Consider the following 57671-nt stretch of genomic DNA (forward strand, 5'->3'; position numbering starts at 1 on the left):
AGTGGGAAGTGGGGAGATTTTGTCAAATTTTGTGGGAAAACTTTGCAAAATTTGCCATTCCCTTAACAGGAATTCAACAGAATCCGCTGTTACCTTAAAAGAAGTTGCAATTTTGCGAATTAACCCACGGCACAAGCTAGGCTCAAAGATACAGCAGATTAGCCAGTAGTGCAGCGCGACTGCCTTCCATCCTGCCCCCACCCTCCATCCTACAAGGGGTAATCCTATGACTCAAAATCTCGATCCTGTCCGGAATGTTGCCCTTGTGGGCCCCTATTCTAGTGGGAAAACCACATTGCTTGAAAGTATGCTTGCCGTCACAGGGGCGATCGCCCGTAAAGGCAGCATCAAAGAGAAAAACACCGTGGCCGACCATTCCCCCGAAGCCCGCGATCGCGCCATGAGCGTTGAAGTTTCCGTCGCCACCACCACCCACGCCGATACGAAAATCACGTTCCTTGACTGTCCCGGCTCCATTGAATTCGCCCAGGAAACCTACAATGCCCTGGTGGGGGCAGGGACGGCGATCGTCGTCTGTGAGGCCGATGTGGCCAAAGTCCTCACCCTCGCCCCCCTGTTTAAATTCCTCGACGATTGGGAAATTCCCCACCTCGTCTTTATCAACAAGCTGGATCGCTGCCGCGATAGTTTCATGGACATCCTCCACGCCATCAAAACCGTCTCCAGCCGTCCCCTCGTTCCCCAACAATATCCCATCCGCCAAGACCAAAATTTAATCGGCTACATCGACCTGATCGACGAGCAAGCCTACCACTACCACACCGGCCAATCCGCCGATCCCGTCCCCCTCCCCCCCGAACTGCGCAGTGAGGAACAGGCCGCCCGGGATGAAATGCTGGAAACTCTCTCGGAATTTGACGATCACCTCCTTGAAGAACTCCTCGAAGAAATCAACCCCCCCAAGGAAGAAATCCTCAAAGACTTGAAGCAGGATCTCAGCGCTGATTTAGTTGTGCCGGTGTTCCTGGGCATTGCCGAGCAGGATTGTGGCGTGCGTCCCCTCCTAGATGCCCTGGTGCGGGAAGCCCCCGACCCCAGCGTCACCGCCGAACGCCGGGGCCTCACCCCCACGGAAGCCGGGGAACCCATTGCCCAAGTCCTGAAAACCTACCACTCCGCTGGCGGGAAACTCTCCCTTGTGCGGATTTGGCAAGGGACGATTACCGATGGCATGACCTTAAATAATGAGCGGGTGGGGGGTATTTATCGCCTCATGGGATCTCAACAACAGGGAACGAATGAGGCCGTTGTCGGGGAATTAGTGGCTTTGGGCCGGTTGGATCATGCCAAAACGGGTGACACCCTCAGCGTCAATACTGTTGAACCCTTACGGAAAGCAGACCGCCTTGAGCCAGTGTTTGCCCTGGCCATCAGCCCGGAGCGGCGCAAGGATGAGGTGAAACTCAGTGGTGTGTTGCATAAATTGGTGGAGGCGGATCCCGCCCTCCAATGGGAGCAGCACGAAGATACCCGCGAGGTGATCCTCTGGGGCCAGGGGGAAATTCATTTGCAAGTGTCCCTGGCGCGATTGGCGCGGCAGTTTAATCTGCCGATGACGACTCAACCGCCCCAAATTCCCTATAAAGAAACGATCCGCAAGTCCACGAATATCCACGGCCGCTATAAGCATCAAAGCGGTGGCCATGGGGCTTTTGGGGATGTGTTTTTGGATATTCAGCCCCAGCCCCGTGGGGAGGGATTCCGGTTTACGGATTCGATTGTGGGGGGGGTGATCCCGAAACAATATATTCCGGGGGTCGAAACCGGCGTGCGGGAATACCTGAATCAGGGGCCTTTGGGGTTCCCGGTGGTGGATGTGGCGGTGAATTTGAGTAATGGGTCTTACCATTCCGTTGATAGTTCGGAGCAGGCCTTTAAGCAGGCGGCGCGGATTGCGATGACGGAGGGAATGGCAAAATGTGAGCCGATTTTGCTTGAACCGATCCTCAATATTCAGATTGCAGCCCCCAATGAGTTCACCTCGAAGGTGTTGCAGTTGGTGAGCGGCCGCCGGGGGCAAATTTTGGGTTATGAACCCCTGGAGGGTTGGCAAAATTGGGACAATGTGACGGCTTATCTACCCCAGGCGGAGATGCAGGATTTTATTGTGGAGTTGCGATCGCTCACCCTCGGCGTGGGGTTCTTCCATTGGCAGTATGACCATCTCCAGGAAATGCCCGATAAGTTAATGGCCAATGTCTTGGCAAAGGCATCGGCTAGCTAAATTGCTGGCATGGGGGGAGATTTTACCGTAAAAATACGCAATTTCATTTGAAGCTCTTGTCAAGTTTCAAAAACTTTCGTTACATTAAGAGTGAAATTCCTTCCCACAGCGAATTTTATTTGTTGATTAAGATGGAATGGTAAAGAGACGTACTTCCCCACGTCTCTTTTTAATGGCCATTTTTGGTGATCTGGAATCTCGTTGATGGCGGGGTGTGGGGCGAAAAATTTTTCGCCCCTACGGGATGGGAAAAAATTTAAGGGGTGAGCATGATCTGGGCGATCGCCTCCTGCACTGCTTCAGCTAAAGGTAAAATATCCCCCTCCACATCCTCAAGGGTACTACTGGGATCAATGGGGAACCGCAACGAAACCGCCACCCAGGGGATCCGCTGCCGTCTCACCTGGGCCCACTGATCTCGCCAAAACCACCAACCGGCGCTAGGGTTGCCGCCGTTAGGCGTGGCGTACCATTGTAAGACGGCAACGGTTTGCCGATGGGGAACCACTTTCGTTGCAGCAGTGTCGCGGGCGAGGAAGTAGCGGGCTTGAACGGTGGTTGGGGGGTTGGTGGTGGTGAAGGAGAGTGATCGCTCCCCCTCTCGATTCCAACGAAAAAACCCATCAATATCTGACCATTCCACCCCCGGCATTTCCTTGGGGCCCCATTGGGGCAAAATCATCACGATGGCGGTGCGCTGGCCCCTTTGGGCCGCCGCCTGTACCGACCATTCCCGCCCCCCCACATTGAGTTGCGCCTGGCCCTCATTCTCCCAACCGGGGAGGGTCAAACCCGTATCCCGTAAATCCCGCAGGGCTGCCAAATTCTCCACAGGAAAGGGTTTGCGCCAACTGGTTTGGCCGCTGAAGTTGAAGACCATGCCCCCGATCAGCAGGAGGAACAACAGGAGGGCGATCGCCCCTTGGCGTAATCCTCCCTGTACTTGTGTTTTGTGGTTCATGGTTTCCCCCACCATCCCCCGTAGTTAATAATTCCCGTTGCTGTACCGAGGGTGAAATAGTTATCAATGCGTTCAATGCAGTCTAACCACACCACCACCGCCATTAACATCACCAAGGAAATTAAATCCCCCCCTGTGCCTTCATGGGCCCAATCGAAAAGGGCGATGTGATCCATGCCGTAGAGGTAGGTGAGCAGGGTATTGCGCAAAATATTGACAAGCACGCTAATCAGCACCGTGCCTGTGAAGAGCCAGAGTACTTTGGGGCGCGATCGCCAAATTCCCGTCCAATGCAATAATATCCCACCAATATAAAGGCTGGTAAACAACATTTTCAGCCCTGAACAATGGGGGGCCACTTCGACAAAGTTGCCCCGCACGGAAAGATGAATGCCGGATACGCTTAAATCCGGCACATTGAGCACATGGAGAATAAAACCCGCTGTTCCGGCGATAAAGCTTTGGAGGGGCAGGATGTAGGGGGAAATCAGATAGGGGATGGGGTTGGGGGTGGCAAACAGGGTGAATAGTAGCGGAAAAGCCTGTAGTTTTAGCCCCGGAACCCCCTTCAGGGTCAGACAAAGGCCCGTGAGGATCAGGGGCAAAGAGGCGTTCATCAATTCCCCCGTGCCAATCAGGTAGGCGATCGCCCCCAACCCCAACAGCACAAACCCGGCGGGATGGCTCTGGGCAGGGAGTTTTTGCCATTTTTTCCGCTGTTCCCACACCAAATAAGCGGCGTAGGGCAGCCCCAGGAGGCCATGGCTAAAATATTCATGCTCTAAGCTAATGCTTTTATTGAGCCAACCATCAGCCCAATGGATCAGGAGCGGGCCATAGAGGGCCGCCAGGAGAGCGAGGATCAGGCCATTGAGCCAATGGCGCTGAATCAAGGGAGGCAGGGAGAAGGAGGGTTGCATGGGTAGAGATTAATGAGAGGAGCCATGGGTGGCGATAGGTACGCTATCGCGGATCGCCTGGACAACGGCTTCCACTTGGGCCGCCGTCAAACCGGGATACATAGGCAGCGAGAGAATTTCCCCTGCCAACTGTTCGGTGTTGGGGAAATCCCCCAACTGATAGCCCAGAAAGCGATAGGCGGGCTGAAGGTGGCAGGGGATGGGGTAATGAATGCCGGTTTGAATCCCCGCCGCCATTAATGCCGCTTGGAGTTTTTCCCGTTGGTGGGGCGGCTGAACGCGGATCACATAGAGGTGATAGCTATGGCCCGGGCCGCTGTGGTTGACCAAAGGACAAATGCCAGGGAGGGGAGCGAGGGCGGCGTTGTATTGCTCCGCCCGTTGATTGCGGGCGGCATTCCAGGCCGGTAGCTGGGGCAGTTTGAGGCTGAGAACGGCAGCTTGGAGGTTATCCAGACGGCTATTGGTTCCCCATTCTTGATGAATATATTTTTCCCTTGCCCCATAGTTGCGATAGGCGCGAATTTTACGGGCAATCTCTGGGTCATCGGTGAGCACCATCCCCCCATCCCCCATCGCACCGAGGTTTTTACTGGGATAGAAGCTATAGGCCGCCACTGTGCCGATGGAACCGGCGGTGATGCCATCCCGGTGGGCGAGATGAGCCTGGGCTGCATCTTCAATAATCAGCAGATTATGGCTTTGGGCAAAATCCTTGAGGGCTTGGGGGGCCACCAGTTGGCCGTAAAGATGGACGGGGGCGATCGCCTTTGTCCGGGGGGTGATGTTTTGAACCGCCGCCTCCAGGTCAATCAAGGCAGTATCGGGGTCACAATCTACTAAAACGGGGGTGGCTCCGGTGCGCAAAATCCCGATCAGCGTGGCAATAAACGTATTAGCGGGAACCAGTACCTCATCCCCGGCTTGAATGCCAGCAGCCCGCATCCCCAAAGCGAGGGCATCGGTGCCGGAGGCCACCCCGATGCCATGGGCAACACCGCTGGCCGCCGCAAAAGCCTGTTCAAAAGCAGCAAGGTGGGGCCCAAGGATAAATTGCCCTTGGGCGATACAGTCGCGCCACAACTGTTCAATTTGGGCTTGGAGGGGTTCGTGCTGGAAGGAGAGATCGACAAAGGGGATGGTTTGGGCCATGGTGGGCGAATCGCCTCGACAGGCGGATCAAATTGAAAGAGCTATTTTTGTTGTAGCTTTATTCTCTGGCGATCGCCAAATCTAGGCGGCATTACAGCCTGTTCAGGAATAATCTGATCGGTTCCCAAAGTCCCTCTCCCAACTTGGGAGAGGGATTTAGGGTGAGGGCAATGTGTTCAGCGACTGGTGAACAAGCTGTACCTGTTCGATAATCAAAATAACGAAACTTGCCTAGGAGAAAGTTTGTGATCCACATTAGAACCGCCAGCCCCAAAGATCAGGAGCAAATTCGCGCCATTCACCGCGATGCCTTTGGTGAAGAAGGGATCACCGTCTCTGAGTTAGCTTTAGCCTTAATTGCCGATCCAACAGCCCAACCAATCCTCAGCCTCATTGCTGAGGTCAAGGAGCAGGCGGTGGGGCATATCCTGTTTACTGGTGTGAACATTGGCAATTCTGAACCCGTCGCCGCCTCCATCCTCGCCCCCCTAGGGGTAGTCACCCACTTTCAGCGTCAGGGCATCGGCCGCACCTTAGTGGAACAGGGGTTATCCACCCTCAGACAGCAGGGCTGTCAACTGGTCTTTGTACTCGGAAACCCTAATTACTATGGCCGTTACGAATTTAACGCTGATCATGGAGTGCTTCCCCCCTATCCCCTCCCCTATCCAGAAGCATGGATGGCGATCGCCCTCCAAGGCCCATCCCGCCAAACCTTCAGGGGTGAATTGGTCTGCGCCCAATCCCTCCGCGATCCCAAGCACTGGTAAAATTCACACCCTATTCAATCCTTGCAATTTTGGCAGATGATGTGATGGGCGATTGGATACCTCAAACAACGGGGGATGGATCGATCACCTTTTTTTCAGCGGAATTTGGTGAAACCTTTCACTCCCAACAGGGGGCGGCGGCGGAAGCAGAGGGGAAATTTATCGGCCCCTGTGGGCTACGCTCCACCACCCAAAACCGGATCCGCATTTTTGATCTTTGCTATGGCTTGGGCTATAACAGCGCGGCGGCCTTAGCAGCGATTTGGGCAGTAAATTCTGATTGTCACATTGAATTAACCGCCTTTGATCGCGATGACGGGCCAGCACAGGCGGCAACGGCCCACCTTGATCCCTGGCCTGCCCTCATCCATCCCCTCCTCAGCCGCCTCAGCCAAGATTATCAGGTGGAAACCCCCAAGTTTACCGCTCAATTCCATCTAGGGGATGCCCGCCAAACCCTACCGGCGGTGATCCGTCAGGGCCAACAAGCCGATGCCATTTTCCTCGATCCCTTTTCCCCCCCCAAATGCCCCCAACTCTGGACGGTGGAGTTCCTCCAGTTTGTGGCGCAAGGGTTAGCCCCCATGGGAACCCTCGCCACCTATTCCTGTGCGGCAGCGGTGCGCACAGCGTTAAAGTTGGCGGGGTTAGCGGTGGGGCCTTCGCCCAGTGTGGGCCGGAAAGCACCGGGGACGATCGCCCGCTGGCCCGGTCAGCCGCTCCCCCCCTTAAGTTTGCAAGCACAGGAACATCTAGCCACCCGCGCCGCTGTCCCCTACCGCGATCCGCAATTACAAGATCCCGCCCCGGTAATCCTCGCCCGCCGTCGGGAGGAACAAGCCATCAGCCCCCTAGAACCCAGCAGTCATTGGAAACGCCGCTGGCTGAATTCCGGAGCGGGTTAATTCCCCTAGGAATCCATGCTAAGGATCGCGATCAGCTTGTACTGTTAGTTATGATGTGACTGCAATTCCCCATCCCCACGCAACCTGTGATCGTATCTCCTCCCCATTCCAGCGGAACCTCCCCATTGCCCATTCCCCGTTCCCTGTTCCCTTTTTAAGAGATCAATGGCCCCATCCCTCCGAAATCAACGCGGTAGCTTATTGACCCATAGCGGCTCTGCAAAGTTGGCGGCAGCGATCCACAGCCACTATCAAGCTCAAAATTTACGGGTGACATCCCGGCAAATTGCCGAAACGGCCAATTTGCCCGTCGAAACGACGTTAAATATTCTCTACCGTCAGCAAAGTTGTGATCTCAACCAGATTAAAAGCTTATTTCGGGCCTTTGATCTCAAGCTTAAACGGGAAGACTTTGAAACCTTCCGTAGTGAAGATCTCCAAGCCACTCCTACACCGCCGGAACCCTTGCCAGTGGGGTTTGGTCGGGGGGATCTGTTGATGGAAATCAAGCGGGCCTTTCAGGGGGATGGGCGGCTGGTGGTGATTACGGGGATGGCGGGGATCGGCAAAAGTACGGTGGCTCAGGCGTTAATTGGCGATGTTGGCCTCCGCGAAGCCTATCCTTGGGTGTTAACGGTGGAGGTGCAAGGGGTGGGTTTGGCCCTGGGGGCGATCGCCCGTCAAGTTTTAGGGGAGGCAATTACCCAGGAAACCCAGCGGCAGGGGGGGGTGAAGGGGTTAATTGGGGCGATCGCCGCCAAATTAGAATCGAAGCCCTGTTTGCTTTGGATTGAGGGGTTAACCCTGCCCTTGAGTGATGCGGTGCAGCAATTATTGAACCATTTGGGGACATTGCCGGAGATGCGATCGCGCCTCCTGCTCACCCTCGAAACCTTACCCCCTACCCTTCCCGACCAAACCCAAATCATTCACCTCAAAGGGTTAGCCCTTCCCCCCACAATCACACTTTTTCAATATTGGGGCGTTCCCCTACCCACGGATGCGGATCACCACTGCTTAGAAACGATCCATCAAACCTATCAAGGCCATCCCTTGGCTTTAAAAATGATTGCGGGGGAAATCCGCAGCACCCCCTACAATGGCAATATCCAAGCCTACTGGCGGGATTATGGCTATGAGTATGATTTACCCATGGCGGAGGCGGATCGCCATGGGGCGGGGAATAGTGAGGCAATGGAGGACTTGGGGATGCATGACACTGTACCCATCGCGGCCCTGTTAGAAAGGGCCAGTCAACGGCTAGCTCAGGAAATGCCCCTAGCCTATGAACTGCTGACCATGGGGGCTACTCAACGGGGGCCGGCTCCGGTGGCGGGGTGGCAATTCCTGATTGCGGATTTAGACCCCCACCTTCAGGCCCAAGCCTTTGAAACCCTCAGCGATCGCTTCTGGTTAGAAACGGTCATGATCCACAATGCCCCCCACTATCGCATTCCGTCCTTCCTCCATACAATCATTCTCAACAGCACCGCCGGGAGGTAAAAGCCATGGCTGATAGAGCGAAGTTTAGCATTCTCCCTCACTCCTCACTCCTCACTCCTCACTCCTTCTGTTTGGCATGACTGAATCCAAACTCGATCACAACCTAAAACTCCGTGAGTTATCCGCCCGTGAGGCCCTGCGCACCCGCTACCGGGATGAACGGTTTTACCTGACGGGGGAGCCGGATGCCCCGGCTGATGCGGCTCCAACTTTGTCCCGGTTGGCGCGGTTTATGGCCTGTGTTCAATATTGGAGCGGCCTGCGGGATGAAACCAGCCCTATGCTGCCGCCGCCGAGTTTGCGGGACTTGTTTGGGGAAGATAGCCTCAGTGATATTGCCCATATTCGTTGGGCGTTTTTCTATTTGCAACTCTATCAGCCGCCGCCCAGTGATTCCCCTCTGGAGCGGGTGCGGGGCTATTTAGAATCCTTTGAGCATTTTCGGGCCTTGGCGGCTTGGGAAGAGGCCAGTGAGGTGCTGTTGTTGCCGGTGGAGCAGGGTAAGCCGCTGCATTGGCAATTGCAGGATTGGGGTTATTTTTCCGAGGCGATCGCCCTCTATGAAGCCATTGTTGATCATGCCCCTTCTACCATGGTTCCCCTCTGTCTCCATGGCTTAGGGGCGAGCTACTACGCCCTCCAAGACTATGATCAAACGGTGCATTACCTGGAGCGTTATCTTGCAGCTATGCCCATCCCAGGCGAGGCCCCCAGTTTGGGAACCACCTATCTGTATTTGGGCAATGCCTACTATGCCCGCGCCGACTATGCCAAAACCATCACCTATTTGGAGCAATGCCTCGACTTGGTGAAAGGGGAGGCCTTAACGGCAGGGGATGGGGCGACGTTGGCCCATCTAGGCTATGCCCATTATCATCTGGGCCATTATGACCGGGCCAGCGAATACCTCCACGCCTATTTACCCATCGCTCGCGAAGGGGCTGATCCTGAAATTGCGCTAACCACGCTCCTGCATTTGGGTCAGGCGCAAATCTATTTACAGCAATATCCCCAGGCGATCGCCTATTTTGAAGAATATCTCCAGCGGGGGGCCGCCATCCCTGATTTTGCCCCCCCGGCAACGGTGTATCGAGATCTAGGCGCAGCGTTCCATCACCAACAACAACCGGCCCAAGTCATTGAATATTTGCAAGCCTATTTTGCCCAAGGGGGAGAGGAGCCGGAGGCTTTGGTGCAATTGGGGTTAGCCCATTATGATCAACAGGATTATGGGGAGGCGATCGCCCGGCTCCAGCAAGCCCTCACCACCACTGAGGCTAAAGAGATCCCCTCAACGGTTTATTCTGCCTTAGGAACCGCCAGTTTTCACCAAAAAGACTATGCCGCCACCCTCACCTATTTGGAGCAGTACCTCAGCTTAATGCCCGGTCTTGAAGGTGTGGATCAGGCCCTTTGGCAGTTGGGAACGGCGGCCTACGAAGTGCAAGATTACCCCAAAACCCTTGAATATCTCCAAGCTTACTATGATCGCCAAGACTGGACGGGAGCAGTGGATGATCAATTGGCGTTGGTGGCCTTGCAGTTGGGAACGGCCTACTATGCCTGTGAACAGTTAAGAACTGCTCGCGACTATTTGGAAATTTATTTGCAGCGGGCCGATAGTCTTGATAATCCTCACCAAATTGGGTCAACGCTGTTTGTGTTGGGGAAAATTTGCTATTTAAGCCAGGAGGATGAGGCCACCATTGAATATCTGGAGCAATATTTAGCTTGGGTGGATTCGATGCAACACCCCCCCACCAAAACCCTAGAGGCGGCATTGTTCTACTTGGGCGATACCCACGCCCATCTCAACCATCCCCACCAAACCATTGATATTTTGCAAGAATATTTAACGTTGGTGGGGCAGGACGCGCCCCCCGATGCCCTGCGCCAAGCTCTGTTTAATGTAGGGATTGCCTATGGACAATTGGCGGATTATCACCATGCTTTAGATTATTTCCAACGGTTTTTACCCCTAGATCGGCAACAATCCCAACCGAACCCAGGGCAATTGGTGGAGGTGTTGTTAGGGATGGGCAATGCCTATCAAAGTTTGGGGGATTATGGCCAGGCGATCGCCACCTTTGAGGCGCTGATCAGCCTGACGAAAAAAATGCCCGATAGCCAACGCCAAGGGGAGGCGATCGCCAAACTCGGCACAATCCGCCTTGCTTTGGGGCAATACCCAGGGGCGATCGCTGCCTTTGAGCAATGTTTAGTAATTGCTGAAGAACGCCAAGATGTCGCCTTAAAGGGGCTAGCCATTGGGAATTTAGGGGCGGCCAACCTGGCTTTGGGTCAACACCCGAAGGCGATTTCCTTACTACAAAAAGCGTTGCGCCTGGCCCGGGCTGCCCAGAATCCCAGTGATGAAAGCCGCTGGTTGGGTCATTTGGGCAGTGTTTACAATGCCACGGGGGACTATGACCGCGCCATGTCCCTTTATCAACAGTCTTGGAATTTGGCCCGTGCTCATGGGGATCAGGCGGGGGTGGGCATCGCGCTGGCCAACTTAGGCATGACCTATTGCCGTTTAGGCAACTATACCCAAGCGGTGAAGCACCTACGCCAAAGCCTACCCATTGCCCAAGCCCTTGGGGATCAGTGGGAAACAGGCCGGACGCTGTGTAATTTGGCAGAAAGTCATTTGGCGTTGGAGGAATATTCAGAGACGCAGGCTTGTCTTGAGGAGGCCTTGCAGTTGGTGCAACAATTGAAGGCACAGCATTTGGAAGCCCAGGTACTTTATCATCAGGCCCGGTTTGATCAACAGGTGGGGGAAATCAGCGCGGCCCGGGAAGCCTGTGCCGAGGCGATCGCCCTTGCTGAAAAGCTCGCCATTCCCGAACAGGAAACCTATCGGTTATTAAGGGATACCCTACAGCCATCGCTAATGGAGCGTTGCTGGACGAAGTTGCGGGGGTTATGGCCAGTGGGTTGGAGTTTGAAGGAATCGGGTTAGGGGAGTGGGGCGTTGATGGAAGGGCGAAAGATTTTTCGCCCCTACACTTTTCTTGCTTAGTCCTTATTCCAGGAATAAGGCTTGTTCGATTTCCCCTTGATCCACATTCCGACCGATGATGACTAATCGGGTTTGGCGGGGTTCTTCCGGTTGCCAGGGGCGATCGTAGAAGGAATCAAAGCGATTGCCTACCCCTTGCAATACGAGGCGCATTGGTTTATCGGGGACGGCGACAAATCCTTTAATTCGATAGATTTCCTGGGCTTGCACTAAGGTTTGTAACCGTTCAATCAGGGCAATGGGATCAAAGGGGCGATCGCTTACGATCTGGATGGCATTGATCTCGTCGTCGTGATCATGGTCTTCTTCATGATCATGATGGCTGGGGCGTTGTTCGAGGTGATCCTCCACGGCGGCATTGAAGCCGAGGAGCAGATCCGCTGCTACGGCCCCCTGTTGACAGGGGACAATTTTCACCCCTAGGGGGACTTGCTCGGCAAGCCAAGTTTGGGTTTTTTGAGCGATTGCCGCTGTTACGCCATCGGTTTTGGTGAGTAGCACTAAATCGGCACAGGCTAACTGATCTTCAAACAGTTCTTCGAGGGGGGTTTCATGATCGAGGTTCGGATCGGCGGCCCGTTGGGCGGCGATCGCATCGAGATCCCCCACTAGCGTCCCCTCCGCTAAGGCTTGACAATCAACAACGGTAATCACCCCGTCCACCGTCGCCGCGTTGCGGATTTCCTCCCAACGGAAGGCTTGGATCAGGGGTTTGGGGAGGGCGAGGCCGGAGGTTTCGACGACGATCGCATCGAGGCGATCGCGCCGCTGTAATAACGCCTGCATTGTCGGATAAAACTCTTCCTGAACGGTGCAACAGAGGCAGCCGTTGGTGAGTTCAACAATATTGGTTTCGGGGGTTTCGTCTTCGTCGCAAATTTGGCAGGAGCGCAACAGATCGCCATCGATGCCCATTTCCCCAAACTCATTGACCAGGACGGCAATGCGTCGCCCTTGGTTGTTTTGCAATAAATGGCGCACAAGGGTCGTTTTTCCCGCGCCCAAAAAGCCCGTGATGACAGTGACTGGAATTTTATGCATGGCTTTAACCGAGGATTGCGCCAGAGAGGAAGGCAAAACCAAGGCCGGCGATCGCAAACCCGCTAAACCGTAGGGGGAGGGCTTTCACCTGCTCCAGATTCGGCCAGAACCGTTGAGCAAGGGTGAACACTCCCACCGCAATCCCCAACTGCACCACGCCAAAACCGGCAAGATAGGCAATCAAGGGGTTCATTTCTGCCCCGATAATCGCTTCCCCATAGGCATAACCATGGAAAATGCCCGCAATGGTTGCGGCGATCGCCACTCCCACCCATTGCACCCGCTGCGGCAAAGCCAACAACACACCAAAACCCAATACAGAGGCAGCAATCACTAACTCCGCTAGGGGCAAATCTAAATTTTGTAAATGTAAGCCTGTCCCCGCCAATGTGGTGATCACAAAGGCAAGGGGAATAATTAAGCCCCGCCGGCCCCAGAGGGCAGCGAGTAGGCCCGTGGCGATCACAAAGGCAAAATGATCAATCCCAATAATCGGATGGCCTAAACCGGAGAGAAACCCGGTGAGGGCATTACTAGGAACAGTGCCGCCAAAGGGATGATGGGCGAAGGCGGCTTGACTAGGGAAAAGGAGGGCGATCGCCAGGGATAGCCCTAAAATGCGATTTCGTTGTAAATTGCGATGGCTCATGGTTGCAGGATTAACCACTGTTCGGCGCAGTGGGTTGAAGAGAACTCAATTCAAACGGTGGGCATCCTGGCTTAGGGCATTTGCACCCATCACAGTTGCGCGACAGCGCTAGGCTTTCACTAGACTTTCCCCCTTAGTCTGGCCACTGTTCCCAGCCAGAACCGTTTGAGTGCCATCACTTTACCATGGGAGCTTGATTTGTTAACTCTTTTGGTGATTTTCCGCAAAGATCACCCCCACTCCTTAAGCTAACCATAGGGAGGGGTGTTCGCCCTAGCCTTTGATTTTTACCAACACGAGCCGAGCCGTTGAGGTTGATGGGTCGTGCCTTGGCGATCGCGCTTTTCACTGCAATTGTAGGCAATCCAACCTAGGGATACAACCGTCATGAATGAGACCGTTGGCACAATTTTTGGCTTTTTAGGGGGAACCATTGTTTCCTGTGCGGAGGGCTACCGCGCCCTTGAACATCCCAACCCTAAGCGTGTTTACTGTCGTCTCTCGGAGGCGAAATGGTTTTTAGCCCTGCGCTGGTGTGAGCAATTGGACACCCCCGCAGGCATTCTTAATTACGAAGGACAGTTATCGTTTTACAATGCCGCATCGTTACGCCTAGGGGAGGAAAATTTTCTGCCCGCCTGTCATCGCCAGCAGATTTTCCAACAATGCCTCGGTTTACCCCTAGGGCAGTCCTTCTACTATCCCCTCTCCCGCGCTCTCACGGCGCAAATCGTCGAAGTGACGGGCGTAGAAGTAGACCCCCGGTTTGGGCGGGTGGCTTTGGTGCGCCTCCTGGAGGATGGGCGAAGAATGGGGGTACAATAGGGGCGATATTTTCTGGCCCCCAATGCCATCATGCTTGATTTTAATAGTCCTCAATTTATCGCCCTGCTCTACTTGGTGTTGAGTGGTCTTTATCTGGTGGCACTGCCCGCCGCCCTCTATGGCTATCTCAATCTCCGCTGGTATACCGCCAGTTCCATCGAGCGGGTGGTGATGTATTTCTTTGTGTTTCTCTTCTTTCCGGGGTTGCTTCTACTGAGTCCCTTTCTCAACTTCCGGCCCAAGCGGGTGGAGTCCTAATGCGCCGCATTGATGCGATCGCCCTCACCCTACTTATCCTCCTCTCTGGGGGCTTGATCTATCTCCTCTTTCGCGGCATCGGGGTGGATAACCTCACCGCCGGAATCTGGAGTCAAGCCCTCTTGATTGGGGGCTTGATGGTGTGGTTGGGAACCTATGTTTTCCGGGCCGCAACGAAGGGGATGACGCTCAACACCCAAATTCAAAACTACAAAGAAGCGGTATTGCGCAAGCGTTTAGAGGAGTTAACCCCAGAGGAGTTGGCCCAACTGCAAGCGGAAATTGCCGCTGAGGAAGGGGAACAGGGAACCGGCAACGGGGAATAGGGTTCGTCGTGGGGTGCATCAACTCATCGCCCCTGTTCCACAACCACAACCCCACGACTGACGCACCCTTATTTGATCCAATCCCCTGTAGGGGCGTTGGCGCAAGCCTGCCGGAGGCACAAAAATAATTTTTCGCCCTCCCCTTTGCCTTCAATCTGGCTCCCCTGCGCCCTTTTTGGGAGAAGGGGCGGGGGGGATGAGGGCGATGGGTACGCTATCGCGGATCGCCCGCTTTAACAGATCCTCAATCCCTGCCACCGGGAAAATGGGGCGATGGAGGCGATCGCTCACCTCTGCCACCGTTAAATCATCTAAAAACCGCGTCTCATCGTGCTTGAGCATTACCGAGGGCAACAAAATTGGGCTAGGGTTGCCATGGTTCGCCAATCCCGCAATTAAATCCTGCCCCGTTAATAACCCCGTCACCGTGATCACCTGCCCCCAATAATCACTGCGCAATGGGAATAATTCCACCCTTAACCCTTCCACCTGATTTAATCGTGCGACAAGGGGCTGAAAAGCTTGTTCGACCGCATTGCCCACCACCCAGAGCCAGGATTGGGGTTGCGCTAAAGCAGGGGGGAGGAGGCGATCGCATTCCTGTGCAAAATCGCGGATAAATTGGCGAATTGATCCCACACCATTGCCAATTTGGGGATAGTCCTCATAGTGGGATTCTGGGGGGAGTTCCCTTTGGGCGATTAAAAACCATTCATCGGCTAACCAAGCGAAAGTACTCCCTAGGGTTTGTTGGAATTCTGATTGCAGGGCCTGAACTTGGGGGATCACCTCCTGGGCTTTGGCCACCGTAACCGGCGTTAATTCATCTTGATCAGGGCGAAACCGCGTTAAACCGACGGGAACCACGGCAGCGGAAAGTACCGTCGGGACTTCCCCCTGATGAAACTGAGCCAGATCCCGCAGCGTCCGCTCCAATTGCGGCCCGTCGTTAATCCCTGGACAGACCACCACTTGGGCATGGATTTGCAATTGCCTTGCTTGGAACCACCGGAGTTGATCGAGAATTTGCCCGGCACGGTGATTTTTTAAAAGGTGCGATCGCACCTCTGGATCAGTGGCATGGACGGAAACATAGAGGGGAGAAAGACGCATCTGTTCGATCCGCTCCCATTCCCGCGTTGTTAAATTGGTGAGGGTGAGATAACTGCCGTAGAGAAAACTGAGACGATAATCATCATCTTTGTAATAGAGGCTTTCCCGTTTACCGGGGGGTTGTTGATCGATGAAACAAAAAGGGCAGCGGTTATTACATTGGATCAACCCATCAAAGAGGGCGGTTTCAAACTCTAACCCCAGATCCTCATCGTAATCTTTTTCAATTTCCACCTCATGGCGTTTCCCCTGGCCATCCACCACCGCCAGCGTCAGGAATTCATCGGCACAAAGATATTGATAATCAATCAGATCCCGCAGCGGTAGGCCATTGATGGTGGCGATCGCATCCCCCGGCTCAAAACCAATTTCCGCTGCAATGGAATCGGGTAACACACGGCTAATGCGGGCGGGAGAGAGGGCAGACATGGGATACTAAGGGCAGAAGTGAGCAATCTGTATGATAGCAATCCTGGATCGTGGGGAGGGTGGATCCCATCGCAAATCCGCAGATTCTATAGGGGCAAAAAAATTTTCCCCCCTATGCCCATCCATTTTATACCAATTCTCTAAAGTGAATCTCTGGCGAACCCTGCCCCGTCAAGAACTAAAGTTCTTGGCTCAGAACAAAAACCTGTTTTAACAGGTTCGACCGGAGTAGGCGTTAGCTTACTTGCGCGATGAGCCAGGGATTTCAATCTCTAGCGATTTTAGGGAATTGGGATAAGTCCTGATGATTCTAGCTACTGCTATAATATAAGAATAATTAACGAGACTGACGCAATCTTTTGCGTTTGGGAATGACATTATCAGGAATATCCCAATATTTTGATGATTGCATCATGTTATAGTGCAAAATTTTCTCATCTTGTTGACTAAGTATGTAGGTTTTTAATGCTTGGGAATTCAGTTCCATGGCTTTAATAATTTCACAGCCTAGGGATTTAGCCAAAAAGGGAATAACCGCGTTGCCAATCTCTCTAAAACCATGCCAAATAGTATGATGAAAACGAAACCAATCGGGAAAAGTATGTAACCTTGCGGCTTCCCTCACAGTAATACACCGAGGAACACCATAATGAATCGGTCTAGGGGCTGTATAGGCCCCTTTATCTCGGGTAGTTCCCGCCCTCAAGGTATTACATTGGCCATGGGCAGATAATTTAAAAAATCGGCTGATGGATTCTACCGTTCCGGAAGGGGTTGCTTGAAAGCGATCAATGGATTTTTGACTATGGTTTGATCCGATGTGGCCATAAACGAAGGGAGAAATTTGTCGCTGATGGCACAAATTAAATTCGCCGCTGGGCTGGAGGGCAAAGCTTTTTCTAAAGCCGGAATAATCTAATTGTGTGGCTTGAATACCTTGGTCATATTTTCGATAGGGATAGTGTGTGATTAGATCACCAATGGCTTGTTCACAGGTTGGTATTGAATTTATTTCTAAATGGGTTTTTTGAGGATAAAGGGCTGGATTTACGTCGAGTCTGGAGCCGATGAGAATGAGTCGTTTTCGATTTTGGGGCGCACCGTAATGAGATGCATTTAAAATTGCAATGGGTTTTTGGATTGAATAACCGATTTTTTCAAATGCGATGATTAATTCCGCTAAAAATTTTTGATGTTGACCAGAGGCAATGCCAGGAACATTTTCAAAGAGAAAATATTTAGGTTTGAGCGATTTAATGAGTCGCAGGTATTGAAAAACGAGGGAGTTTCTGGGATCATCTAGTTGCCTTTTGCCCATGTGGGAGAAGCCTTGGCAGGGGGGCCCCCCTGCAATGAGATCAATTTCGCCATCAAATCCTTTACTGCTTAACGCCCGTAGCAAATCCTGAGGATTTAACTCAGCAATATCTTTGCAAATACTTGCGCCGTAGGGAAAATTAAAATGGTGTACAAGGCTATGAATGGCATCAAATTCGACAGCGGCGGCAATATCAAATCCAGCAGCTTCTAAACCGAGGGACATTCCACCACATCCGGCAAACAGATCGATGGCTATGGGTCGTTTCATCATTTTAACGGATTGTTATATTTGGGCTAAAGGGTGCGTTGTCTGTAAGGTGGATCAGATGGATTCACGATCCAAAAGAGTAGCTCACGGCTGATGCACCCTCTTAAATCAGACACAGCAGAATGTTGATTTTAATCGGTGATGGGTCAGCCGACATTAAAACCCGGTTGCCCGTGGGGGCGAACAGTTGCCGCCTCTACTCGATGACGTTGTTGTCCCACAACAATTTATCAAGCAGGAAATTATCGAGGTTTTCAAAACTAGAGGCATAGGTGATCGTTGGGGTTTCGTAGCCTTTGAGGGATACGGTGTATTCGGTAAATCGCTGCTGGGCGCGACCTAGACCGGCGAGATAGTTATAGGTGGTTTCCCCAAGGGCGATGTCGTGCTTGATCTGTTTGGTGCAGGATTCTAAACGAAAAGCGGCGTTCACGGTATCACCAATGGCGGTGTAGTCGGGGCGATCGCCCGTCCCCGTATTGCCCACCATCGCATAGCCGGTATTAATCCCCACACCAATGCGCAGGGGGAAAGGGAGCGTGTAGTGGTTGCCCAAATCGGCGGTCATTTTGTTGAGATCGCTCACCGCTTGGAAAATTTGGATCACCTCATCCTTGGCGATCGCCTGCTCTCCATGGAACCAAATCGACATCACCGCATCGCCAATATATTTATCCACCCAACTGCCGGAATCGCGAATAATTTTGCCCGCCTGGCGAAACCAATCGCCAATCAACTGGGAAAGAATTTTTTCATCAATTTTGCGCGTTAACACCGTGAAGTTGCGAATATCCACCACCAACACCGACATCAGACGGCGGACATGGAGGACAGAAGTTTGGGTATCTTTTTCCCCCAGCACGGCCGGCTCCTCTTCCCCTGGGTTGAAAAAGTGGAGTTCGCTTTGGCCAAAGGTGACGCGATCGCTATGGGTCAGCACCATCGGCACATTCACCCGCCGCCCATTGATAAACGTACCGTTGCGACTGCCTAAATCAATCAGATAAAAAATCCCCGTTTCGGTATATTGCAACATCGCATGGTTGCGGGAAATCCAGCGATCGGGGATCACAAAATGGTTTTCTGCGCCACGGCCTACCGTCCAATGGTTGCGCCCGACCAAGGGGAGATAGCGTTTTCCATTGGCAGTGCGCAACAGTAGATAGGGAATAACTCCCGAAGGCATACAGAAAATCTCGCTAGGCAACGTTGGGGGATTTAACTGTATTTTAGGGGGGGATTTGCAAAATGCCACGGCCTGATTTTTTCACCCCGCCCGTCAAAGCACCAAATACACCGAAGCCCAAAAAATACCATCCACCAGTAAGGTACTCAACACCGCGCCACTAAATACCCAAGTGGCGGGACTGTTGGTTTTGAGGGGAAGGCAACCGATCAGCAGGAGGAGCGTCACCAGCGTTGCGGCACAACCCAGGCCCCAAGGGGTTTCCATTTTAGCCACGGCTTCCCGCAATAGGATGGAAATATTCTCCGGCGGAGCGTTGATCGCCTGTCGCCAGTAAGGGATCAAATCCGTGAGGTAAAAATAGCCATCGGTGATCGCCGTTCCCACCAGGGAACCGAGGTAAAAGCTATGGCCGACTTTGCCCACGCCGGTATAGAGGCCCCAGAGGGCGAGGGGGAGGGCCAGGGCTTCAATGGGCAAATGGAGTAATGGCTCACTGCGCCACCAACCCCAATAGAGCGAACCCGCCAGCCAACTCCAGCTAAACCCCTGTAATAAATCCCCCCACCACCGTTGGGGATAGCGATAACCCAGCCACACCCCCGCCAACCAGAGCAGCAGCGTACAACCTAAGCTCACCCAGGGAAAACTCCGCACCAGGGGGGCTTGGAGAAACACCGGGATCGAAACGAGGAAGCAAGCCCAACCAAAGGCGGGCCAAGGTCTGCGGCGGGTAGGAGCGGGAGATTCAACCTCAACGCCTAAAAAAAACCAAGTCAGTTCAAACAAGGGTGTGGCCGGTTCGTTGCAAATCTTTACCTTAATTAAGATAACATGTTTTTATCCGACCGATTCAAAGGGGCAATGGTTTTTACCCCTTACCCCATCAACTTTTAGAGCATATCCCCCCTAGGGGCAGTCATTCATAATTGCCAAACTGGAAAAACTGGTGCATCCCAAGAGAATCGCCAATTGTGCAAAGCCTCCCCCTCTAGGGGCGTTGGCGTAAGCCTGCTGGAGGCACAAAAATTTTTCGCCCCCACACCAAACGCAGCCCCTATGGATAATGCAGTTCTACGGGTGCATGGAGGTAGTAGCCCTCCAGCAGTTCAGCACTTGGTTCTGCCACGTCACGAAATAATGACAGAAATAATTGGGAGTTTGACAGCCTTGTTTGTGTAGAACAGGCATAAAAGGCAATTCATTAATACCTGTGCTCTACTATATCACTCAATCGCCATCAAGGCTTTTGTACTCCGCTATCAAGGCTTTTGTACTCCCTGATGTACTTAAACGGAAAAGGGATCACCGTACTCTGCCCTGTACGGACAAAATCAACATCCATCGTTGGCAAAATTTCTCGAAATACCAATTTTGAGCCATTCACTGCAACAATTTTACGAATATGACAGGCATCTTTGAAAGAAAATTTCACATTATTACGCTTATCTCCAACAAAATAATATGCTTCTGTTTCTGTCTCACCAAAATACTTAATGTTCAGCGATGCATCGAACAAGTCATCTTTACTTTGATTATCCTGTGGAAATTTCAATCGAACATAATATTTAGTCAAAAGAAAGTCAATAAAAGACTTAGCTTCTGTTGTGATATTGGCATCTTTACCTTGCCTCTTTGTTCCTAAATTTTGAGCAATTAATGACTTCAACTCACTCTTTGAAAGGGTTTGCTTCCCGATCTTGTGAAGTTGTGATGAAAAGGCTTTCAGCTTATCAGAATTAAGCTTTGGGTTTTCTTGAGAAAATTCTTCTACTACTTCAGCTAAAATTTCTCCAGATTGCATGTTTTCAGGAAGATCAGTTTCAAGTTCTTGAAGAATGGATTCAATTTCATGAAGATTAGGAAGACTAATTTCATCAGTGCGAAAAATAAGGTTAATATCATTTTCCTCTGAAACAATAAGTCCTTCAAAAGTAAGATTACGTTCGTCTTGTTTTTTTTCATAGATTAAATCAACATAATGCTGATATTGTTGATGCCCAAAGAGTGATGTTCCATCCAACTCTCGAAATTCAAACTGGCCATCAGGCATAATTTCCATAAAAATAAACTTGTTTTCCTCTTCATGACATGTTACAAAAGTCCAATTCTTAAGAGACTTTAGTTTACTCCAATCAAACAAGCTTAACTTTTTTAAACCAATATCACGTTTAATGAGTAATTCTTTAACAATGGTTTTAACGATAGCATCAGTTGCGATCACTATTGACTCAACAGTAATATGTTGGCGTTGGAACTCATGGGTTGATAAAAGATATTCATCTTCACATCCCATTTTTTCATAATACAGAGCATTATGAATGATTCGGAAATTAAGAGATCCTGCTTTATCTCGTTTTCCTATGGTAATAAGTTTGCTGTCTGTAATGTATTGGGCAAGGGAGTCTTTCAGTGAACTTATCAGTTTTACTGATTCTTCACTATTAACTCTGTCAACTATCCGGATCGGTTGGTTATCGAGTTGTACATATAATTGACTTGGGTTCTTCAGTAGAGAATTTTTGAGTTCAATTATATGCTCAGGATCTCGTGACAACAACTCAACTTTCATATACTTTGATAAGCGATTCTTGATATTATTGAGAACAGAATGTAATATGCCAGCACGACTTTTTTGGAAAGTATCAACGCTACCAAAATCAAGAAATGGGATTGACGCTCTTTTGTTTTGCAACCCTGATTGAACATAGACTAATTTTTTATCAATATTGCCATCACGAGGCAAACGTCTCCGGAGACTGCCAGTGGATTCTTGAAAAATATAGTTTGGTCCACTAAGAGAATTTTGCAGAGCTTTTCTCCGTTTTTCATCAGTTGTCTTTTTTAGCTCAGAAAGAACAGCAACTTCCTTGCGATAGCGAACAATACTAACATTAAGCAAATAATCAGAATTGATCACGATTTTTGCCACATCAAGATAGTCTTTGGGTTTGATATCAGGTACAAGCAGCAATGAGCCAGTGAGGTTACAGTAGTGATATTGAGCAAATCTTGAGCGTGATGAAGAAAGTGAGTTTAAAAGAATTTGAGCAAGCCATGCTTCACAAATACAGTCAGCAGTACCATGTTGTGAAGCTTTTGGAAGCACCTCAGTTACGATACTTTCATTAAATTTATCATCAGATTTGATACGAGAAACAAAGTTATATACACCCACTTGCTCTATTTGTTTTTTCTTGAACATTGCATAGGCATATTTCCCATACTGAAACATTACAGCATCTGCTTGATAATCTTCACCTATTAAACTATCTAATTGTTCAGCTCCTCGCCAATTACCTTTACGATCAGTTCGCACGAAACGAATAAATACAAAGTCTTTTTGAATGGCATCAATTTCAAAATTAATTTTTAGCTTGTTTGTATGAATACTCATGTGCAAAACTCCTTGAGAAGAAATGTTATTACGTTATTATCGATATTACCATTTTGGCAGAGATATGGAATTTCGATAACTCGTTCATTTGAAATTACAGGGAAAAAATTTGTATTTTGAGTTCCAAGTATGTTGACGATGAACACTCTGGAAGCATTAATACGTTCCATTTTCTCATGAATTTTTTTAAGTGATTTTTCAGCATCAACAGCAACATGATCATTCCAGAGTTTAAAGTCAACATAGCTACCTTGATCTGTTTTAAAATCAAAACATTCAAATTCCTCCACACTTAATTCTGAAAGCTTTATGTTTAAAAAATACTCAAAGATATGCTTTCCACTGACTTCACCCAATACTCCTTTATAAATATTGTTGAACATCGGTGGTGTCAAAATATGTTTAGATTTTGGAAAACTTGTTGCCCATCCAGATTTCGTAAATAGATCGCGTAATATTTTGATTTCCATTAATTCAGCAAGACGGGCTGAACGCTCACTAACTTCTTTTTCACCATACTCTTCAGAGAAGAAGATTTCTATATCTCTGTAGTCATTTTGTTCGGAGTAACGATATGAACATGAAGATTCTGGCAATTCAACATAAATGTTTCCCCAGTTTGTGTTATATGAATCTGTTTCTGAAACTGCTGGTTGACGAAGTACCTGTTCTCGAAGAGCTTGCCATTCTGCCACAGTTTCTGGTGTCCAAGGAGTTTTCAATTGTCGCTGGATATACGCCGTTGTCCGATTACTCCGTGATGATGCGCGATTTTGTGCTTCAATCCACTGATCAGCTTGTTCTGTATATTTCCCCGCAGATTCGAGAAGAGTATCATATTCATGAACTGTAATAACATCCTCCGGTAGAGAAACACGAGCAAGATGTTTTTGGATTGATGCATCAGCAAGAATATGAATAGTTTGAGCTTTCATATTTGTCCGGCATATTCGCCCTACAGCCTGAATGATTATTTTATTCACGAAACGCGCATAAGCATCAGTTTGATACAGATTACTATAATCTTCAGCACTTCGGTTGTACCTCTGTCTTCCAACATAACGAAAAAAAGCTTCATTCAGTTTGTTTTTGAAAATCCTGGGAGAAATAGCACCATTTTCAACAAAAAACTCTAACTGAAAAATATATTTTATGAAGCTTTGATTGTCAATGTCATTGTCATAGATATTTACAAGAAGATTCGTTGGACGATCAAGGTATATCCCGTTAATATCCATTTCAATTCGTTTTGGAAATTTATTAATATGTATAGGATTTAAAGATTGAGGAATCGGGTATTGGATGTTTTGACCTGATCCGATAGTTTGATAAGTAGAAATGATAAATCTGCGTTTTCCCTGTGCTAGTTCATGAGTTAGTTTTTCCTTATTTTCTTCAAACTGTTCGCTGCTGAGTACGACGACTATATCTGTTATGTCTTCGTTCGCTACATCACTCGTTTTCTCTACTAAGAGACTTGCATACTCGTGAAAAACATTTAGATCGAACAAGGAATCTCCACATTTAGGAAATTTATTAAAAAGAGAGAGAAATGCGTGACAGTCCCGATGTTCTAAAAAATATTTCCACGCAGTTAAAGTACGAACATATCGACAAAAAACATTCTCAATGCGGGATTTTTCCAAATTAGTGTATTGCAGTTTATTCCAGAGGGCTTGTGCTGCTTCTTGATCATCAAGAAGATGCTCAAGTTCATCAATAGCCTGTTGATGACAGTCAATTTTACAAAATACTGTGTTAATTGAGATACTATCATAACCCTCAATTGACTGATTATATGCATCTTTTAGTCTGTCAAGAGTTTTGCCTGTTAATCGCACAAATGTACTATCTAATTGTGCTTTCAAATACTCAAGATCGTAGTTTCCAATGTTGGTATAGAGTCCCGCAGTGGCAGAGATGCCAACAACCATTGCCTTAGAACACACGTTAACCAAAAACGATTCTGGTGTTTGGTTAAAGTTATACATATAAATTTTTGACAATGTATCGTGCTCATTGCTATCAACAATGTCATAATAACGAAAACCGTTGTCGTAGAAGCTTTGACGTTCAAGAGTGCTTTTTTCTGATCCTATGCCATAAGGCATATTGCCTTCCATAATGTTTTTTGTTAAAAATGCCACATTTTCACTATCAAGACGAAAATGATTGAGGACAGTTCGTATTGCCAACTCAAGGGGAAAAGTTTCTCGTATTAATTCATTTTCTTGTTTTAAATGACAATAATTATGGGCTAGATAGCCAATTCCTCTTTGAAAATAGCTCAAAAAACCTGAGATTTCGTTGAGTAGTGAACGAATATCTACACCAACTTTTTGGGATTTAGGCTCAACAGCCGTTATCCAATTTGAGCAATTTTCTAAGTCAGCAATAATTCTGATCGACTTATGGTGAGCATCCAGAACAGAATGAAACTGATAGTCATAGAACAGGAAATTTCTTTTCTTCGTTGAAAAATCTTCATGTGACTTGCATGTATGCTGAAGATTATACCTACTGAATATTGCTGTTGCTTTTTCACGAAGTTCATCAATTATTTGTGGTAGTGATGGCCAATTTTTTTTAGAAGTGGTTTGAGCATTCTTACGCCACATTGATTCTTTGATTAATCCTTGAGGGCACTCACTTTGTACAAGATGATTATGAATACTTAAAAATAAATTAAGAAGATCTATGCGATGTTGTAACCCTGAGTCAATGATATTCTTGAGGACAGTATCTTTAGTTGTATCAAATTCATCAATAAAAATAAGAGAATTTTTGATCAGACGGTCACATACGTGTAAATGATACGAACGCTCAATAAGTGTTGTATTCTTCAGAAAAAATTTATCCATACTCAAAAACAAAACTGTGCGTTCATCAGTAAATACAGCAGGATAAAGCTTTCCAATCCATTGATAATGCGGATCATCCTTGATTGCACTTAATCGCTCTTTTTTTGTTTTGAACTTATCTAGAGAATCTGTGATCGATTTCCGAAACTCAGGCTCAATTTGTTTTCTGATTTCAGATTTAAGAGATAATTGAACTTCTTTAGGGAGTTTATTTTTTGGGTTTGAGAGTGTTTGAATATAAGATTGAAGTTTGGAATACGTTGGATTTTTGAATTGCTCAGGAATTTCACTACTAACACTCAGTAAATTTTGTTTAATTGCATCAAGGTTAGAATCGATGAATAGAACATGTTGATCAAATTCTTCTTCTTTTTGATTCGCAATAAATCGTTCTTTAAGATCCTGAATTGGCAAATTCTTTTTTAAATTTGTTATAAAAAGAATTTTTCGATTTTGCGCAGCAAATTCTTCATAGTGTTCATAAATAAAATTAAGAACGCTGTGTGTTTTTCCAAATCCGGTTGGCATACTTAATAATAGCAGCCCTGATTTTAATTCGCCACAACAGTATTCGCTAAGTACTTTTTTCATGTTTTTGGATTTTTACCTCGGCTTCTCAATGTTTATTCAATATTGAAGTTAAGGTATAGGTTAAAGACTATACTAGGTTATCACAAAAACACTCATGAATTGCCATTGCAGAGGGAATTTTCATAAAGAAAAGATTAAGAAAAAATATATCGTAGGTTGGGGTTCCCCTTCTCCTCAGCTTGGTAGAAAGGGCTAAGAGATATAAAGCAGAAGCGGCTGCCCTTGGGTTAGGTAAACTTGCCTAACTTAAGCTACACCTCTTGCCAACTGACGACTTGTTGCTTGTTCCCCCCCCCTTCTTAAAAAATTTGCTAAAATCGGCCAAATTCATTGCCGTCCCCCCATGACCCAGCCCGTTCTTGATGTGCGCCATCTCTGCATTCAGTTTCCCAGCAGCACGACAACAACAGTAGCGGTCGATGACATTAGCTTTACCCTGCCTCGGGGCCAAACCTTGGGGATTGTGGGGGAATCGGGTTCGGGTAAATCGGTGACAGCTTTGGCAATTTTGGGGTTGATTCCTGCGCCGGGGCAGATTACTGAGGGGGAAATTTGGTTTTGTGAAAGTGAGGGTGAGCCGGTGGATTTGGTGAGGTTGCCGGAGGAGCAGCGCCGTCTCTATCGGGGTAAAGCGGTGGCGATGATTTTTCAAGACCCGATGAGTTCCCTCAATCCGGTGTTTACGATTGGTTTTCAATTGACGGAGGCGATTCGTTTGCATCAGCAGGTGGGGAAATCTGAGGCGCGACGACGGGCGATCGCCGCCCTTCAGGAAGTCCGGCTTTTACCCCAGGATGACGCGCTCCAAGCCCAAGCCACAGAGATGGCAACCCATGATTGGGGACGGATGCAATGGGTGAATGCACAGAAGCGGGAGATTTTAGAGCGTTATCCCCATGAGTTATCGGGGGGACAACAGCAGCGGGTGATGATTGCAATGGCGATCGCCTGTAATCCCACCCTTTTAATTGCCGATGAACCCACCACGGCCTTAGATGTCACGGTGCAGGCCAGTATTTTGCAACTGTTGGCGGATTTATGCCGCTCCCGTCAAATGTCTTTGGTGTTTATTACCCACGATTTAGGCGTGATTGCGGAGGTGGCGGATCAGGTGGCGGTGATGTATCGGGGGAAAATTGTTGAGTGCGATCGCGTCCAGACCCTTTTCCAACAACCCCTACACCCCTACACCCAAGGGTTGCTGGCCTGTCGCCCCCGCCTCGATGTTTCCCAAAGCTATCTGCCCACCGTGGCGGATTTCCTGGCGGGGAAGGTAGATCGCAGCACTGAGGTGATCAACGAACCCACACCCCCCGTGGAGCCTCTCGCCCGCCAGCCCCTGCTCCGGGTGGAAAACCTCACCGTGGGCTTTCCCATTAAGGGCGTACTGGGTTGGGAACGCCGCTATTTTATGGCGGTAAATGATCTTTCCTTTGAGGTTTACGCAGGGGAAACCTTAGGGTTAGTGGGGGAATCCGGTTGTGGTAAATCGACCTTAGCCCTAACCCTATTGCGCCTCACGCCGGAACTGGCCGGTAGTATTTATTTTGATGGCCAAAATATCACCCACGCTCAAGGCGCGGCCCTGAAAGCCCTCCGCCACCAAATGCAAATCGTCTTTCAAAACCCGTACAATTCCCTCAATCCCCGTATGGCGGTGGGGAAGGCGATTATGGAGCCGTTACAGATCCATGGCCAGGGGAAAACAAAGGCGGATTATCGCAATCGGGCCGCCTATCTGTTGGAGCGGGTGGGACTGGATCCGGGGATGATGAACCGCTTTCCCCATGAGTTTTCCGGGGGGCAGCGGCAACGGATTTGTATTGCCCGCGCTTTAGCCCTCAATCCCCGCTTTATTATCTGCGATGAATCGGTTTCGGCGTTGGATGTGTCGGTACAGGCTCAGGTGTTGAACCTATTGAAGGAGTTACAGCGGGAATTTGGCTTGACGTATATTTTTATTTCCCATGATTTAAGCGTGGTCAAGTTTATGAGCGATCGCATCATGGTGATGAATAAGGGCAAAATCGAAGAAATTGATCGCGCCGACCAAATCTACACCAACCCCCAAACCGACTACACCAAACAACTGATCGCCGCCATCCCGGCAGGCCTATAAAAAAAACCCCTTTTTTAAGGGGGTTAAATTTCAGAACCTTTTAAGGGGGTTAAATTTCAGAACCCCCCCTTTTTAAGGGGGGGCAGGGGGGGATCTCGCTTCGTTTCCATACCAGGATCCCCCCGGCTACGCCGACCCCCTTAATAAGGGGGTTGAATTAACCCCCCCTTTTTAAGGGGGGCAGGGGGGGATTCTACACCAACACCGGCTCCGGCAACGGCCAACGCTCCACCGCTTTACCAATGACTGCCAACTCCGTCATCAACCGCTCAAACCGCTCCGGCGTGAGAGATTGGGGGCCATCGGAGAGGGCTTTAGCCGGGTTGGGGTGGACTTCAATCATTAACGAATCTGTCCCCGCCGCAATACAGGCTTTGGCCATTGCCGGGACATATTCCCAGCGACCCGTGCCATGGCTGGGGTCGAGCATGATCGGTAGGTGGGTGAGCGATCGCAGCACCGGCACAACGGCAATATCCAACGTGTTCCGGGTATAGGAGCGGTCGAACGTCCGCAAACCCCGTTCACAGAGAATTACATTGGGATTCCCCGCCGCCAGAATATATTCCGCCGCCATCAGCCATTCATCAATCGTGGAGGACATCCCCCGCTTGATCAGCACCGGCTTATCCTGCGCCCCCACCTTTTTCAAGAGGGCAAAATTTTGCATATTTCGCGCTCCCACCTGGAGCACATCCGCCACTTCCGCCACCTTCTCCACATCGGCGGTATCCATCACTTCCGTGATAATGCCCAACCCAGAAGCATCCCGGGCCGCCGCTAACAGGCCTAAAGCACTTTCGCCATGGCCTTGGAAAGCATAGGGAGAGGTACGGGGCTTATAGGCCCCACCCCGGAGGAACTTCGCACCAGAGGCTTTCACCGCCTGGGCTGTGGCAATGATCATCTCTTCATTTTCCACAGAACAGGGGCCAGCCACAACCACAACAGGGTGATGCTCACCAAAGGCCACCTTACCGCTGGGGGTACTGACCCAAACTTCACTGGCTTCGCCGTGGCGGTACTCGCGGCTCGCCCGCTTGTAGGGCCGTTCCACCCGCAACACCGTTTCAATCCATTCGCTACGCTCTTGAAGCTGTTGCTCATCCAAATCAGCGGTATCTCCCACGAGGCCAATCACCACCTTATGTTTTCCGACAATCCGCTCCGGCGTTAAGCCCCAGGCTTCAAAATCTTCACAAAGGCGATCCACTTCAGCTTCCGGTGAACCCACACGCATCACAACAATCATGATGTAATCCTTCCTGTATTACTTGCAAATAAGAGAACAGTTAAAGCCTATTGTGGCATTGCTGCGGGGCAAACAGGCTGTGATATTGCTTTACAATCGCAGGGGGCGATCGCCCCGCTCCACGATGTTAAGAGAGATCCGGGTTCTGCTTGGCCGCCTTCGCCGTGCGCCGGGCCTCCCGCAGGGCCTCAAACAGACGCTTACCATTGAGGGTAAATTCCTGCCAACCGAACCAGCCCCCCACTCGGTCTTCATCCCATGACGTAGACAAAATGCCATAGCTCAAACCCACCACACCAGAGCCAAACAGCCCCAAGGTTGCCACAAACACCCCATAGGGGGGAACATCAAACCAACCATGGCTGACCACCCAATAAAAGATAAAAAAGCTCAAAATTCCCAAGCCAGAGGGAACGCCACAAAACAAAGCCATGCGCCGAATCATCCGCCGACTGACAACATCAGGAATGGCAGAGAGGGAGGCAGCTTCCCGACTGGCGGCACTGACTTGAGGGGGATTCGGGGCGGGGCGTTTAGCTTTTTTATCCCGCTTTTTGCGCGGTTCAAAGGGCAGATTTGTGCGGGAGGATTCTTCAGGCATGATCCAACAGATAAAGGTTAGCGACGGATGCCCAAACGGCCGATCAAGGCTTGATAGTGAGCATAGTCATGGGTTTGGATATAGTTCAGCAACCGCCGCCGTTGGCCAATCAGTTTGAGCAGGCCCCGTCGAGAGGAATGGTCTTTTTTATTGGTTTTGAGGTGAGTGGTGAGGTTGTTGATTCGCTCCGTAAGAACCGCCACTTGGATATCCGAGGAACCTGTGTCGGTGTCGTGGGCTTGGTATTCAACAATCAGTTGTTGTTTGCGCTCTTGGGTAATGGTCATGAATTCAAGGGGATTAATCGATTGCAACAGAGATTGATCATTCTATCATCTCTCACGAGGGTAGGGGAAGATCCCCCCTGCCCCCCTTAAAAAGGGGGGTTCAAGAGTACACCCCCTTTTTAAGGGGGTCGGCGCAGCCGGGGGGATCCTGGTATGAAAACGAAGCGCGATCGCCTCCGCCCGATACAAACAGCAAAACGGTCATCGCGGGGATGACCGTCCAGGGTTTCAAGGCCCAAAGCGACTTATTTTAAGCCAGTGTTCGTGCCTTGCTTACCCGTGGCGAGTTCAACTTTGAGGATAGTTCCCCCCATTTTCATGATCCGTTGTTGTTCACGGAACCAATTATCGTAGGGTACTAACTTAGTAAAGTAGGTATTTTGTAATTCTCGCTGAGTCCGGATACGGGTTTGGCTTGGTACGCAAGCCGTCACGCGGAACATACGCATAGGTCAGTTTTCCTGCTTGTGAAAAATGTTTTTGATATGGCAAAGTCCGAGGGTTGGTCAGTCAATACTAGATTGTCAAAACTCATCTTGAGCCAGATAGACAAGCTTTTTCTCTAGCACTCACTGACTAACCACCCGAACTGTTGTCATCAATCGGAACAAGTCCCGACGCTGTTGTTAGCTCAAGCCAGAGCAGATGTAGTCGAAGTACACGCCCATTTCTTTGCCAGCATCAGCACCGACCAAGCTAGCGGTGACTTCTTTCATGGCTTGGATGGCTTGCACGGTGGCAGCCACGGGTACACCTAAGGAGTTGTAGGTTTCTTTCAAACCGTTGAGCACGCGCTCATCGAGGATGGAAGGATCGCCAGCCAACATCGCATAGGTGGAATAGCGGAGGTAGTAGTCCAAGTCGCGGATGCAAGCAGCATAACGACGGGTGGTGTACATGTTACCACCGGGACGGGTGATGTCAGAGTACAGCAGGGACTTAGCCACAGCTTCTTTAACGATTCCGGCGGCGTTGGCGCTGATTACGCTAGCGGCGCGGACACGGAGTTGACCGCTTTGGAAATAGCCTTTGAGCTTTTCTAAAGCAGAGTTGTCAAGGTACTTGCCTTGAACGTCAGCAGAGTTGATAACAGCGGTAATTGCGTCTTGCATCGTTTTTTCCTAGGTCTGGATCGATTAAGTTATAGAGTCTTTCACAAGCAATGGAGCGGGAGCTAGGGGTTTGAGACCGCCAGCGAGTCACCCGTTCTACTGCATTGCACCGACAACATAGTCGAAATAGGTCGAAGCTTCAGCAGCATCATCCGCAGACATCATTCCGGAAGCAACTTCCTTCATTTTGTTAACGCTCAGTGCAACGGCTTCAATGGGGGTTCCCAAGGAGCGGTACATTTCACGAACTCCAACCAGACCGATTTCTTCGATGGGGGTGACATCACCAGCAACCACACCGTAGGTGATCAGGCGCAGGTAGTAGTCCATGTCCCGCAGGCAGGTGGCGGTCATTTCCTCGCCGTAAGCGTTTCCACCGGGGGAAACTACGTCAGGGCGCTGTTGGAACAGTTTGTCCCCAGCTTCTTTGACGATGCGCTCGCGGGATTCGGTGAGGGTCTGAGCGATGCGCAGACGGGTTTCACCACTGGTAACGAAGGCTTTGATGCGGTCTAGCTCACCGGGGCTGAGGTAGCGAGCTTCTGCATCGGCATTCACGATGGATTTCGTGACGATACTCATTCTCTAGGATTCCTCCAAAAAAGTTTAACCAGGTTTAATGCTTAAACTGGTGTTTATAAAATAGGCGAGGTTCTGCGACGGAATCGACAGGAACCTTACCGGATTCATTTTGCGGCATGGCGTTGACGTTCGTTGTTAATCGTTAATATTTTGTAACGTTTTGCTCATTTTTGAGGATCAGGGGCGGATTTATTGGGGAAATCGCTCGATAATGCCGCCACCGAGGAGGCGATCGCCCTCATACAGCACCGCTGCTTGCCCTGGGGTGATGCCAAATTGCGGTTCATCAAAGACGAGTTTGATCCGGTCATCCCCAAGGGGGATCACTGTAACAGGGACGGCGGGGGAGCGGTAGCGCACCCGGCCAAAGCATTGGAAGGGGGCAGTGGGGGCGGGGATGGAGACCCAATTAAGGCGAGTAACGGTGCATTCCGGCTCGGTGGCTTCTTCCCGGCTGCCGACGATAACACGATTCATGACGGGATCGAGTTTCATCACATAGAGGGGGTCGGGGGCAGAAACCCCTAAACCTTTACGTTGGCCGATGGTGTAATGGTGGATGCCGCTGTGGGTTCCCAGTACCTGGCCGTCGGGGGTGACGATTTCCCCCTGTTTGGGGGTGATGTGTTGATCGAGAAAGGTTTGCATGGAGCCATGGGCCTCGATCAGGCAAAGATCTTGGCTTTCAGGCTTTTCGGCGGTGGTGAGGTGGTATTGGTTGGCGAGGCGGCGGGTTTCTTCTTTGGTGACTTCCCCCAAGGGAAACAGGGTATGGGCCAGCATTTCCTGGGTGAGGTCGTAGAGGAAATAGGATTGGTCTTTGTTGAGGTCGAGGGCGCGGAGGAGTTGGTAGCGATCGCTCCCCGGATCATATTGAATGCGGGCATAGTGGCCGGTGGCGATGCGATCGCACCCCCATTCCGTTTGGGCATAGGTGAGCATCGGGCCAAATTTAACGGCGCGATTGCATTGGGAGCAGGGCAGGGGGGTGATTCCCGCTTCGTAGCCAGAAACGAGGTAGTTAACAATTTCCGCAGTAAACAGATCCCGACTATCAACGACGTGATAGGGGATATCCAGTTGTTCACAAATTTTCGCCGCGTCCACCATCCCTTCAGAGCAGCATTGCCCCTTACCTTTCATCAACCAAAGGGTAAGGCCAATCACCTCATAGCCTTGATGATGAAGGAGGGCAGCGGTGACTGAACTATCCACGCCCCCCGAAAGTCCGACGACTACCTTGCTCATTGTCGTTTCCTGTCAAAATTCACGGTGTTGATCTAGATACGCTGAGACGCGATCCACCCTTCATTATGGCTTATTTGTTCAGTTGGTATTTGATCCAAGCTGCGATCGCACACCCATCGCCGCTGGTGGATGCGGGATATCGAGGAGATGTAGTGACGAACCGTTGGAGGGTGGAGCAGACCTTGGGGTAGCTCAATCCCCATCACCGATTGAGTAGGAACGACAAACCGTTACCGGAAGTTGCGGAGTGAGCAATCGATGTGATGATTCACTGGATGCTGCGTTCTCTCGCTTCTTCTTAATCTTTCTTTTTCAATAGCCTTTTACCCTTATAATTTCAAGTGATAAAATTTTTGTCAAGCTGATCAGCGCCAAAGCCCTTACTGTAACGAGAGCCGCGTAGAAATTAAAAATGACGACCCGCCGAATGGGCTTTCATCGATTAGTATTAATAACAGTGATGAGAATTTAAGGAATGAAAGGTATTGTATTGGCAGGAGGCTCAGGTAGTCGTCTATACCCCATCACTTTGGGGACATCTAAACAACTGCTACCCGTCTATGATAAACCCCTGATTTACTATCCCCTATCAGTCTTAATGCTTGCTGATATTCGGGAAATCTTGGTCATTACCACCCCGCAAGATCAAGAAAGTTTTCAGCGTCTCCTCGGAAATGGGCATCAGTGGGGATTAAATCTCAGCTACGCTATTCAACCCCAACCCGAAGGATTAGCCCAAGCCTTTCTGATTGCTGAATCTTTCATTGGTGAAGATACAGTTTGTTTAGTCTTGGGGGACAACATTTTTTATGGGCAAAGCTTCAGCACACAGTTACATCGCGCCGTTAATATCACGAATAGTCAGGGTGGAGCGACCATTTTCGGCTATGCGGTCAAAGATCCCCAACGTTTTGGAGTCGTGGAATTTGATCATCAAGGGCAAGTATTATCGATTGAAGAAAAGCCTCAACATCCACGGTCTAATTATGCTGTCACCGGGCTATATTTCTATGACCATCACATCATTGACATTGCCAAGCAGATTAAACCCTCACCCCGAGGCGAACTAGAAATTACCGACGTACATCAAGTCTACCTCCAACAAGGTAGGTTACGGGTAGAGTTACTCGGTCGTGGTTTTGCTTGGCTCGATACCGGAACCCATGATAGCTTATTGGAGGCTTCCCAGTTTGTTCAAACCATTGAGCATCGCCAGGGCTTGAAAGTGGCCTGTCCAGAAGAAATTGCCTACCACAAGGGTTGGATTACTTCAGAGCAACTAGCCGTGATGGCAGATAAACTAGCCAAAAATGGCTATGGTAACTATTTATCCCAATTATTAGCAATAATTACACCATGGAAGTAATATCAACTCAATTGCCGGAAGTGAAACTGATTTCACCCAAGGTATATTACGATAACCGAGGATTTTTTGTGGAAACTTTTCAATGCGATCGCTATGCAGCCCACGGTATTGGGCCGCAGTTTGTACAAGATAATTTATCCTATTCTCGGAGAGGCATTTTACGGGGTCTGCACCTTCAGTATCCTCACCCTCAAGGAAAACTAGTCTCTGTATTGCAAGGAGAAGTCTTTGATGTGGCAGTAGATATACGAGTCGGTTCACCTAATTTTGGGCAATGGGTCGGCGAAACCCTCTCAGCAAAAAATAAACGTCAACTCTGGATACCAGAAGGATTTGCCCATGGTTTTTGTGTCATGAGTGATGCAGCATTACTTACTTATAAATGTACAAATTTTTACCACAAAGAAACGGATATGAATTTACGCTGGGATGATCCTGATATCGGTATAGCTTGGCCAATTAGCAACCCAGAGCTTTCAAATAAAGATGCCCAAGCCCCCTATCTCGCTGACATAAAATCTGCTCAACTCCCTCCCTATTACCCAAAATTTTCATGAATCAATCCTCTATTTCCGTTCTACTTGTAGGGGCTGGGGGACAATTAGGGCAGGCTTTAAAGGCAACCGCTCCCCCCCAAGTGCAAATTCAAGCCTTCAACCGTCAGCAGTTGGATATTAGCGATCGCGCAACCGTCATTGACCTAATCACTGAAGCCAAACCCAATTGGGTCATCAATGCAGCCGCTTATACGGCTGTTGATCAAGCAGAAAAGGAACCCGATTTAGCCTTTACCATCAATGGAGATGCCCCTAGTTATTTAGCACAAGCTGTGGATAAAGTGGGAGGACGCTTATTACATATTTCCACAGATTTTGTTTTTGATGGCAAAGCCTCAAGTCCCTATCAACCGGACGATATGCCTAACCCTCTCAGTGTTTATGGTGAGAGTAAACTCGCTGGAGAGCAACAAATATTGCATATCCTCGGAGAGCAGAGCCTCATTGTTCGGACTGCCTGGGTGTACAGCGTCATCAACCGCAATTTCGTGTCTACCATGCTGAGGCTGATGAAGACCCGAGATGAAGTGCGAGTGGTCGTGGATCAGGTCGGTACACCCACTGCAACCGACACTTTAGCTGAAGCTCTGTGGCAATGCATCGCTCAAGATGTACAAGGCATTTATCACTTTACTGATGCGGGTGTTGCGAGTTGGTATGATTTAGCCGTGGCAGTACAACAATATGGTTGTCAGTTAAATTTGCTGGATCGAGTTGTACCTGTGCAGCCGATTTCCACCCTGGAATTTCCCACCCTAGCCAAGCGTCCCAGCTATTCTGTATTGGATAAATCTCGTACTTGGAAGCAGCTAGCAATCACCCCTTGCCATTGGCAAGCAGCATTGTATAAAATGCTTCAAACTTTGAGCCTGATGGATCGACCATAGATCAGTCAGCAGAAAAACTCTTCTAGCTTAATTTTCTAATATTTCAAAAATCATTTTTTAGTTTTTATCAAATACAGATAGCTATCTTCATCACCAACGATACTCCCTTTAAAAGTTGCAAGCAGCGAAAGGTCAGAAGACTCTTCAATAGATAGAGGAGTATTGGCAATGAATAGAGAATTTTGACTACGGCGAGAAACTTCTTCTTGAACTCTAAATACCGCGTCTTCCATAGTAATGGGTTCACGCTTGTTATCCCATAAAACAAATGTTCCAAATTCATTGCGATTAGGATAATAGATTTCTTGATGTAGATAAGCAGGAAATGTTGCAGCCCACCAATCCGGAAAACCAGAAAGGAAAAAATCTTCTTGCACATCTTTTGTTTTAATGAACTGTGAAGCTTCTTGAGCAGTAGAAAAAGGATGGGCTAAATCTATCCCCCAGGCATAAACACCAGAAATAAAATGGCAAACCAGTAAACCTGTAATTAGTGCTTCTTTTTGTTTTTCAAAAGTAGATAATTTGAAATTGAAAAAATTAAATAATCGATCAATCTTTTGATCTAAAAATTCCCATGAAAAAAAGACTCTATAATACTTGGCAATCCATAGACACGCTATAAATACAATCCAAACATGACCATAATGGCGTGCCGATGCAGTATATTTCGTATAGTTGAAAATTAATATAGTACCTAAGGTAGAGAGATAAATCAGCAGTGTAATAGGGTTACGAATCAAACATAAAATAGAGAAGCAAAGTAATGGGAAAAATAAAGGAGCTTGCCCCCAAATACCGATAATATATTGATGCCAAAATTTCACTTTTAATGCAGGAATTGGAACAAGGGATTTGTATAAAATTGCTAGGCTAGATGCTAATCGGTTAATGTCAAAATGAAAAAGCCAACCTTGAACATTTGCACGATCAGCAGGAGCAAGAAATTGCATTTGAGCCAATGCAATGGCTATGCCTAAAATAACTATTGCCAGGTATATGATGAGTTTTGGATTGTTTCGCTGTTCCAAAATCGAACTATTTAACATTTGATTTTGAGAATTTTCTTTTTGTAACCAAGGCCAAATGATCAATTCAATACTTAAGCCTAAGAGTATTGAAAATGCGACAATTAAAGTATAAAATGAAACATTTGCCATTGCTGCTAGTGTTATCGAAATAGCAAAATAGTTGCGGCGGCGATCAGTGATTAGCTTGCAACACCAAAAGGTTAGTAGTATTCCCAGAGCATAACTGCGGCTCACTAAGGCATATTCAAAGAAAGGAAAATAGCCAAAACTAAATAAAACAATCTGAAGGCGGGTAAAAGGACTATACAAACTAACTAAATAAACAGATCCTGTTGCCAGCAGGACGTGAAAAATCTGCATGGCGATCGCATTGTTTGTAATCCGAGTTAGTCCATAAACACAGATATACCAAAGGCTAGGATGCCCATCATATCGCATTTGATAAATCAGATCTAATAGAGATTCACTTTTTTGGCCAACAAGCCAAGTATGAAGCTCATCTCGCCACATTTCATGATTTAAAATGCCTAAAAAAGCTAGGCTGAAAAAAACCAGACTAAGAATGATAGAGAATCGAACTTTATCCTTATACTGAATTTGGGAGTTCATAGGATATTCAAAAAAGTTCATAGGATATTCAAAAAAGTATGATACAAAGGGTGTTATTGGATGGCAAAAAATGAGGAGGGGATTATAAATTAACTACTCTTTTTTGAAATCCCGACGTGCAACAACAATACACTGATAGCCTAATAGTTTAGGAAAAAGATAAGTAAAGAAAGCAAGAATACGATTCAATAAAATCATTATTTTATTTCGGGGATGTAGGCCCAATACTAATTCAATCGGCATTACTGTCATCATTTCCTTGATGACTTGATAGCCATTTTCTTCTAGAAGCTTTCTGATTGTTTTGCGGGTGTAGAAACGATAATGAGTACGATCAAGAATTCCTCGTTCGGTATAATTCCAAGATCCAAAGAGAAGACTAAGGCGCACGGTAATGTTTGCAACGTTAGGGACTGAAACAATCAGTCGTCCGTGGTGATCTAAAACTTTTTGACAGTCTTTGAGTAGTTTTTCGGGATGATATAAATGCTCTAGAATGTCTGGCAAAAGAACTGTATCAAATTTTTCTTCCGGGAGATCAGATTGAACTGTGTTGCTAGAATAGCCTAATCGATGCCAAGCTTCAGATAATCCTTTTTGCAGATCGGCTTGAATGTAATATTGGAAAGTATCAATATTTTTTGGCTTAACAAGAATGTCAATTCCTGATACTTGATTGTGATGAGATAATGTTGCGGCAAGAAATCCATGGCCACATCCGATATCTAAAACTCGATGTCCAGATCCCACGAGACGCGAGAAAAGATAGTGGCTAGAATATTTACTCTCCTTAAAAGGATATTTAACAAAAAATTCTTGATATTCGGGATGTTTTCTGATTGAGCGAACTGTTTGTTTGTAGCGAATGACTGAGCGAAATACATCCTTCGCATATTTCAATCCATTCACATGACAGATTTCTGTGCCGTAATAAGTTGGAATGGGAACTTCGTGAATTCTAAAATGATGATGGTTTAGTTTGATAATGATTTCTGTATCAAAGTGAAAATCATTGGTCATGGCAGAAAAATCGAGTTGACTTAATGCGGCTATACTATAGGCACGGTAGCCACTATGAAATTCTGTGAGATTCATATTCAGTGACCAATTTTCAAACTGAGTTAGGATTTTGTTGCCAATATATTTATAGAGGGGCATTCCTCCTTTGATTGCTCCTCCGTACTGTGTCATCATCCGAGAACCAAATACGGCATCGGCCTGGTCTGTCACGAGTGGGTGATATAAATGAGCTAGTATTTCTGGGGCATACTGACCATCGCCATGTAATAAAACGACAACATCAAATCCTTTTTCAATAAAATATTGATAGCCTAGTTTTTGATTGCCGCCGTAGCCTAAGTTTTGAGGGTTTTGAAAGATTTTTAGGTTATGAACTTTTGCTTTTTGTTGATAGCCTAATCCGAGTTCATAGGTATGATCTTGACTGGCATCATCGAAGATGACAACTTCTTCAACATTATTCCATACATCTTCAGGGATGCGATTCAATACTTTGGCAAGGGTTGAAACGGCATTGTAAGCAACGATGAGTATGCCAATACGTTTATTATTGTTGTTGGCGGATACTGTGATGTTTGATGCAAGCAAATTTTGTTTTTTAGAATAAAGTTCAGTATTCATGGAAATTATGGGTATTGATTTTTTAATCTGTTGTTCTCGACAATGATTTTTCAAAAGATAACACTAGAAAAATTTAAATTGGTTTGAGGTTAATATCATTAAGCTTTAAAAGGATGTAGAGAGAGGTTCTGATGGAAGTGATTACGACCAAAAAATAAACTCTCGTGAGCAAGGGTAGCAAAATTTGAGCACAATTGCAACCCCATTTTGGGTTCCATGGAGCTAGGCTGTTTTTTGTGGCCCTCTTCCTGATCGCTTTTGTGCCAAAACCGTTGATCTTGCTGGACTTGTCACTGTCTGGGGAGGCCGTGCTATCTGGTATGGTGGGGAAGTCTGGTTTTGTTCAAGGTGAATCTTGGCGATCGCTCTCCTTGGCGAGGGTTTTGCGGTATTCGGCAGCTTCTGCAATTTTAGTAAATTGAATTTCAGATTTGCCATTGATTAGCTCTTGATCAATTTCCTTGACAGCTTTCACAATTTCATCTAGAGAAACCTTGAAAAATTCTTTGCGATTATTGATCTGATTTACTCTTTTGTGTTCAAAATATTTGTGCAGGTTTGATTCTAACGCAGGTGCATTTTTAGAATAGATCATGGCATGAATATCAAAGGGAAACGGCACAGAAGCACTACTCAACTCTTTAACGCGATCAACGGGGTCTAAGCGTCGTGTCATACCAATTTTATAAACATTATCCCCAAATGATCCCAAGTTGGAAATGATGTAAACATGACCTGATTTTGTCATTTGGGCTTGAGAGATAGCCCGCTCTTTATTGTTTCCGGCTTCTTGCACGCGCTGCTGTAATTCTTCGATCTGCTTTAATAGGGTTTCTTGAGCTTTGCCGGTGGCCGATTCAATTTCTTTGCGTGCCTTTTCTAATGCTTTTTGATAGCGCAACTCTTCTTTTTCAGCATCCTCTTTGGCTTTCTCTATTTCACGCAAAGCCTTTTCTTCTTCACGCATTTGCTCACGAATTGCTCGCTGTTCTTCCTGCTCTTGTTGTTTCTTCTCTTGATATTCATGGGTCAGATAGAGTTCTTGTAATTTCAAATTCAGGAAGTTAGCTGTAATTTCGCAGTGTGTTGAAACAGATACCTTGTTCAAGCTGTCATAGGCTTTCTGGATACGATTTTCCATGGTTTGAATGTTGTTGTATTTAACCTTCATTACCGCAGCATCACACTCACCATTAAAGGCCCGCAAAACAAGTTTAATAAAATCATCGGTCATTTTTTTGCCTTGCTTCTCACTCCCTTGGACTGTCCAAGATGTATGACAAATAACCGCTATTTTATTTTTGATCATTTGTTTCTGTTGGGAGCGAATTTCATCTAATCGATTTTTATAAAATTCAGACTCTTGAAAATCATATTTTGATTCATAAAATCCAGATCCTTCGATGATATTTTTTTCTTCAAGAGCTTGAAATTCCGCTTTTAACAATGAAATTTCAAAAGACAGGTTTTCTCGCTCCGCTTTCCCTTTCTGTCGAAGTTGCTCAATGCTTAAATTCAGATTTTCAATTTCATGATCAAGCTCGGCAATGTTCTTGGCTCTTGATAATATACCTTGATATGTCTTGATGCTTAAATTCAGATTTTCAATTTCATGATCAAGCTCGGCAATGTTCTTGGCTCTTGATAATATACCTTGATATGTCTTGATTTTTTGAACAAGACTGTTGATTTCTGAATTTAGCTTTTGAAGTTTATCTTCTCTGGAAATGGGATCACCATAGGCAATGTTAAGCCTCTTGAATCTCGTTTCAACGTCGCTAAGGCGTTTTTTAATATTGGAAGCCTCTTCGCTAAGGCGTTTTTTAGTGTCGGAAGCTTCTTTTTTGACGCTTTCGAGATTTTGGAATGCTAAAAACCAACCTGCGACACAGACGCAGGATAACAGAAAAAACAGGTAAGCCATTCTAATTATTCTCTAGACAGTAAAAAATTCAAGAAATTGAGAGAGTGAAGGACGCTTGACTGTGGCAACCATCAAAGCGACTATTATAACCGCCATTTTAGTCATTCGGTAGAGTAGCCTGCAATTGCGCTACCACTTGGTTTAAGCCCACCGAATTAGAGGCTTTGAAGAGAAAACGATCGCCCCCCTTCATCATTTCTCGCACCGCCATGATCACTTCCTGATGACTCTGACAGGCAAACCCAAACCCCGCACCCGTGAGAATCTCCTCCGCCTCCGGATCATCCAGTAAAACAATTAACTCATCAATCCCCAAATCCCGCACCACCTGGCCCACCCCGCCATGTAACCGGGGGGAATCATCGCCTAACTCCTTCATCGTCCCTAAAACCGCAATGTGGCGCATTCCCGGCGTAGCCTTCAGCAACTTTAACGCCGCCACCATCGACTCATAACCCGCATTGTAGGTTTCATCCAATAACGCAATATCCCCCGGCAAATCAAGGCGGCGCGATCGCCCCCCCGGTAGATCCACCGTGATCCCCCCCTGGAGGCGTTGCCAATCGAGGCCGAGGATTTGGGCGACAGCAAGAGCCGCTAAATAGTTGGAAGCATTATGTTCCCCCGGTAAAGGTAAAGGGAAATCAACACCGCCCACCCGCAGCGTTTCAGTATTGACCATTTCCCCCCGCAAATCCCCAGCGGTGAGGCCATAGGTGAGGGTTTCCCCCTGCCAAAATTGGGGAGCCGTCGCCATAAGACGGGCATTGTCCGCATTGAGGAGGGCGATACTATTGCGGGGCATCGTGGCGAGGAGTTCACATTTCGCATTGGCGATCGCCTGCTCCGACCCCAACCGCCCAATATGCGCCGTCCCCACATTCGTAATTAAGCCAATCGTCGGGATCGCAATTTCCGTTAACTCCGCAATTTCCCCCGGCCCCCGCATCGCCATTTCAATCACCCCATAATCATGCTCCGGGGTGAGGTCTAACAGCGTTTTCGGCACACCAATTTCATTGTTGTAATTCTTCGCAGTTTTGTGAACCTTGCCGTATTGCCCTAAAACTGCTGCAATTAACTCCTTCGTTGTCGTTTTCCCCACCGAGCCGGTAATGCCGATGATCGGAATCTCGAACTGTTGCCGCCACCATTGCCCCAACTGCTGATAAGCCCGCAACGTATCCGCCACTTGGAACTGTGGGATCGGTAGATCCGCCACCGGCTCACTCACCACAGCGGCGATCGCCCCCCCCGCTGCCGCATTCGTTACAAAATCATGACCATCAAACTTTTCCCCCTTGAGGGCAATGAATAGCTCTCCCCCCTTGAGGTTGCGGCTATCGGTGGTGATGGTGGCGATGGCTTCCGGCCCCACCGCCGCCGCTCCTATCAGCTTGGCTTGAAGGAGAGAAGCAAGCTGATCTAGAAAGAATTGCACCGTCATAGGGGTTAGGGGGTGATAGGGACGAAAGACTTGGATTTCCGGAGGCTAGCCTAGCGAGGGGGGGCGATCGCTGTCAAGGTTTCCCCCGATCCGTGATTATACCGAACGGTTCCCCCAGAGTTCAGGCTATGATCAAAGATAGGGATCGTTGACGGGTCATCATGGATTGATCCAAGACAAGTAGCGAAAAGAGTGATCTATGGTGGAGATGTGACACAAGCCAACTACAGGATTAACCCTGATCGTAGGAAAATTCAGCACGAATTGCTATAAAAGACAGGGAGGCCCTTTGGTGACAATGTTGATGAACCCTGATGCCACAACCAGCGATTATGAGCAAATGGTGACAGACCACCTGCTCTATGCTGTACAAACTGAGTCACCGGAAGATCTCCTTGATCGCTTTCGTCGTTTGTTCATTGGCGGCCGTAGCTACGAACCCCTCGAAGTGCGGGACGCGCTGGAGAAAATCGCCTGTGTGAAGGGGTCTGACGAATTTTTCCCCTTCCTGCTCAACCGCTGCTGTCACATCCTGATCAACCGCTGGCAAATGCAACCCAATACCCGTTGGGCCATTTCCGAATTGGTGGAGCAACTCAAATTTATCCCCCCCGTCGGCAATACCTACGCCCGTGGCCCTCGCCGTCTGCGCCAATTGATGCATGATTTCCGCACAACGGAGCAATACCTCACCTTGCAACGCCTAGCGACGGTGATCAGCAACACCAACGAAGAGCAGGGCAAACTCCGCCCCCGTCGCCCCAGCGATGACAACGAGCGCCTCGTGGGGCAATTGATTAACCGTTACCCCTACCTCTATGAGCATTGTTTATTGAGTCAAGATAGTAGCTATGAAAATCAGCAAACGGTGCGATTAATCCGGGATAAGTTACAAAGCCAGTTTGAATTAGATCTTTCCCATTATGTCACTTATCAAATGCGGCTCAAGGATGCCAAATCAACAGGGCGGATTATCCACCCCGTCGATAATCCCACATTGTTGAGCGATCGCGAATTGGGCTATGCCCTCAAGCACTTTGTCGGTCGGGTCAAGGGGAATCAAACCTATCATGATATGGCTAAAAGCTTTCTCACCCATAGCTTACAAGCCCGCTCTTATCGGATCTTTAAAGAAGATCTTTATGAATATTTAGTGGATTCTGTTGATCCTCGCTACGGTAAGCAAAAATTTAATGAAAAGCTCTACGAACGTTTACAAACGACGCTCCCCCGCTACGACTTGCAAAAACCCAATGATACCCTCCTATTGCGCACATCTAGCCATCTACTCAATTTTTTAGTGGTGGAAAGTCCCCAACGGCCCAATCATTATGTTTTTGTGGATTTAGTCACCAATTTAGGCCCAACACCGACAGTGACGTTATTGTTGAAAATTACGCTGTTGTGTCATCAGGTGAAGCCCTCTTTAGAAAAACGCTTTGCCATTTTGTTTAGCCATTATGAAACCTCCACCGAAGAGGGGGTTCCTTGGTTGGTGCAGTCGATGGAAAATATTCATGTGGCCTTAAGTTCTAATTTTGGCAGTTTAGATCTATCTTATTTAAACCATCGTAAATCCTAGGGTGTCACCCCTTTGTCATCAATGCCCGTAGCCCGATAGAGTCTTGCTTTTATTGCCGCTTCGCTATTGCTGCCGGAATCGATCCGGGTGGCGAAACGCTACGCCGAATTGCAAGATTGGTCAGCGGTGCGATCGCACCTCCTCAGCCAAAACCTCCTCCAAGCCCGCCGCGTCAAAACCGGCCAACGGCTCTATCAAAAAATTGCCTCCCGCTGAAAAACCTATTGTGATTAACGTAGGGGCGAAAAATCTTTCGCCCCCTTACACCCACTCCCCGTCCCCCGTTCCCCCATGCAAGACCAACCCACAGCATGACCGATCCGATCTGACGCACCTTACCTACGAATAGGAAACCCTGCCCACACAGGGGCAGGGGTCGCTCTCTCAAGGGGAAACTCTGGGAGGATTGAAAGCCCCTCGCCCCCCTTGGGAGAGGGGTTTGGGGTGAGGGTTATTTAGGCTTGGGTTTTTTCCACCTCCGCAACCATCAACAGCGTTTTCAACACAGAATCCGGGTTCAAACTCATCGAATCGATCCCCAATTCCACTAAGAACTGCGCAAATTCGGGGTAATCGCTGGGCGCTTGACCACAGATGCCAATCTTGCGGCCTTTGGCTTTCGCGGTGGCGATCGCCTGGGCCACCATCCGTTTCACCCCTTCATCCCGCTCATCAAACAGGTGCGCCACCAAAGCAGAATCCCGGTCTAACCCCAGGGTCAACTGGGTTAAATCATTGGAGCCGATGGAGAAGCCATCAAACACCTCGGCAAACTGATCCGCCAGGATCACATTACTGGGCAACTCACACATCACATAGACCTGTAAGCCATTTACGCCCCGTTTTAAGCCCTGTTTGCCCATTTCTGCCAACACATGACGACCTTCATCAGGAGTGCGACAGAAGGGAACCATCGGGATCACGTTGGTTAAACCCATATCATCCCGCACCCGTTTGAGCGCCTTGCATTCCAGCGCGTAGGCTTCGCGATAGTTGGGATCATAGTAACGGGATGCCCCCCGCCAGCCGATCATCGGGTTTTCTTCCTTCGGTTCAAACTGACGACCGCCCAAGAGGTTAGCATATTCATTGGATTTGAAATCGGACATCCGCACCACCACGGGTTTCGGATAGAAAGCAGCGGCGATCATCCCGATCCCCCGTGCCAATTTATCCACAAAGAAATCCGGTTTATGGGTATAGCCTAGGGTGAGTTGTTCAATTTCCGCCTTAACCGCTTCATCTTCCAATTGGTCGAACTTAATCAACGCCATCGGGTGGGCTTTAATGTGGTTAGCAATGATGAATTCTAACCGGGCCAGCCCCACACCATCGGCGGGAATCCCTGCCAACGTAAAGGCCTGTTCTGGATTGCCGATATTCATCAAAATTTGGGTGCGGGTTTTCGGCAGGTTGTCCAATTTGGTTTGATGAACTTCAAAGGGCAGCAACCCTTCATAAACCAAACCTTCTTCCCCTTCCGAACAGGAAACCGTCACCTCTTGGCCATTGTGGATCGCTTCTGTGGCATCGCCACAACCGACGATCGCCGGAATCCCCATTTCCCGCGCAATGATCGCGGCGTGGCAGGTGCGGCCCCCTTGGTTCGTGACGATCGCACTGGCCTGTTTCATAATCGGTTCCCAATCCGGGTCGGTGCGGTTCGTGACGAGGACTTCACCGGCTTTGAACTGGTTAATATTAGAAACGTTGTGAATGACGCGGGCTTTACCTTGACCAATAGCCGCGCCCACACTGCGCCCGGTGGCCAACACTTTGCCTTTTTCTTTCAGTTCATAACTTTCCAGGACGTTATCGGCTTTTTGGGATTGCACCGTTTCGGGCCGAGCCTGAACAATGAATAATTCCCCTGTGCAACCATCTTTAGCCCATTCAATATCCATGGGGGTATATTGGCCCCGCACTTGGGAATAGTGATCCTCAATGATGATCGCCCATTTCCCTAATTTGAGAATTTCTGCATCGGAAAGGCAGAATTTTTGCCGTTCGGGTTCAGGAACTTCGACGTTTTTCGTCAGTTTAGAACCGCCCACATCGTAGACCATTTTGATCGCTTTTGTGCCGAGGCGTTTTTCTAAAATGGGGGTGAAACCTGTTTTCAGCGTCGGTTTAAACACAAAATATTCATCGGGGTTGACTGCGCCCTGAACGACGTTTTCCCCTAAACCATAGGCAGCGGTGATCAAGGCCGCATTTTTAAACCCGGTTTCTGTATCAATGGAGAACATCACGCCGGAGGTAGCTAAATCGGAACGCACCATTTTTTGCACCCCAACGGAAAGGGCAACGGTGAAGTGATCAAAACCGTTGTGTTGACGATAGGAAATGGCGCGATCGGTGAACAAAGATGCAAAGCATTTATGACAGGCTTCTAACACCCCTTTCACCCCTTGGACGTTGAGGTAGGTTTCCTGTTGACCGGCGAAACTGGCTTCGGGTAAGTCCTCAGCGGTGGCGCTAGACCTTACTGCTACGTCGGTATCTTGGGTTTGGGTATCGCAGAGATCGCGAAATTCGGGGTCGAGGCGATCGCCTAAGGAAGAACTGCAACTATAGCGTTGGCAGAGTTTTTTATAAGCGAGGGCGATCGCATCTTGCAAATCTTGGGGGAATGGCGTATGGAGAATCAAAGCCCGGGCTTGTTTGCCCCGCTCTTGGAGATTGTAGACATCGTTAACATTGAGATCAGAGAACAACCGTTGTAACTGAACTTCTAAACCAGCCTGTTTAATGTAGTAGCGATAGGCATAGGCAGTGGTGGCAAACCCACCGGGGACGTTAACCCCTTGGGTTTGCAATTGTTGGATCATTTCCCCTAACGAGGAGTTTTTCCCCCCCACTAAGCCCACATCTTCGCTCCGGACTTCATCAAACCAGAGAATAAAGGCTTGATCCCGAGCAACGGTACTGGTTGAATCGTAAGCAGTGTATGTCATAACATCTCCTAACTAAGGAACAATAGAATAAATAATCACGCGGATTAAACACCCCCCATGGATGGCAGAGAATGATTACACCCTAACCACAACAATGAGGGCAACAACTGGAAAAATTTCCAGAACAACGGAGCAAAAAATAACGAGAGAGAACGACAAAATGAATGGCAAATGCGATGCCTATAACCCCTGAGGCGATGGGATACTCAAATCAGATTGATTTGGGCAATAGGACTCAGTGATTAAACGTCAACACCACAATAGGCTGCCCTTGAATACTCCTGATCACGGATGAACAGTGGGTCAGTTAACGATCAGCGGCAAGGGGATGATTTTAGGTCTGTCACTGGGTGCTATCTGGCCACAACTTCAGTTTAAAACTTTGCCCCCCCTCGGTTACTTTTTCTTTGGAATTCGTTACGTTGGCTACAGACAAGTTCATATTGCCCTCACCCTAAATCCCTCTCCCAAAATGGGCGAGGGACTTTGAGCCTAGCTCCCACTGCGATCAGATTGAATCCGACTGTGGAATTGAGCGGTATGCGATCGCAGAGCGGTATGCGATCGCAGAGCGGTATGCGATCGCAGAGCGGTGTGGGGGCGAAAAATTTTTCGCCCCTACTGCACTCCCCATTCCTTAAGAAGGAAGGCGATCGCCCGCTGGAACCTTGCGATAATACTGGGGATGATAAAGGCTACTGGCATTGAGGGGGGCATAGTTTTTGGCATCATTGGCCACCACACCCAGGACAGTTGTACCAGATATCTTCAGAGTTTCCAAAACCTGGGCCAAGAAGGGGCGATTGGTTTTTTCCAAACGCACCACCAAAATAATCCCATCGGAATGGGCTGCCAACAATTGGGCATCGGACAAACCCAACAGGGGGGGCGTATTGTAAAACACCACATCAAAGCAATCGTGAAATTCCTCCATTACCCGCTGCATCGTTGGCGCAGAAAGGATCTTAATGGGATCACGGGTATAGGTTCCCCCACTGAGGAAAAAGAGATTTTCCACCCCCGGACAGGGCTGCACCACATCTTCAACGGGTAAATCGCGATTAATATGATCCGTTAACCCGAGGCGATTGTGACAGCCTAAGCGGTGATGGAGTTGGGGATTGCGCAAATCTGCATCCACCAGCAGCACCCGCTTGCCAATGGTGGCGGCCGTCATCGCTAAATGCTGGCTCAGGGTGGATTTGCCATCTTCGGGGCTGGTGGAACTGATCACGAGCGATCGCATCGGCATCTGCTGCGACCCCAGAAGATTAATCTGGGTATATAACGAGCGGAACGCCTCCCGATAGAGTGCAATCCGCGCCGCACGAAATCTCGCCCAAGGCAGTTGGAGCCGTTGCCAGATCCCCAGCCGAATCGGTGGCGTTAAGGGCAGCGGCGTGATCACCTTGCCCTTGAGCCGGGGAATCACCCCCAACAGGCGTAACTTCGTATCCGTCTTCACCTCTTCGGGGGTGTGATACACCGTATGCAAAATTTCCACCACAAAACCCGCCCCCACCCCCACCAACGCACTGAGCACCCCAACAATCATCACCATCCGTTTTGTATCACTGGGAGCCTGTTGTTGGGGCAAACCATCAGCCCCCTGCCACAAATCCGGCGGTGAAATCAATTCCCAGGGAATATCCTGTTGAGAAGCATCCAACTGCAAATTTTCCCGTTTAGACAGAAAGGTGCTTAAACTTTCCGTTGCCACTGCCAACTTGCGTTGGAGATCATCATACTCCCGCAACACCTGGGGAAAATCCTGCTGTTGACCCTCTAAAACCGCATCCATGCCATTGAGATACCGCACCCGCGCTTCTAAATCTTGAATTTTCACCTCCACCACATCCAGTAACGCCAACGCCTCTTGATTCATCAGTTGCCGAATATTGGCTTGTTTATCCCGGAGTACCTCCATCGGTGGGCTATTTTCTCGAAATTGCGTAGAATCGAGGGCTAATTGAGATTCAAGATTTTGATATTGAGAAACCAAAGGGCCATAGGCCTGCTGGGTGCTGATATCTTTGAGCAAAATCGGGATCGGATTACCCGCATCGAGTTGCGCCTTGAGATTGTTGTAGTTAGCACGGGTTTGGGCTAACTCTGCCTCTGTCGCTACCCGTTGCAGCCCTAAATCGCGGCTTTGGGCGGCTAAATCCTTCGCCGTTTCTTCAGGGAAACTCAACTGATTGGTTTCCCGGAGCAATTGAATTTGCTTTTCATACTCCCGTACCCGTTTTTGTAGTTCCGGAAGTTGGCGTTCTAAATGAGCAATTCCCTGCTCTAAACTAGCCAATCGCTCTTGTTTGGAATAAGCTAAATAGGTACGGGCAATAACATCAAGAATATACATAATCTTGTCTGAATCTTCATCTTGATATCTCACCTGAACAATTTTTGTCCCCTCTAATTTACCATCTTTTTCATAGGTAGTCCGTTCTAAAATTAAATTTTGATAAAGATAACCAAAGGTAATATCAGGATATTTTTTTTGAATTTCTTCTACAATCGGATTCATGATTTTAGGACTTTTTAAAACCCGCACTTGGGTTTCATAGTCCGTGAGATCGGCGTAATCCATGCCCACTTTAGAAATTTCGGTGACGGAGGTGGGTAGGTTGCCACTTTGGGCAGAGAGGGAAAGTCGGGCTAATCGTCCTTCTGCGGTGATCGGTTCAATCAAAACATCAAAGGAGCCAGTATAGCTGGCCACATCATCCCGGCTTTTGAGGACAATTACCCCCCCCACTGCCCCCAACAAGCAGCCCCCCACCACTGCCATAATCCACAGCCGCCGCTGAAACACCGCAAACAGCCAACCGAGGTTAATCGTTTGCCCGGTTTCGGCTTGGGCGAGTAAATCATCCGAGGAGAGGCCATAGTCAGAGCCTTTGGAACGACGGGGGGAAAGGTCACGGGGCATGGTAGGAGCGAGCGGCGCACCGCTGGTGAAAGGGTGGGTAGGGGCCTATTGGGAGTCGCCGGAAAAGTTGATAATCCCTAATGACTCCAAGATACCGAAGATGCGAGCGGGGATCGAAAAGAGGGCGAGGGCCCCGGCGGCGGGGTTAAAGGTGGTGCTGAGGCGATCGGCCAGTTGGGTGTTGCGGTTGCGATTAATTACGAGGATATCGTTATCCCGCAGGATCGGGTTGCCGGTTTCATTCACCCCCTGGGCTAAATCGACGGGGACGGGGCGACTGGTGACTGTGCCATCGGGGTTGAGGCGGATCAGTTGTAAAGCGTCTCGCTGGGCGCGATCGCGATTAAACCCCCCCGCAATCATCAACGCTTGGTTTAACGTCGTATTGGGGGGAACGTTAAACTGGCCGGGATTTCCCACTTCCCCCACAACGCTAACACTGATCGTATCGGGGGCAAATTGGGCGGTGGCGATCTGGGTGAGATCCGCCGTTGAAGGGTTAGCGGCAATAGGCACAATAATGCTATCCCCTTCCTGAAGGACGGTATCTTGGGCCACATCCCCCTCCTGGAGCAATGCCCAGAGATCGAGGGTAAACCGTTGCTCGTTGCCCCCTTGGGTGAGGCGGCGGATCTGGATTTGGCGAAGATCAGCGGTGGGTTTGATGCCGCCGGCCTGTTGGAGGGCGTTGGTGAGGGTGGGGAGGCCGCCGGTGAGGCCGGTGGCTCCACCGCCGACGGTGGCAGTACCGATGATGTTATAGGAGCCGGGCCGCTGGACTTCGCCGACGACGGAAACGGTGCGGCCGGTGTTGACATCGGCGGCAAAGTCGAAGAGGGCCAGTTGGCGGAGTTGGTTTAAATTGGCGGTTTCGGTAGCGGGGACAAAGATGGTATCCCCATCGCGGAGGCTGAGGTCGAGGGTGCGATCGCCCCTTTGGATTAATTCCTGTAAATTCACCGTAAACACCACATCTCCCCCCTGTTCCGGGCGGCGACGGCGACGGATCTGCACCTGGGTAATATCGGCGGTCAGGGTAATGCCGCCAGCGGTTTTGAGGGCAGTTCCAAGGGTGGGATGCTGTACCCCTGGGCTATCCCCCGCGCCGCCGATCAGGTTGACGGTAAACGTACCGGGGTTTTTCACTTCGCCCCCCACCACCACATTCAGAGGCCGGGCATTGATCAGGCGAATCGTGATCAGGGGCCGTTTGAGAAATTGATTGTAGGCTTGGGAAATCCGCTCCGAGGCTTGGCTAATCGTCAACCCCGCCACGGAAATCCCCCCCACTAAGGGCAGGGAAAGTACGCCATCAATGGGGACTTGGTATGCGCCGCTATATTGGGGAACTTCAAAGACATCAATGCTGAGGCGATCGCCTCCCCCCAAGAGGTAATCACTCACAGGGGGATCAGGGAGGGGGGTTAAATTCGAGGGAAGCTCAGAAGCGGGCCATAAAATGCCCTCCGGTTCTGTCCAGGGTTCTGTTTGGGCCAGCCCAGGATTTGCCCCGATCACCATCATCATCACTGTTAACAACCCCACAGTAGGAAGGTTGAGTATAGATTGAAGTATGAACATTGTTCCCCAGGGTTTTTAATCCACCCACCGGATAAACCCTGATTTTTGGATTGATCTGGCAGGGATGGTGATTCGTCGCCATCTTCGGCCATCTTAACCTAAGTTTTTTGAGAGTTTTTCCCCTTCATGGTGCTTGTAAATTTGCTCAATCGGAGTCCGGGGGTGATTTGTCCAGAGGCTACCTTAACGGCAGCAATACAGGAACTTCACCACCAGCATCTCCCCCTCCTCTGGGTTTGTGGGGCAGAGGGTCAACTGCTCGGATTCCTCTCCCAGTCGGCAATTTTAGCGCAGGTTCTCGCTCACCCGTCAGGCTTCAATACCGATGACCTGCGGGTTGGGGCCATCATGTTTCCCCCCCCCGCTCCGCTCACCTTGGCAGAACTGAGGGAGGACAACGATCTGCAAGCTTGGTTTACAACCCACAAATTGCCCCTGCTGCCGGTGGTGGATGGGGGGGGAAAGTTAGTGGGGGCGATCGCCCAAACCGACTATGCCGCTGCCCAATTAGAGGCAGAAAAAGCAGCCCACCAAAGAAGCGAAGCCCGTCGCCAAGCCCTGCTCCAAGCCATCCCCGATTTAATGATTCGCTACAGCCGCAATGGCAAATATTTAGAAATGCTTTGCGGTGGCAATGTGCAACCCCTCGATAATTTTCCCGACAACACCGGGGCAGAAATTTGGGAAGTGCTTCCCCCTAACTTAGCGAGTCAACGCCTGTACTATATTCACAAAACCTTAGACAGCGGCGAAATGCAGCGATACGAGTACGAAATTGAAGTGAGTCCCGGAAAATGGTGTCACGAAGAAGCCTATATTACTATCTCTGGTACTGATGAAGTGATTATGCTGATTCGCGATATTAGCGAACGGGTGAAGGTGCAGTTAGCCCTAGCTCAGGAAAAAGCCTTAATGCAATCTTTAATTGATTCCATTCCTGACTTGATTATTTATAAAGATTTAGAGGGCATTTATCGAGCTTGCAATCAGTCAGCGCGGGGACTTTTGGGGAAATCACAGCAGGAAATTATTGGCAAAACTGATTTTGAGCTATTTCCTGAAGCCCTTGCCCAAACCCATCGCGATCACGATCTTCATGCCCTAAATGGGCAAATTTCCATCCGCCGGGAAAAATGGATTACGTTCAAAGATGGTACACAACGGCTGCTAGAAATTGAAAAAACGCCCTTTGTCGATGATCAGGGGATGATGCTGGGGATTATTGGTGTCGGCCGGGATATCACCGACCGTCAACAGGCCATTGAAGATCTCTTAAATACGCTCACGAAGGAAAAAGAACTCCTCGATCTCAAAAGCGACTTTATTACCATTGCTTCCCATGAATTTCGCACCCCCCTAACGGTGATCATGGCATCGGCAAAGTTAATGCGCCATTGTTTAGATCGTTTCACCCCCCAGCAGCAGGCGGAACAGTTAGACCGGATTTTACGCAGTAGCGATCGCATTTTGGCCCTTTTAGAGGATATTTTAGTCCTTAATCAAGCCGATGCAGACCAACTCAATTTTATCCCCGCCCCAGTCAATTTAGAACAGTTTTGTCAAGAACTCTATCAAGAACTGATGGCGACCCAACTCAATTCCACCACAGTCCAGTTTCACTACATTGGCCCCCCAGACTGTAGCGTTACCCTAGATGATAAATTGCTCCGTTATATTCTCACCAACTTACTCAATAATGCGATCAAATATAGTTTTAATCCAAATCCCATCGAGTTCATTGTGACTCTGGGTCAGCATTATATTCAATTCACGATCACGGATCAAGGCATTGGCATTCCCGCCGATGCTCTAGCCTATGTGTTTCAACCCTTCTACCGCGCTAAAAATGTGGGGAATGTACCCGGCACAGGCTTGGGGTTGGCGATCGTCAAGCGGGCGGTGGATCTCCACAGTGGCACCGTTGATTGCCGCAGCCAATTGGGTCAAGGCACAACCTTTACAGTGCGCTTACCCCGTTTTGTTGGCTTCTAAGCCGCAACCCCCTTAATCAGATCCATCGCACTCGACAAAACCATAAGGAACATTCAGTCCGCTCCCCCTTGCTTTTCTCGCATTTTCAGCGCTTCATCTCCCCTGGGCTACTGCAATACAACCGGATGACCTATCACCAAAAGAAGCCCTAACTCCACCAAAGCCATGAGCGATCGCCCAACGGTCTGGTGAAATTAGGACTTCTTGGTTCAGTCCACAGGCAACGGGGTTAAACCCTTAACCTAATTGGGGCCGATGGGTACATTCAGTTTCCGGTAGGGAACTGCGTTGAGATTGATGGAAGCAGTGGAAACCCGGGGGCTGCTGCCGCCTTTGGCACTGCTCAAGCTACGAGCCGCGCCCAAGAAGTTGGAGGGATCGCCCGCTTTGGCTTGTTTTTCCTGAGGCACAAACCGACGGACAGAGTTCTGCCAAACGATTTGCGGGAAGCCAAACACCAAACGATAGTAAGCATCGTAACGGGGAGACTTGAGGTTAAAGGGCATTTCCCCTTGATCTCGGCTGGGCAGACTGCGGCGGCGTTGGTAGGGGACGATGCTGTCACCGAAGGTGTTCAGGTATTCCTCAGAGTTGAGTAACTCATCGATGAAGCCTTCAGTCCCTTTGGTGGCAACGGTGATCGACCAAGCGATTTTTTCCCGCTCGCTGTAAACATCACGGCCTAAAACGCGCTGGACGGTTTGCTCAACAAAACGGTAGTTGCTGTTGAGGTCGTAGAAGCTGCGCTTGTAGCGATCAGACAGCACCAAGCCCCGAATGAACTGGCGGACGCTGATTTGACCATTGCGCAGTTGAGACTCTAGCACGGCTTCGCGGTCTGCTTTGAAGGCATGGAAGAAGATCTGACGGTAGGCCGCCCAGATCAGGTTATCCATGTCATCGTTGGACAGGACGCTATCCGTGGAAAAAATGATCGAGTCTTCGTCCGTGCCAACTCCGTAGCCAGCAACACGGCTGTTCTGACTACTTGGCGCGTAGTTTAAAAGAGGAAGAGCCAATGTGAAACCTCCGTATTTCTTACAATTTTTTACAAAGTTTAACCCCTATCATAGAGGAGAGGGGAACGAACCGCAGAAAAATCTTATCAATTCTTAGAAAATGTTGCGGCCTCTAGGGTTTCAGCCTTTGCGGGCCTTGGGGAGTGGGGCATTTGGATCCGACCGGGAGGGGCGATCGCTCTGGGGATCCGCTCCTCAAAATATGAATCTGGATTAGGGCATTTTGTGAATTTTTGTTAATACCTATTCATTTTTTAACCAGACTATGAAACGTTCTTTTTACCACCAACCCGCCCCTAAACCGGATTTTGTAATCCCTGATACGGCACATCCCCAAGGGGGGGAATAGGATACCCCCAGACTGATGCATATCAATACAGTCTCTAGGGTTCCGGTTTTGGCATAGGCTAAAATGACTGGTCCAAGAGAGACAGGCTATCTGTGCAATGGATAGCTCCACGGCGGGATAAAAGCCCGGGAGATTTGGCGTAATTCACCCCTTGAGGATTACCAACTCTTCTGGGTATTTTGCGTTGCCCTGCTGTCATCAACCCAGAAACCACCATGACTGAATCCGTATTTCAACCCCCCAACGGCGAAAGCGAAGCCCAGCAAGCCCTCAACCTTGAGCAACGCTTACCCCTCACCGGCTGGCAACAGGAGGTAGAGCAAGGCCTCGCCTATGGCCTAGAGGCGGCTGAATCTATTCAAGACCGCACCATTCCCACCTTTTCCCGGGGGGAACTCCCCCACTATGCGGGGATCAATACGTTCATGAAGGCCCCCTATGTGGAGGATGCCCGCAAAATTGGCGATTATGATGTGGCGATCGTCGGCGTTCCCCACGATTCCGGCACCACCTACCGCCCCGGTACGCGCTTCGGCCCCCAAGGTATCCGCCGCATTTCCGCCCTTTACACCCCCTACAACTTTGAAATGGGCGTAGATCTCCGGGAGCAAATCACCCTCGGGGATGTGGGGGATATCTTTACCATTCCCGCCAATAACGAAAAATCCTTTGATCAAATCTCCAAAGGCATCGCCCATATTTTCAGTTCCGGAGCCTTTCCGATTATTTTAGGCGGGGATCATTCCATCGGTTTTCCCACCGTGCGGGGAATTTGCCGCCATTTAGGGGATAAAAAAGTCGGGATTATCCACTTTGATCGCCACGTCGATACTCAAGAAACCGACCTGGATGAGCGGATGCACACCTGCCCTTGGTTCCACGCCACCAACATGGCCAACGCTCCGGCGAAAAACCTGGTGCAGTTGGGGATTGGCGGCTGGCAAGTGCCGCGCCAGGGGGTGAAGGTCTGCCGGGAGCGGGCCACGAATATCCTCACCGTCACCGATATCACCGAAATGGGCCTCGATGCAGCGGCGGACTTTGCCATTGAGCGGGCCACCGACGGCACCGATTGTGTTTGGATCAGTTTCGACATTGATTGCATTGATGCGGGGTTTGTCCCTGGTACGGGCTGGCCCGAACCCGGCGGTTTACTCCCCCGGGAAGCCCTCTATCTATTGAAGCGGATCATCAGAGAAACCCCGGTGTGTGGCATGGAAGTGGTGGAGGTTTCGCCCCCCTACGACATTAGCGATATGACCTCCTTAATGGCAACGCGGGTAATCTGCGATACGATGGCCCATCTCGTTGTTTCGGGCCAATTGCCCCGCCGTGAAAAACCCAGCTATATCCATGCTGAGGCGCAAGTCGTTGATCAACCTTGGCGTTAAGAGTGAGGAGGATGGGCGGTGCTTGTCCTCTTTCTGCATTGATGGCCAGGAGCAGCGATCGCCCATTTTTTTAGACCTCAAATCTGACAGTTATTGAGCCAATCCAAATTTATCCAGGGAGGCAATACCCAATGCACGAAACCGATATGACCAAAGCCTTAATCATGACGGTGCGAGATTGGTACGTTAGCCAACCCACTCCCCCCACCATTGAAGCAATTCATTTAGTCGTGGGCCGGTTTACCTGTGTGGAGCCAGCCAGTTTGGAATTTGCCTTTATGGCCCAAATCCAAAAGACATTTTTAGAGGGGGTGCGGTTGGTGATCCGCGAAACCCCCTTGATTGCCTTCTGTGGGGATTGCGATCGCTCCTATCATCCCCAAATCGGCCTGCAATACACCTGCCCCACCTGTGGCAACCCCATGGAAGATATTCGTTCCGGTCGAGAATTAAAAATCGAGCGCATCGAATACTCCCTTGAAGGAGCAAAGGTGTAGGGGCGAAAAATCTTTCGCCCTCCCCGAAAAATCTTTCGCCCTCCCCGAAAAATCTTTCGCCCTCCCCGAAAAATCCTTCTGATCAGAACCCTCACACGAAGAGAGCGAAAGGTTTCCGAATAATCCTATAGATCACTGCCATTAATTAAATCCCTGTTCTCCGTTCCCCTTTCCCAATCATGCACCAAACCTTCAACGCCGCCCTAGAATTAAACCTCCTCCACGCCAATCAAGAAGGGGCAGATCATAATCGCGCCCATTTTGATCAGTGGGGGATTCGTTGTTTAAATTTAATGAGTAGCCCAGGAGCGGGAAAAACGGCGTTATTAGAGCGCACCTTAGCCACGTTACAACCAGAACTCAAAATCGTCGTCATTGAAGGGGATATGACAACGGAATTGGATGCCGATCGCCTCCGTCAATACGGTGTCCCGGTGATTGCCATTAATACCGGCCGCGCCTGTCATTTGGATTCCCAAATGGTATCGGGGGGCATTCATACCCTAGCACGGGATTATGAGCCAGAAACCATTGATCTGGTGTTTGTGGAAAATGTGGGCAATTTGGTTTGTCCGGCAGAATTTGAAGTCGGGGAACACGCCAAAGTTGCCCTGCTCAGTGTCACCGAGGGAGAAGATAAACCGCTGAAATATCCCCTCATGTTTCAGGAGGCGGATTGCCTGCTGATCACGAAAATGGATCTCGCTCCCTATCTCGATCTCAATTTAGCCCAGCTTGAGGCCAATGTCCGGCAAATAAATCCCCAGGTGACGCTGATTCCGGTATCAGCGAAAACAGGAGCGGGCCTAGATTTATGGTTGGATTGGGTGCGATCACAAGTTCAACAAAGGACAGCCTTAGTAATGGCTTAAGCTTTGATCAACAACACAATTTAGGAGTCATAATCATGACCGATCAGATCTTTTTCTGGGGCATTATTGCCTTTCTTGGGGTGACGCTAGC

Annotated in this window: 46 protein-coding genes, 1 pseudogene and 2 riboswitches (1 of these 49 running past the window's edge); of the genes and pseudogenes, 21 read left to right on the forward strand and 26 right to left on the reverse strand. The window is 49.0% G+C overall.

The annotated features are described in order from the left end of the window. The first annotated feature begins 226 nt into the window (after positions 1-226). Positions 227-2245, forward strand: coding sequence for an elongation factor G (locus tag VB712_RS16480; RefSeq protein ID WP_323256689.1), 2019 nt, complete (start codon positions 227-229; stop codon positions 2243-2245). 256 nt (positions 2246-2501) lie between these two features. On the opposite strand, the gene VB712_RS16485 is transcribed toward VB712_RS16480, so the two are convergent. Genes VB712_RS16485 through VB712_RS16495 form a run of 3 tightly spaced genes read right to left on the reverse strand, consistent with a single transcriptional unit; the run spans position 2502 to position 5278 of the window. Next, entirely contained in the window at positions 2502-3206 is a 705-nt protein-coding gene (locus VB712_RS16485; protein WP_323256691.1) for a cyanoexosortase B system-associated protein, read from the reverse strand. Beyond that, positions 3203-4126: a cyanoexosortase B gene (gene crtB / locus VB712_RS16490; protein WP_323256693.1), complete on the reverse strand. Its 924-nt coding sequence runs from the start codon at positions 4124-4126 to the stop codon at positions 3203-3205. The genes VB712_RS16485 and crtB overlap by 4 nt, the downstream gene beginning before the upstream one ends. Before the next feature lie 9 nt (positions 4127-4135). Continuing rightward, complete coding sequence (locus VB712_RS16495; RefSeq protein WP_323256695.1) at positions 4136-5278, reverse strand: DegT/DnrJ/EryC1/StrS family aminotransferase; 1143 nt, start codon at positions 5276-5278, stop codon at positions 4136-4138. A 245-nt stretch (positions 5279-5523) separates the two neighbouring features. Here VB712_RS16495 and VB712_RS16500 point away from each other — a divergent pair, with 245 nt between their 5' ends. From VB712_RS16500 to VB712_RS16515, 4 genes are all read left to right on the forward strand, one after another. Continuing rightward, positions 5524-6048 carry an N-acetyltransferase gene (locus tag VB712_RS16500; RefSeq protein WP_323256697.1) on the forward strand — a complete coding sequence of 175 codons (525 nt, stop codon included), beginning with the start codon at positions 5524-5526 and terminating at the stop codon, positions 6046-6048. 44 nt (positions 6049-6092) lie between these two features. Continuing rightward, on the forward strand, positions 6093-6953 hold the full coding sequence (locus VB712_RS16505) for a tRNA (5-methylaminomethyl-2-thiouridine)(34)-methyltransferase MnmD (RefSeq protein ID WP_416236379.1): 861 nt from the start codon (positions 6093-6095) through the stop codon (positions 6951-6953). Positions 6954-7118: 165 nt separating this feature from the next. Continuing rightward, positions 7119-8456, forward strand: coding sequence for an ATP-binding protein (locus tag VB712_RS16510; protein ID WP_323256701.1), 1338 nt, complete (start codon positions 7119-7121; stop codon positions 8454-8456). A gap of 76 nt (positions 8457-8532) precedes the next feature. Then, entirely contained in the window at positions 8533-11421 is a 2889-nt protein-coding gene (locus VB712_RS16515) for a tetratricopeptide repeat protein (protein WP_323256703.1), read from the forward strand. Between the two features lie 63 nt (positions 11422-11484). On the opposite strand, the gene cobW is transcribed toward VB712_RS16515, so the two are convergent. Then, the gene (cobW, locus tag VB712_RS16520) at positions 11485-12522 is read right to left on the reverse strand and encodes a cobalamin biosynthesis protein CobW (RefSeq protein ID WP_323256705.1); all 1038 of its coding nucleotides are present in this window, start codon (positions 12520-12522) and stop codon (positions 11485-11487) included. Positions 12523-12526: 4 nt separating this feature from the next. Then, positions 12527-13171 carry a HupE/UreJ family protein gene (locus VB712_RS16525; RefSeq protein WP_323256707.1) on the reverse strand — a complete coding sequence of 215 codons (645 nt, stop codon included), beginning with the start codon at positions 13169-13171 and terminating at the stop codon, positions 12527-12529. Positions 13172-13209: 38 nt separating this feature from the next. After that, a riboswitch (cobalamin riboswitch) is annotated at positions 13210-13352 on the reverse strand. Positions 13353-13558: 206 nt separating this feature from the next. Here VB712_RS16525 and VB712_RS16530 point away from each other — a divergent pair. Genes VB712_RS16530 through VB712_RS16540 form a run of 3 tightly spaced genes read left to right on the forward strand, consistent with a single transcriptional unit; the run spans position 13559 to position 14580 of the window. Beyond that, positions 13559-13996, forward strand: a complete 438-nt coding sequence (locus VB712_RS16530) for a hypothetical protein (protein ID WP_323256708.1) — start codon at positions 13559-13561, stop codon at positions 13994-13996. A gap of 30 nt (positions 13997-14026) precedes the next feature. Next, positions 14027-14254, forward strand: a complete 228-nt coding sequence (gene ndhL, locus VB712_RS16535; protein WP_323256710.1) for an NAD(P)H-quinone oxidoreductase subunit L — start codon at positions 14027-14029, stop codon at positions 14252-14254. Continuing rightward, positions 14254-14580, forward strand: coding sequence for a DUF3007 family protein (locus VB712_RS16540; RefSeq protein ID WP_323256712.1), 327 nt, complete (start codon positions 14254-14256; stop codon positions 14578-14580). Before ndhL ends, VB712_RS16540 begins: the two co-directional genes overlap by 1 nt. A gap of 150 nt (positions 14581-14730) precedes the next feature. Here VB712_RS16540 and VB712_RS16545 read toward each other — a convergent pair whose 3' ends face one another. The 6 genes from VB712_RS16545 to VB712_RS16570 all read right to left on the reverse strand — a co-directional run bounded on the left by VB712_RS16545 (position 14731) and on the right by VB712_RS16570 (position 25745). Further along, the gene (locus VB712_RS16545; RefSeq protein ID WP_323256714.1) at positions 14731-16122 is read right to left on the reverse strand and encodes a TIGR03279 family radical SAM protein; all 1392 of its coding nucleotides are present in this window, start codon (positions 16120-16122) and stop codon (positions 14731-14733) included. A gap of 337 nt (positions 16123-16459) precedes the next feature. Continuing rightward, on the reverse strand, positions 16460-17713 hold the full coding sequence (locus tag VB712_RS16550) for a DNA cytosine methyltransferase (protein WP_416236377.1): 1254 nt from the start codon (positions 17711-17713) through the stop codon (positions 16460-16462). A 193-nt stretch (positions 17714-17906) separates the two neighbouring features. Further along, complete coding sequence (locus VB712_RS16555) at positions 17907-18896, reverse strand: adenylate/guanylate cyclase domain-containing protein (protein ID WP_323256717.1); 990 nt, start codon at positions 18894-18896, stop codon at positions 17907-17909. A gap of 93 nt (positions 18897-18989) precedes the next feature. Then, positions 18990-19685, reverse strand: coding sequence for a DUF3120 domain-containing protein (locus VB712_RS16560; protein WP_323256719.1), 696 nt, complete (start codon positions 19683-19685; stop codon positions 18990-18992). Between the two features lie 451 nt (positions 19686-20136). Continuing rightward, entirely contained in the window at positions 20137-22293 is a 2157-nt protein-coding gene (locus VB712_RS16565; protein ID WP_323256721.1) for a hypothetical protein, read from the reverse strand. Next, complete coding sequence (locus VB712_RS16570; RefSeq protein ID WP_323256722.1) at positions 22290-25745, reverse strand: hypothetical protein; 3456 nt, start codon at positions 25743-25745, stop codon at positions 22290-22292. The genes VB712_RS16565 and VB712_RS16570 overlap by 4 nt, the downstream gene beginning before the upstream one ends. A 343-nt stretch (positions 25746-26088) precedes the next feature. On the opposite strand from VB712_RS16570, the gene VB712_RS16575 reads away from it, so the two are divergent. After that, positions 26089-27864, forward strand: coding sequence for an ABC transporter ATP-binding protein (locus VB712_RS16575; protein WP_323256724.1), 1776 nt, complete (start codon positions 26089-26091; stop codon positions 27862-27864). 193 nt (positions 27865-28057) lie between these two features. Here the strand turns inward: VB712_RS16575 and aroF are convergent, their stop codons facing one another. The 7 genes from aroF to mnmA all read right to left on the reverse strand — a co-directional run bounded on the left by aroF (position 28058) and on the right by mnmA (position 32946). Next, complete coding sequence (gene aroF / locus VB712_RS16580; protein WP_323256726.1) at positions 28058-29116, reverse strand: 3-deoxy-7-phosphoheptulonate synthase; 1059 nt, start codon at positions 29114-29116, stop codon at positions 28058-28060. 127 nt (positions 29117-29243) lie between these two features. Further along, complete coding sequence (locus VB712_RS16585) at positions 29244-29717, reverse strand: PAM68 family protein (protein WP_323256728.1); 474 nt, start codon at positions 29715-29717, stop codon at positions 29244-29246. Positions 29718-29734: 17 nt separating this feature from the next. Then, positions 29735-30004 carry a 30S ribosomal protein S15 gene (gene rpsO, locus VB712_RS16590; protein ID WP_323256730.1) on the reverse strand — a complete coding sequence of 90 codons (270 nt, stop codon included), beginning with the start codon at positions 30002-30004 and terminating at the stop codon, positions 29735-29737. Positions 30005-30249: 245 nt separating this feature from the next. Beyond that, a complete protein-coding gene (locus VB712_RS16595) occupies positions 30250-30453 on the reverse strand; it encodes a phycobilisome linker polypeptide (RefSeq protein WP_323256732.1) in 204 nt (67 codons plus the stop codon). Positions 30454-30630: 177 nt separating this feature from the next. Next, complete coding sequence (gene apcB / locus VB712_RS16600; RefSeq protein ID WP_323256733.1) at positions 30631-31116, reverse strand: allophycocyanin subunit beta; 486 nt, start codon at positions 31114-31116, stop codon at positions 30631-30633. A 96-nt stretch (positions 31117-31212) separates the two neighbouring features. After that, entirely contained in the window at positions 31213-31698 is a 486-nt protein-coding gene (locus VB712_RS16605; RefSeq protein WP_323256735.1) for an allophycocyanin, read from the reverse strand. 189 nt (positions 31699-31887) lie between these two features. Beyond that, a complete protein-coding gene (gene mnmA / locus VB712_RS16610; protein ID WP_323256737.1) occupies positions 31888-32946 on the reverse strand; it encodes a tRNA 2-thiouridine(34) synthase MnmA in 1059 nt (352 codons plus the stop codon). A 65-nt stretch (positions 32947-33011) separates the two neighbouring features. On the opposite strand from mnmA, the gene VB712_RS16615 reads away from it, so the two are divergent. The 4 genes from VB712_RS16615 to rfbD all read left to right on the forward strand — a co-directional run bounded on the left by VB712_RS16615 (position 33012) and on the right by rfbD (position 35756). After that, positions 33012-33137 (forward strand): hypothetical protein, encoded by a 126-nt coding sequence (locus VB712_RS16615; RefSeq protein WP_323256739.1) that lies wholly within the window; start codon positions 33012-33014, stop codon positions 33135-33137. Positions 33138-33421: 284 nt separating this feature from the next. Beyond that, the gene (rfbA, locus tag VB712_RS16620; protein ID WP_323256741.1) at positions 33422-34312 is read left to right on the forward strand and encodes a glucose-1-phosphate thymidylyltransferase RfbA; all 891 of its coding nucleotides are present in this window, start codon (positions 33422-33424) and stop codon (positions 34310-34312) included. Then, a complete protein-coding gene (gene rfbC, locus VB712_RS16625) occupies positions 34303-34869 on the forward strand; it encodes a dTDP-4-dehydrorhamnose 3,5-epimerase (RefSeq protein WP_323256743.1) in 567 nt (188 codons plus the stop codon). Before rfbA ends, rfbC begins: the two co-directional genes overlap by 10 nt. Further along, positions 34866-35756, forward strand: a complete 891-nt coding sequence (rfbD, locus tag VB712_RS16630) for a dTDP-4-dehydrorhamnose reductase (protein WP_323256745.1) — start codon at positions 34866-34868, stop codon at positions 35754-35756. The genes rfbC and rfbD overlap by 4 nt, the downstream gene beginning before the upstream one ends. A gap of 50 nt (positions 35757-35806) precedes the next feature. Here the strand turns inward: rfbD and VB712_RS16635 are convergent, their stop codons facing one another. Beyond that, entirely contained in the window at positions 35807-37417 is a 1611-nt protein-coding gene (locus VB712_RS16635; RefSeq protein ID WP_323256747.1) for a hypothetical protein, read from the reverse strand. Between the two features lie 72 nt (positions 37418-37489). After that, on the reverse strand, positions 37490-39037 hold the full coding sequence (locus VB712_RS16640; protein ID WP_323256749.1) for a glycosyltransferase: 1548 nt from the start codon (positions 39035-39037) through the stop codon (positions 37490-37492). Positions 39038-39231: 194 nt separating this feature from the next. Here VB712_RS16640 and VB712_RS16645 point away from each other — a divergent pair. Further along, positions 39232-39350, forward strand: a pseudogene (locus VB712_RS16645) (IS4 family transposase); the annotation flags it as partial. A gap of 30 nt (positions 39351-39380) precedes the next feature. Here VB712_RS16645 and VB712_RS16650 read toward each other — a convergent pair. Both VB712_RS16650 and VB712_RS16655 read right to left on the reverse strand, forming a co-directional pair. Beyond that, positions 39381-40961 carry a DUF4041 domain-containing protein gene (locus tag VB712_RS16650; protein WP_323256751.1) on the reverse strand — a complete coding sequence of 527 codons (1581 nt, stop codon included), beginning with the start codon at positions 40959-40961 and terminating at the stop codon, positions 39381-39383. Positions 40962-41058: 97 nt separating this feature from the next. Further along, positions 41059-42408: a UDP-N-acetylmuramoyl-tripeptide--D-alanyl-D-alanine ligase gene (locus VB712_RS16655; RefSeq protein WP_323256753.1), complete on the reverse strand. Its 1350-nt coding sequence runs from the start codon at positions 42406-42408 to the stop codon at positions 41059-41061. A gap of 298 nt (positions 42409-42706) precedes the next feature. Here VB712_RS16655 and VB712_RS16660 point away from each other — a divergent pair, with 298 nt between their 5' ends. Continuing rightward, entirely contained in the window at positions 42707-43990 is a 1284-nt protein-coding gene (locus tag VB712_RS16660; protein WP_323256755.1) for a hypothetical protein, read from the forward strand. Positions 43991-44041: 51 nt separating this feature from the next. Next, a complete protein-coding gene (locus VB712_RS16665) occupies positions 44042-44206 on the forward strand; it encodes a BrxA family protein (RefSeq protein ID WP_323256854.1) in 165 nt (54 codons plus the stop codon). Between the two features lie 239 nt (positions 44207-44445). On the opposite strand, the gene ppsA is transcribed toward VB712_RS16665, so the two are convergent. From ppsA to VB712_RS16680, 3 genes are all read right to left on the reverse strand, one after another. Next, positions 44446-46947 carry a phosphoenolpyruvate synthase gene (ppsA, locus tag VB712_RS16670; protein WP_323256757.1) on the reverse strand — a complete coding sequence of 834 codons (2502 nt, stop codon included), beginning with the start codon at positions 46945-46947 and terminating at the stop codon, positions 44446-44448. Positions 46948-47584: 637 nt separating this feature from the next. Beyond that, positions 47585-49879 carry a GumC family protein gene (locus tag VB712_RS16675; RefSeq protein ID WP_323256759.1) on the reverse strand — a complete coding sequence of 765 codons (2295 nt, stop codon included), beginning with the start codon at positions 49877-49879 and terminating at the stop codon, positions 47585-47587. A 45-nt stretch (positions 49880-49924) separates the two neighbouring features. Beyond that, positions 49925-51460 (reverse strand): SLBB domain-containing protein, encoded by a 1536-nt coding sequence (locus VB712_RS16680; protein WP_323256760.1) that lies wholly within the window; start codon positions 51458-51460, stop codon positions 49925-49927. Between the two features lie 126 nt (positions 51461-51586). Between VB712_RS16680 and VB712_RS16685 the strand changes: the two genes are divergently transcribed. Next, positions 51587-53452, forward strand: a complete 1866-nt coding sequence (locus tag VB712_RS16685; RefSeq protein ID WP_323256763.1) for an ATP-binding protein — start codon at positions 51587-51589, stop codon at positions 53450-53452. A gap of 242 nt (positions 53453-53694) precedes the next feature. Here VB712_RS16685 and VB712_RS16690 read toward each other — a convergent pair whose 3' ends face one another. After that, on the reverse strand, positions 53695-54471 hold the full coding sequence (locus VB712_RS16690) for a phycobilisome rod-core linker polypeptide (protein WP_323256765.1): 777 nt from the start codon (positions 54469-54471) through the stop codon (positions 53695-53697). A gap of 372 nt (positions 54472-54843) precedes the next feature. Further along, positions 54844-54954, forward strand: a riboswitch (guanidine-I (ykkC/yxkD leader). Between the two features lie 81 nt (positions 54955-55035). Between VB712_RS16690 and VB712_RS16695 the strand changes: the two genes are divergently transcribed. From VB712_RS16695 to VB712_RS16710, 4 genes are all read left to right on the forward strand, one after another. Next, a complete protein-coding gene (locus VB712_RS16695) occupies positions 55036-56211 on the forward strand; it encodes an agmatinase family protein (RefSeq protein WP_323256766.1) in 1176 nt (391 codons plus the stop codon). 131 nt (positions 56212-56342) lie between these two features. Further along, positions 56343-56708 (forward strand): hydrogenase maturation nickel metallochaperone HypA, encoded by a 366-nt coding sequence (gene hypA / locus VB712_RS16700; protein WP_323256768.1) that lies wholly within the window; start codon positions 56343-56345, stop codon positions 56706-56708. Between the two features lie 179 nt (positions 56709-56887). Next, a complete protein-coding gene (hypB, locus tag VB712_RS16705) occupies positions 56888-57580 on the forward strand; it encodes a hydrogenase nickel incorporation protein HypB (protein WP_323256770.1) in 693 nt (230 codons plus the stop codon). 35 nt (positions 57581-57615) lie between these two features. Then, positions 57616-57671: the 5' portion of a sodium:solute symporter family protein gene (locus VB712_RS16710; protein ID WP_323256772.1), read on the forward strand. The gene runs 1450 nt beyond the window's last position; only the first 56 of its 1506 coding nucleotides appear in the window; its start codon is at positions 57616-57618; its stop codon lies beyond the right edge, outside the window.

This window comes from Spirulina sp. CCNP1310, assembly GCF_034932185.1.
Lineage (GTDB): Bacteria > Cyanobacteriota > Cyanobacteriia > Cyanobacteriales > Spirulinaceae > Spirulina.

What these genes read in the sequence shown, in the direction of transcription:
- VB712_RS16640 (WP_323256749.1), bottom strand. Translation starts at nt 39,037, where the DNA reads ATGAATACTGAACTTTATTCTAAAAAACAAAATTTGCTTGCATCAAAC.
- VB712_RS16685 (WP_323256763.1), top strand. Translation starts at nt 51,587, where the DNA reads ATGGTGCTTGTAAATTTGCTCAATCGGAGTCCGGGGGTGATTTGTCCA.
- VB712_RS16615 (WP_323256739.1), top strand. Translation starts at nt 33,012, where the DNA reads ATGGCTTATTTGTTCAGTTGGTATTTGATCCAAGCTGCGATCGCACAC.
- VB712_RS16485 (WP_323256691.1), bottom strand. Translation starts at nt 3,206, where the DNA reads ATGAACCACAAAACACAAGTACAGGGAGGATTACGCCAAGGGGCGATC.
- hypA (WP_323256768.1), top strand. Translation starts at nt 56,343, where the DNA reads ATGCACGAAACCGATATGACCAAAGCCTTAATCATGACGGTGCGAGAT.
- VB712_RS16655 (WP_323256753.1), bottom strand. Translation starts at nt 42,408, where the DNA reads ATGACGGTGCAATTCTTTCTAGATCAGCTTGCTTCTCTCCTTCAAGCC.
- rfbA (WP_323256741.1), top strand. Translation starts at nt 33,422, where the DNA reads ATGAAAGGTATTGTATTGGCAGGAGGCTCAGGTAGTCGTCTATACCCC.
- VB712_RS16585 (WP_323256728.1), bottom strand. Translation starts at nt 29,717, where the DNA reads ATGCCTGAAGAATCCTCCCGCACAAATCTGCCCTTTGAACCGCGCAAA.
- VB712_RS16480 (WP_323256689.1), top strand. Translation starts at nt 227, where the DNA reads ATGACTCAAAATCTCGATCCTGTCCGGAATGTTGCCCTTGTGGGCCCC.
- rpsO (WP_323256730.1), bottom strand. Translation starts at nt 30,004, where the DNA reads ATGACCATTACCCAAGAGCGCAAACAACAACTGATTGTTGAATACCAA.
- VB712_RS16495 (WP_323256695.1), bottom strand. Translation starts at nt 5,278, where the DNA reads ATGGCCCAAACCATCCCCTTTGTCGATCTCTCCTTCCAGCACGAACCC.
- VB712_RS16555 (WP_323256717.1), bottom strand. Translation starts at nt 18,896, where the DNA reads ATGCCTTCGGGAGTTATTCCCTATCTACTGTTGCGCACTGCCAATGGA.
- VB712_RS16635 (WP_323256747.1), bottom strand. Translation starts at nt 37,417, where the DNA reads ATGAACTTTTTTGAATATCCTATGAACTCCCAAATTCAGTATAAGGAT.
- mnmA (WP_323256737.1), bottom strand. Translation starts at nt 32,946, where the DNA reads ATGAGCAAGGTAGTCGTCGGACTTTCGGGGGGCGTGGATAGTTCAGTC.
- hypB (WP_323256770.1), top strand. Translation starts at nt 56,888, where the DNA reads ATGCACCAAACCTTCAACGCCGCCCTAGAATTAAACCTCCTCCACGCC.
- VB712_RS16605 (WP_323256735.1), bottom strand. Translation starts at nt 31,698, where the DNA reads ATGAGTATCGTCACGAAATCCATCGTGAATGCCGATGCAGAAGCTCGC.
- rfbD (WP_323256745.1), top strand. Translation starts at nt 34,866, where the DNA reads ATGAATCAATCCTCTATTTCCGTTCTACTTGTAGGGGCTGGGGGACAA.
- VB712_RS16695 (WP_323256766.1), top strand. Translation starts at nt 55,036, where the DNA reads ATGACTGAATCCGTATTTCAACCCCCCAACGGCGAAAGCGAAGCCCAG.
- rfbC (WP_323256743.1), top strand. Translation starts at nt 34,303, where the DNA reads ATGGAAGTAATATCAACTCAATTGCCGGAAGTGAAACTGATTTCACCC.
- VB712_RS16550 (WP_416236377.1), bottom strand. Translation starts at nt 17,713, where the DNA reads ATGATGAAACGACCCATAGCCATCGATCTGTTTGCCGGATGTGGTGGA.
- ppsA (WP_323256757.1), bottom strand. Translation starts at nt 46,947, where the DNA reads ATGACATACACTGCTTACGATTCAACCAGTACCGTTGCTCGGGATCAA.
- crtB (WP_323256693.1), bottom strand. Translation starts at nt 4,126, where the DNA reads ATGCAACCCTCCTTCTCCCTGCCTCCCTTGATTCAGCGCCATTGGCTC.
- VB712_RS16510 (WP_323256701.1), top strand. Translation starts at nt 7,119, where the DNA reads ATGGCCCCATCCCTCCGAAATCAACGCGGTAGCTTATTGACCCATAGC.
- aroF (WP_323256726.1), bottom strand. Translation starts at nt 29,116, where the DNA reads ATGATTGTTGTGATGCGTGTGGGTTCACCGGAAGCTGAAGTGGATCGC.
- VB712_RS16515 (WP_323256703.1), top strand. Translation starts at nt 8,533, where the DNA reads ATGACTGAATCCAAACTCGATCACAACCTAAAACTCCGTGAGTTATCC.
- apcB (WP_323256733.1), bottom strand. Translation starts at nt 31,116, where the DNA reads ATGCAAGACGCAATTACCGCTGTTATCAACTCTGCTGACGTTCAAGGC.
- VB712_RS16650 (WP_323256751.1), bottom strand. Translation starts at nt 40,961, where the DNA reads ATGGCTTACCTGTTTTTTCTGTTATCCTGCGTCTGTGTCGCAGGTTGG.
- VB712_RS16530 (WP_323256708.1), top strand. Translation starts at nt 13,559, where the DNA reads ATGAATGAGACCGTTGGCACAATTTTTGGCTTTTTAGGGGGAACCATT.
- VB712_RS16540 (WP_323256712.1), top strand. Translation starts at nt 14,254, where the DNA reads ATGCGCCGCATTGATGCGATCGCCCTCACCCTACTTATCCTCCTCTCT.
- VB712_RS16505 (WP_416236379.1), top strand. Translation starts at nt 6,093, where the DNA reads ATGGGCGATTGGATACCTCAAACAACGGGGGATGGATCGATCACCTTT.
- ndhL (WP_323256710.1), top strand. Translation starts at nt 14,027, where the DNA reads ATGCTTGATTTTAATAGTCCTCAATTTATCGCCCTGCTCTACTTGGTG.
- VB712_RS16545 (WP_323256714.1), bottom strand. Translation starts at nt 16,122, where the DNA reads ATGTCTGCCCTCTCTCCCGCCCGCATTAGCCGTGTGTTACCCGATTCC.
- VB712_RS16595 (WP_323256732.1), bottom strand. Translation starts at nt 30,453, where the DNA reads ATGCGTATGTTCCGCGTGACGGCTTGCGTACCAAGCCAAACCCGTATC.
- VB712_RS16525 (WP_323256707.1), bottom strand. Translation starts at nt 13,171, where the DNA reads ATGAGCCATCGCAATTTACAACGAAATCGCATTTTAGGGCTATCCCTG.
- VB712_RS16565 (WP_323256721.1), bottom strand. Translation starts at nt 22,293, where the DNA reads ATGAGTATTCATACAAACAAGCTAAAAATTAATTTTGAAATTGATGCC.
- VB712_RS16575 (WP_323256724.1), top strand. Translation starts at nt 26,089, where the DNA reads ATGACCCAGCCCGTTCTTGATGTGCGCCATCTCTGCATTCAGTTTCCC.
- cobW (WP_323256705.1), bottom strand. Translation starts at nt 12,522, where the DNA reads ATGCATAAAATTCCAGTCACTGTCATCACGGGCTTTTTGGGCGCGGGA.
- VB712_RS16660 (WP_323256755.1), top strand. Translation starts at nt 42,707, where the DNA reads ATGTTGATGAACCCTGATGCCACAACCAGCGATTATGAGCAAATGGTG.
- VB712_RS16675 (WP_323256759.1), bottom strand. Translation starts at nt 49,879, where the DNA reads ATGCCCCGTGACCTTTCCCCCCGTCGTTCCAAAGGCTCTGACTATGGC.
- VB712_RS16570 (WP_323256722.1), bottom strand. Translation starts at nt 25,745, where the DNA reads ATGAAAAAAGTACTTAGCGAATACTGTTGTGGCGAATTAAAATCAGGG.
- VB712_RS16680 (WP_323256760.1), bottom strand. Translation starts at nt 51,460, where the DNA reads ATGTTCATACTTCAATCTATACTCAACCTTCCTACTGTGGGGTTGTTA.